The sequence below is a fragment of the Streptomyces sp. NPDC107575 genome, assembly GCF_055657265.1.
In genome coordinates, this window is sequence record NZ_JBVKBG010000003.1 from 220,744 (window position 1) to 277,688 (window position 56,945).

The window sequence follows — 56,945 nt, forward strand, 5'->3', positions numbered from 1 at the left end:
CGGGGCTCGCCGAGGGGTGCGACAACGGGTTCGGGGCGCGGCCCGCGCGGGGCTATCGTCGGACTCATGGCATCGCAGACACCGGGGACACCACAGGCGCCGGACGGGTCGGGCGGCGGCAGCAGCGTGCGGGTCGACAGCTGGATCTGGGCCGTACGCCTGGTCAAGACGCGCTCGGCGGGCGCCGCGGCCTGCAAGGGCGGGCACGTCAAGGTCAACGGGACGAGCGTCAAGCCCGCCCACCCGCTGCGGATCGGCGACGAGGTGCGGGTGCGCAGGCCCGGGGACCGCGAGCGCCTGGTGAAGGTCACCCGCCTGATCCGCAAGCGGGTCGGGGCACCGGTCGCCGCCGAGGCCTACGTCGACAACTCCCCGCCGCCGCCCCCGCGCGAGGTCATCCCCCCGGTCGGCATCCGCGACCGCGGCACGGGCCGCCCGACGAAGCGCGACCGCCGCGAACTGGAACGCCTCCGCGCCACCTTCGGCCAGGGGCCCGCCGACGAGTGAGGCGCGGGCCCCGGGGCGAAAGATTGGGGCTCTGCCCCATACCCCGCTGCTCAATCGCCGCAGGGGCTTGAAATACCCAGCCGCTGCGGCAGGCGGGCAAAACAAGCCCCAACGGCAGGCGGGCAAAATCAAGCTGAGGCGCGGGACCCGGGAGCAAAATCAAGCCCCGCCGACGATTGAGGCGCGGGGTCCGGGGCAGAGCCCCGCGGCGTAGGACCGGCGTCCCGCAACGGAGCCCGGGGCTTGGGACCGGCGTCCCGCAACGGAGCCCGGGGCTTGGGACCGGTGTCCCGAAACGGAACCGCGGGCGCCACCCACCGTCACGCCAAAACAGCCCGCACCCACGTCCCGTCCTCCGTCAACACCCGGTCGATCTTCAACCCGGCCCGCGCCAACGCCTGCTCGAACTCCGGCGGAGTAAGCGGCCGCACCCGATACGTCTGCGTCCACACCGCGTCCGGGAACACGTACTCGACCTTCACCGAGCGCACGCCGTCACCCACCGGCTCCGAGTAGAGCTTGCGGATCGTGAACCCGCCGCCGGGCCCCGTCACTTCACGCGGCAGGTTCTCGTGCGCCCCCTGCCACTCCCGCTGGATCAACACGCAGCCACCGTCGGCGACATGACGCCGGCACGCGTCGAGCATCCCCGCACGGACCTCCGCGTCCCCGGTGTGGACGAGGATGGACCCGAGCAGCACCACGTCGAACGTCTCGCCGAGGTCGAGGCTCTCGATCGCGCCCCGCACCGTGCGCGCCCCTCTGACCCGCTCCAGCATCTCCGGCGACTCGTCCACCGCCGTCACCTGGAAGCCCCGCTCCACGAGCGCGTGCGTCACACGGCCCACCCCGCAGCCCAGCTCCAGCACGCTCGCACCGGCGGGCACTGCGCCCGCGACGACGTCCGGCTCGTTCTCGACCGCGAGCCGCGAGTACAGCTCCACGGCACAGCCGTCCGGCGTGATGGCGCCCGGACCCGTGCCCTCGTATCCCGTACGCATCTCAAGGCTCATGCCGGTCCAACGATCCGCCCATCGGCCCGGTTCCAGCCGCCCGCCCCTTCACCCGCAAGTGGCATGCTGGAAGGTGCCGCACCCCGAGGGGATGGTGATCATGGTCCGCACGCATCCGCATCGCGCACACGTGCCGCACCCGGCGCACTTCGTCCGCACCGGTGACGAGCCGGTCACCGCCCGCAGCCCGTTGCGCCTGCGGCTCGGCCTCGCGCTGTTCGGGCTCGTGTGGACGGTCTTCGGCACCGTCGCGTTCCTGCTCGCGCACCGCCCGGGATGGGCCCTCGCCTGCGGAATCCTCTGGCTGATCACGACGGTCGACCTGTTCATGATCCTGCGGCACATCCGCCAGGGCCCGCACTACCAGCCGGGCCGGGACGTCCCGCCGTACCGCAGGCCGCGCTAGCGCCCCTCAGTCGTCGAAGCGGGCCGCCGCCAGGTACTCCGGCTGCGGGTCGAGCGCGGCGGCGAGGCGGAAATGCCGCCGGGCCTGCTGCGGGCGCGACCACCGCTCGTACGTCCTGGCCAGCGCGAAGTGCGCGAACGCGTTGTCCGGCTCGCGCTCCAGGACGATCGTGAACTCCAGCTCGGCCGCCCGCAGTTGCGCGGCGGCGAAGAACGCGCGGGCCCTCAGCAGCCGGGCCGCCGTGTGCTCCGGGTAGACGGCGAGCACGTCGTCCAGAAGCTTCACCGCTCCGCGCGGATCGCGCGCGGCCAGGAGCTGCTCGGCGGCGCGGTAGTCGATGACGTGTGTCTCCGGGGTGGCTTCGGGCACGACGAACCTCCTCCTGGTGTCGACCAGGTCAACACCGTGGACCGTAAGGGCTATTCCTTCCCGCGGCCCTTCGGAGGAACACGCGGCGCGATCAGCGCGAGCGGCTCAGGGACACCGTGAGCACCATGCCGACGAGCACCAGCAGGCCCCCCGCGATCATGAAGGCCCGGTCGACGCCGGGCCGTTCCCCGCCGAGCAGCACGGTCTCGCGCGGATCCTCCGTGTCGTACGCGACGCTGACGACCCCGCCGGCGGGCAGCGGCCGCCGTTTGCTGGGCGGCACGGGCGAGACGACCTCGACGACCCGCCCGTCGCCCGTCTCGAACTGCAGCAGGGGCCGGTCCGAGCCCTGCTGCGGCGGCTTGACCAGGGCCTGCGCGACGTTCCCCGCGCTGTGGACCCGACGGCCGCGCTGCAGCCCGTACGCGCCCGCGATCAGCGCCACCAGACCGCCCAGCGCGGTGCAGGCGGCGAGAACGATCACGCGGTGGCGGCACGCGCCCTGCGCGCCAGCTCCGCCCACACCTCGTCGACCCGCTCCCGCAGCCGCTCCAGCGGTACGTCGTTGTCGATCACGACGTCCGCGATCTCGAGCCGCTTCTCGCGGGTGGCCTGCGCGGCCATCCGGGCCCGCGCGTCCTCCTCGCTCATGCCGCGCAGCCTGGTGAGGCGGTCGAGCTGGGTGTCGGGGCTCGCGTCGACGACGATCACCATGTCGTAGAGGGGCGCGAGCCCGTTCTCCGCGAGCAGCGGCACGTCGTGGACGACGACGGAGTCGGGGCCGGCGGCGGCCTCCAGTTCGGCGGAGCGGGTGCCGACCAGCGGGTGCACGATCTTGTTGAGCGTGGCCAGCTTCCCGGAGTCGGCGAACACGACCGAGCCGAGCTTCGGCCGGTCCAGGCTCCCGTCCGCGGCGAGCACCTCGTCCCCGAACGCCTCGACGACGGCCGCGAGCCCCTCGGTCCCGGGCTCCACGACCTCCCGCGCGATCCTGTCGGCGTCGATCAGCACGGCCCCCCGCTCCACGAGCAGCCGTGACACCTCACTCTTGCCGGCACCGATACCGCCGGTCAGCCCCACCTTCAACATAAGCGGAAGCTTAGGCCCTGCCCGGGGAATCGGGCAGAGTCTGTGATCGAGCCGAGTCCGTGATCCAGCAGGGGCCCGTGATCAGGCGTCGCCCTCGCGTTCCGCCAGGAACTTCTCGAACTCCTTGCCGATCTCGTCCGCCGACGGAATGTCCATCGGCTCCGCCAGCATGTTGCCCCGCTGGTCCGCTCCCGCGGCCGCGTCGTACTGGTGCTCGAGGCCCTGGACCAGGGAGACCAGCTCCTCGTCGCCCTCCTGGACCTGCCGGTCGATCTCCGTCTGCGTACGGTGCGCGTCCGTGCGCAGCCCGTGCGCGACACCCGGCAGCACCATTCCGGTCGCGGCGGTGATCGCCTCCAGGACGGTCAGCGCGGCGTCCGGGTACGCGGAGCGGGCGATGTAGTGCGGGACGTGCGCGGCGACGCCGAGGACGTCGTGTCCGGCCTCCATGAGGCGGTACTCGACGAGGGCCGCGGCGCTGCCCGGCACCTGCGCCTCGTCGAACGGGCTGGCGTGCCCCGGCACCAGATCGGTGCGGTTGCCGTGCGGGGTCAGGCCGACGGGGCGAGTGTGCGGGACGCCCATCGGGATCCCGTGGAAGTTCACCGCGAGGCGCACCCCGAGACGCTCCGCGATCTGCCGCACCGCGGCCGCGAAACGCTCCCACTCGACGTCCGGCTCGGGCCCGGCGAGCAGCAGGAACGGCGCCCCCGTCGCGTCCTGCACGAGCCGTACTTCGAGCACAGGCTCCTCGTATTCGCTCCACCGGTCGCGCCGGAACGTGAGCAGCGGGCGGCGCGCCCGGTAGTCCACGAGCCGGTCGTGGTCGAAGCGGGCGACCACCTGGTGCGGCAACGAGTCTGTGAGCCGCTCGACGATCTGGTCGCCGGTCTCACCGGCGTCGATGTATCCGTCGAAGTGGTAGAGCATGACCAACCCGGCCGACTCCTGGGCCAGCGCCATGTCCACGGCGGCGAGCCCCTTCGGCTCCCATGAGTACAAATCCTGCGGATCAAGCACAGTGACCGCTCCTCCTCGTGTTCCCCCCGAACAACGTGCGGAGCGTGCCAACACATTCCCGCTTGAGGTGTCGCAGCCAGGGGCGCGGGGAACTGCGCGCACAACCCCTCGCCGCAGAAACAGCCGACGGGGCAAAGCCCTGTGGTCCAGGGCACAAAAAAACGGTTGGCCCGCACCCGAAGGTGCGGGCCAACCGCTAACTACCTGCTAGCGCAGAGCGTTTCAGCTCTGGCCACCCGCCAGCTTCTCGCGAAGCGCGGCGAGCGCCTCGTCCGAGGCGAGCGCGCCGGAGTTGTCGGCCGTCTCCGAGGAGTACGAGCCGCCACCGCTGCCGCCGGAGGCGGCCGGAGCCGAAGCACCGGCGGGAGCCGCGGCACCCTCGGCCTCGGCCTGGGCGTCCGCCTCGCGGGACTTGATGACCTGAGCCTGGTGCTGCTCGAAGCGCTGCTGCGCCTCGGCGTACTGGGTCTCCCAGGCCTCGCGCTGGGTGTCGAAGCCCTCGAGCCAGTCGTTGGTCTCGGGGTCGAAGCCCTCGGGGTAGATGTAGTTGCCCTGGTCGTCGTAGGACGCGGCCATGCCGTACAGGGTCGGGTCGAACTCGACGGCCGACGGGTCGGCGCCGAAGGCCTCGTTGGCCTGCTTCAGCGAGAGGCTGATGCGACGACGCTCGAGGTCGATGTCGATGACCTTGACGAAGATCTCGTCGTTGACCTGGACGACCTGCTCCGGGATCTCCACGTGGCGCTCGGCCAGCTCGGAGATGTGGACCAGGCCCTCGATGCCCTCGTCGACGCGGACGAACGCACCGAACGGAACCAGCTTCGTGACCTTGCCGGGAACGACCTGGCCGATCTGGTGCGTGCGGGCGAACTGCTGCCACGGGTCTTCCTGCGTCGCCTTCAGCGACAGGGAGACACGCTCGCGGTCCATGTCGACGTCGAGGACCTCGACGGTGACTTCCTGGCCGACCTCGACAACCTCGGACGGGTGGTCGATGTGCTTCCAGGAGAGCTCGGAGACGTGGACGAGACCGTCGACGCCACCCAGGTCCACGAAGGCACCGAAGTTGACGATCGAGGAAACGACGCCGGAGCGGACCTGACCCTTCTGCAGGGTGGTGAGGAACGTCTGGCGGACCTCGGACTGGGTCTGCTCGAGCCAGGCACGGCGGGACAGGACCACGTTGTTGCGGTTCTTGTCCAGCTCGATGATCTTCGCCTCGAGCTCCTTGCCCACGTAAGGCTGAAGGTCGCGAACGCGGCGCATCTCGACGAGGGAGGCCGGCAGGAAGCCACGGAGGCCGATGTCGAGGATGAGACCACCCTTGACGACCTCGATGACGGTACCGGTGACGATCCCGTCCTCTTCCTTGATCTTCTCGATCGTGCCCCAGGCACGCTCGTACTGAGCGCGCTTCTTGGACAGGATCAGACGGCCTTCCTTGTCCTCCTTCTGGAGAACCAGGGCCTCGATCTCGTCGCCGACGGCCACGACCTCGTTCGGGTCGACGTCGTGCTTGATCGAGAGCTCGCGGCTCGGGATGACACCTTCGGTCTTGTAACCGATGTCGAGGAGAACCTCGTCCCGGTCAACCTTGACGATGACGCCGTCGACGATGTCGCCATCGTTGAAGTACTTGATCGTCTCGTCGATGGCGGCGAGGAAAGCTTCCTCGTTACCGATGTCGTTGACCGCAACCTGCGGGGTGGTGGCGGTGGTCTCGGTGCTGCTCGTCATGTGGGAAAGGGCTCCGGCGGACATTGAAAGTCGGTGGGTACTGCTACGCCGGGAGCCCGTTTCGCTCTGAAGAAGCCGGACAGCCTTGGAAGCGCCGAATCCGGGCTTCCCTTGGGGAACCGGTGGCGCCTCGATAACCGAGGGGACATACAACAGATGCGAGCACAGCCTGCTATGTCCGAGGTGCGCAGGCCCGCAGCGCAACTTGTAGCATACGGGGGCAGCCGGACAGGGTCAATGCGCGAAGGCGCACACCCGGGGCGGATCGCCGCATACCCGGCACAAAACCTGTCACGCGAGGCCACTGGCATCGCCATGGGCCTCGCAGGGCCCGCACACTATTACGAGGGAGCCGATCATCCAAGAGTCCGGACCAATGGAAGCGCACGACTCCCCCTCTACGGTCGACGACGACTCGACGGCGACCCGGCGGGACGCGGACACCACGGAGAGCGCGCGGGCCAACCGCGGCTGGTGGGACAGGAACGCGGACGACTACCAGGTCGAACACGGCACGTTCCTCGGCGACGACCGTTTCGTGTGGTGCCCCGAGGGGCTCGACGAGATGGAGGCCGAGCTGCTCGGCCCGCTCGACGAGCTCGCCGGCAAGGACGTCCTGGAGATCGGGGCGGGCGCCGCCCAGTGCTCGCGCTGGCTGCTCGCCCAGGGCGCGCGCCCCGTCGCCCTCGACCTCTCGCACCGCCAGCTCCAGCACGCGCTGCGCATCGACGGCGGCAAGGTGCCGCTCGTGGAGGCGGACGCGAGCGTGCTCCCCTTCAAGGACGGCTCCTTCGACCTCGCCTGCTCCGCGTACGGGGCGCTCCCCTTCATCGCGGACCAGGTGCAGGTGCTGCGCGAGGTGCACCGCGTGCTGCGGCCCGGCGGGCGGTTCGTCTTCTCGGTCACGCACCCCATCCGCTGGGCGTTCCCCGACGAGCCGGGCCCCGAGGGTCTGTCCGTCTCCGCCTCGTACTTCGACCGCACCCCTTACGTGGAGCAGGACGAGCAGGGGCGCGCGGTGTACGTCGAGCACCACCGGACCATCGGCGACCGGGTGCGGGACGTGGTGGCGGGCGGCTTCCGGCTCGTCGACCTCGTGGAGCCCGAGTGGCCCGCGTGGAACACGCAGGAGTGGGGCGGCTGGTCGCCGCTGCGCGGGAACCTGATCCCGGGGACGTCGATCTTCGTGTGCGAGCGGTAGGGGGCGCCCCCGGCCGAAGGCTGGGGAGACACTGGTCACGTGATCCGTGACGACGCCCTGCGAGCCCTCCCCGTACGTTCCGCGCTGCCGGACCTGACCTCCGCGCTCGACGGTGACGGCGTCGCCGTGCTCGTCGCCCCGCCCGGCACCGGCAAGACGACCCTCGTACCGCTGGTGCTGGCCGGCCTGCTCGACGAGGGCGCTCCCGTACGACGTGTGGTGGTCGCCGAGCCGCGGCGGATCGCGGCCCGTGCGGCGGCCCGGCGGATGGCGTGGCTGCTCGGCGAGAAGGTCGGGGAGCGGGTCGGTTACACGGTGCGCGGGGAGCGCGTCGTGGGGCCTCGTACGTGCGTCGAGGTCGTGACGACCGGTGTGCTGCTGCAACGGCTGCAGCGGGACCAGGAGTTGGCCGGCGTCGACGCCGTGATGCTCGACGAGGTGCACGAGCGGCACCTGGACGCGGACACCGTGGCCGCCTTCCTGTGTGACGTACGGGCGGCGCTGCGGCCGGAGTTGGAGCTGGTCGCGGCGTCCGCGACGACGGACGCCGAGGGCTGGGCCTCGCTGCTCGGGGGTGCTCCGGTCGTCGAGGCCGAGGGCGTCTCGTACCCGGTGGACGTGGTGTGGGCGCCGCCCGCGCGTCCGGTGCGGCCGCCGCACGGGATGCGGGTGGATCCGGCGCTGCTCACGCACGTGGCGTCGGTGGTGCGGCGGGCGCTCGCCGAGCGGGACGGGGACGTGCTGTGCTTCCTGCCGGGCGTCGGGGAGATCGCGCGGGTGGCCGGGCAGCTGGGCGGCCTGGGCGATGTGGACGTGTTGCAGGTGCACGGTCGGGCGCCGGCCGCCGTGCAGGACGCGGTGCTCTCGGCGGGCGAGCGGCGGCGGGTCGTCCTTGCGACGGCCGTCGCCGAGTCCTCGTTGACGGTGCCCGGGGTGCGGGTCGTCGTGGACGCGGGGCTCGCCCGTGAGCCGCGGGTGGACCACGCGCGCGGGTTGAGCGCGCTGACGACCGTACGGGCCTCCCGGGCGGCCGGGACGCAGCGGGCGGGCCGGGCCGGGCGTGAGGCGCCGGGTGTCGTGTACCGGTGCTGGGAGGAGGCGGAGGACGGGCGTCTGCCGCGGTTCCCCTCCCCCGAGATCAAGGTCGCGGACCTGACGGCGTTCGCCCTCCAGGTCGCGTGCTGGGGCGATCCGGACGCGTCGGGGCTCGCGCTCCTCGACGCGCCTCCGGGCGGGGCGATGGCGGCGGCCCGGTCGGTGCTGACGGCCGTCGGCGCGGTCGAGGGGGACTCCGGCCGGGCCACCGAGCGCGGGGCGCGGCTCGCGCGGCTCGGGCTGCATCCGCGCCTCGGCCGTGCACTGGTGGACGCGGCGCCGGTGGTGGGCGCGAAGCGGGCGGCGGAGGTCGTGGCGCTGCTGAGCGAGGAGCCGCCGCGGGACTACGGGGACGATCTCGGCGGGGCGTTGCGGGCCGCCCGCCGCGGGGGTGACGCGTATGCCCGGCGGTGGACCGCGGAGGTCCGGCGGCTCGCCCGCCCGGCCTCGGGGGATGCGGCTCCCCCGGCCACCGTGTCGGACGATCAGGCAGCCGGTGTCGTCGCCGCGCTCGCCTTTCCCGAGCGGGTCGCCCGGCGCTCCGGCGGATCGCTGCTCATGGTGAACGGCACCCGCGCCGACGTTCCCGACGGGTCCGCCCTGCGGGACGCCGAGTGGGTCGCCGTAGCCGTCGCGGACCGACCCGTGGGGGCCGGGCACGCGCGCGTGCGGCTCGGTGCCGTGGTGGACGAGGAGGTCGCCCGGCGGGCCGCCGCGTCGCTGTTCCGCGAAGGCGACGAAGTGGCGTGGGCGGGCGGCGAGTTGGTGGCCCGGCACGTGACCCGGCTCGGCGCGGTGGAACTCGCCGTGCGCCCGCTCAAGAACCCCGCCCCCGGCCTCGTACGGGACGCGCTGGTCGAAGGGCTGCGGCGCGAAGGGCTCGGGCTGTTGCGGTGGAGCAGGGACGCCGTGGCGCTGCGGGAGCGGCTCGCGTTCCTGCGGCGGCATGTCGGGGAGCCGTGGCCGGACGTGGGCGACGAGGCGCTGCACGCGCGCGTGGACGAGTGGCTGGAGCCGGAGCTGAGCGCGGCGCGGCGCCGGGCGGACCTCGGGCGGATCGACGCCGGGGAGGCGTTGAAGCGGCTGCTGCCGTGGGCGGGCGGGCAGGCGGTGCGCCTGGACGAGCTGGCGCCGGAGCGGCTCGAGGTGCCGAGCGGGTCCCGGATCCGGCTCGACTACTCCGATCCCGGGCAGCCCGTGCTCGCCGTGAAGCTGCAGGAGATGTTCGGACTGCGCGAGACGCCGCGCGTGGCCGGGGTCCCCGTCCTCGTACACCTGTTGTCGCCCGCCGGGCGGCCCGCCGCCGTGACCGCGGACCTCGCCTCGTTCTGGGGCGACGGATACCGGTCCGTACGGGCCGATCTGCGCGGCCGCTACCCCAAGCACCCGTGGCCCGAGGACCCGGCGACGGCCGAGCCCACGCGGCACACGAACGCCCGGCTCAGACGCTGACCGGGTCGGGCTCCGGCTCGGCCGTCGGCGTCTCCTCCGGCTCGCCGGGACGCCGACTGCGGGCCTCCAGCCACAGGGACAGCGAGAGCAGCAGCGCGCCGAGGATCAGGAAGCCCCACGGCAGGTAGGACGTGAGCAGCAGGACCAGGACGCGCTGCGACTTGACCAGGTCGACCGTCGACTCGATGAAGTCGGGACGCATCTTGACGTGCCCGGAGAACGCGGTGATCTTCTTGTCGGGATCACTGGCGAGGAGCGTGCCGCCGCGCATCTGCTCCTTGTGGATCTCCTCGCCGTACACGGGGGCGCCGGTCGTCGGGTCGACCCAGAACTTGCGGACCGTCGTGTAGTACATCTTGGTGCCGGTCTTGGCGACGGACTCCGGGGTGATGCCCTTGACGGGGAGCTTCTTCGGGAAGGGGACCTTCGTCCACGGGATGGTCTGCTCGAAGTAGTAGACGCTCAGGCCGTGGAAGTTCTGGGTGCCCTTGTAGTGGATGGGGCGGGTGACGCGGGCGCGCGCGTCGAAGTACTCGTAGTCCCGCTTCTCCGTCAGGAAGGGCCACTTGAACTCGATGCCCTCGCGCTTGACCGGGTCGCCGTCGACGGATTCGCCCTTGGCGTGCACGGGCGCGGAGCTGTGGGCGTCGAAGATGTAGCGCTCGGGGATCTGGGAGACCATCTTGCCGTCGGGTCCCACGACGTAGGTGAGGCCGTCCCAGACGACGACATCGCGTCCGGCGCTCTCCTCCACCTTGTTCGACGCCTCGACGTTGCCCTTGAGCGTCTGCACGATGCTGAGCTTGGGGACCTTCTTCTCCTTCATGGTCCCGTAGTCGACGAGGGTCGCGTTCTTCGCCTCCAGGACCATGGTCTGGTACTGGCTCGGCGGGATCTTCGCGAGGCGCGGGAACGCGTACCAGCGCATCAGCGGGGACATCGCCGTGAAGAACACGGCGAAGGCGAGCAGGATCAGGCTGGCCTTGCGGCGCATCGCGGCGGCCCTCCTCAGCTACGGGCGTGGCACGGGCTTCTACGGGTGTTTGGGCACGGAGTGCAGCAGCGGTTTCGGGGACGTCTCGCCGGGTGGGGCACCGACCGCGGTCATGGTGAGGACCAGGGCGAGCGCCGCGGCGAGACCGATCGCCGCGGCGACGAGAGCGCGCATGTCCGACCTCCCTGCAGCCTTGCGGCACACGGAATCTGATGAGGCGTCAGGCCTCTGGGTCGGTGCACCGTAGCAACGCGGAGCGGGAATGAGAACACGTTGTACGGGACGTAGTTGAGCCCCCGACCAAGTGCGGTCGGGGGCTCAACTGCGCGGTGCGCGGGGCGTGTTACGAGGCGGTGGCCGCGGTCACCTTCAGTTCGACGACGATCGTCGCGCCGCCCGTCGTGGTGACGCGCAGCGGGAACGTGCCGGTCGTGTCGTCCGCGTACAGCTTGGGCAGCACGAGGTGTCCGTCGGCGTCGGTCTCCAGGCCCTTGAGGGTGCGGACCGGCTTGCCGTCGGCGTCCTTGAAGTAGGGGCCCTTGTCGGCCTCGGTCGCGTCGTCCTTCGACTTCACGAGGGTGGCGGTCGCGGCGACCTTGTCGGCGGCCGCGCCCTTGTACGTGGCCGCCAGCTCGACGGCCTTGGCGAAGGTGCCGCCCGCCTCGCAGCTCAGCTCGTCCTCGCCGACACGGGTGAGCTCGTCGGCGGCGCGCGCGGTGACGCTCGCCTTGTAGTCGAGGGCCACGGAGCGGCCGACGACCATGGCGCGGACCGTGAACGACCCGGTCTTCTCGCCCGCCTTGAGGGCCGGCGCGGTGGCGGTGCCGGAGCCGCTCGTGGTGACGGTGGCGCTGGTGGCGCCGCCGGAGAACGTGGAGTCGGTGTCACCGACGATGCTGAAACGGATCTTCACGGAGCCGACGCCGGAGCCCGCCGCGTTCTTGGCCTTCACCGCGACCTTGGAGGTGAAGGGGTCGCCCGCCATGGTGCTCAGGCTGCCGGTGCCGGCGTCGGCGAGCTTGGTGACGGACTGGGTGGGGCTGGTGGTCGGCGGCGGGGTGGTCTCGCCGGGGCTCTCCGAGCCGCCACCCGTGTTTCCGCCGGGAGTGGTCGAACCGCCGCCGGACGGGGTCTTCGGCGGGTTCTTCGACGGCTGCTTCGTGGTCGGCGAGTCCGACGGCCGGTCGGAGGCACGGCCGGAGGGGCTCGGCGACGGGCTCGCGCCGCTGCCGCCGCCGCTCGGGTGCTTGGGCAGCACGCCGGTGCCGTCGGGAACCGAGTGCGAGTGCTTGCGGTAGTGCTCCAGCCAGGCCAGGACCTTGGCGAGGTAGTCCGAGGAGTTGTTGTAGCTGAGGATCGCCTTGTTGAGGTCCAAGGCGTTCGACAGGTCGCGGTCGGCGCGGCACAGGTAGTGACCCGCGGCGAGAGCGGCGTCGTAGACGTTGTTCGGGTCCTTCTTGCCGTCGCCGTTGCCGTCGCGGCCCGCCCACTCCCAGGTGGAGGGGATGAACTGCATGGGGCCCACGGCCCGGTCGTGGACCGTGTCGCCGTCGTAGGAGCCGCCGTCGGTGTCGGTGATCTTCGCGAAGCCGTTGCCGTCCAGGGGCGGGCCGGTGATCGCGTGCAGCGTGTTGCCGTCCGCGTCGACGTCACCGCCGTTGGCCTGCCCCGACTCGACCTTGCCGATCGCGGCGAGCAGCTGCCAGTCCAGGTTGCAGCCGGGCTTCGTGGTGCCTATCTCGGCGGCGGCCTTCTTGTACGCGTCGAGGACGGTCGCGGGGATGCCGGAGTCGTCGCCGCCCTTCGCGCCCTTGCCGGGCGAGGCGGTGGGGCTGTCCAGCGGCGGCAGGTCCGTGTAGTAGTCGGGGCCCGACGCCGAGTCCGGCGGGGTGTCTTCCGAGCGGTCCGCCGCGGAATTGCCGCTGTCCCCGTGCGGGGTGGTCACACCGGGTGCCTGGGACGCGGACAGGGCCGCCACCGCCGCGGCGGCGACCGCGGCCGTCATGACTCCCCTGCGCAGTCGCCTGCCGAATACCGCCGCCATACCGCGAGCCCTCCCCTTGTCGCCTGAACCGACCCGCGACGCTCCCCAGCGCGCGGATCCCGCCGACCCTACGACAACTTCCGCCGCACAGACACCCGTTCGCGCCCGGTATTGAACGATTGCGCCGCTACGGATGCCGTACGATTCCACGCTCGCACGTACGGAACATCAGGGGGACACGTGCCGTTCACCATCAGCCACGCGGCGGCCGTGCTGCCCTTCGTGCGGCGGGACGGTGCGGGTCGGGGGCCGCTGGTGCCCGCGCTGCTCGTCGCCGGGTCGTTCGCGCCCGATCTCACGTACTACGCGGCGGACGTGGTGCCGGGAGGCATGGAATTCGGCGCGTTCACGCACTCGTTCGCGGGCGTGTTCACCGTGGATGTGGCGCTCGCGCTCGCGGTGGTGGCCGTGTGGCGGCTGATCCGGGAGCCCCTGCTGGGGCTCGTGCCGGGCCGGGCGCGGGGGCGGCTGGCGGCGCTGCTCCGGCCCCGGCCGCGGGCGGGGTGGTGGCCGCTGTGGTGGTACGTGTCGGCGGCGGTCGGCGCCACCACGCACGTCGTGTGGGACGCCTTCACGCACCCGGACCGCTGGGGCATCCGGCTCTTCCCGGTCCTCGGCGAGACGTTCGCGGGCTCCCCGTTGTACTGGTACGCCCAGTACGCCGGTTCGGCCGCCGCACTCGCGGTCCTCGCCGGGTACGCGTGGTGGGCGCTGCGGGCCGCTGTCCCAGCCCCGGCGCCGCCCACCGGGGAGCCGTGGCTCGGCTGGCTCCTGATCACGTCCTGCGCCTGCGCCGCGGCCACGCTACGGGTGACGCGCTGGCTGTCGTACGTGAACGGGGCCGGCCTCACGTGGCAACCGTGGGAGATCGTCCCGGCTTTGTGCTTCGGCGCGGGGGCAGGTGTGGTGGTGGGGGTGGTGCTGTACGCGTTGGTGCCCCAATCACGCGCTCCCCGGCCCTCGCGAACGGAAGCGACCACTTCAGCACCGCCGACGAGCGAGGCCACTTCAGCCCCACCGACGAGTGAGGCCAATTCAAGCCCCGCCGGCGATTGAGGCGCGGGGCCCGGGGCAGAGCCCCGCGACGTAGGCCCGGCGCAGGCCGCGACGACGCGATCCGCACCCGACCGACCAGCCCCTAGTGGGCCGCGGACTCCCAGTCCGCGCCAAGCCCCACCGACACATCCAGCGGAGCGCGAAGCGCAACCGCCCCGGCCATCTCCCGCCGCACCAGCTCCTCCGCCGCCGCGGCCTCCCCCGGCGCGATCTCCAGCACGACTTCGTCGTGCACCTGGAGCAGCATCCGGGACTTGAGCTTCGCCTCGGTGAGCGCCTTGTCGACGTTCAGCATCGCGATCTTCACGATGTCGGCCGCCGTGCCCTGGATCGGCGCGTTGAGCGCCATCCGCTCGGCCATCTCGCGGCGCTGCCGGTTGTCCGAGTTCAGGTCCGGCAGGTACCGGCGGCGCCCCAGCATCGTCTCCGTGTACCCCGTGGCGCGCGCCTCGTCGACGGCCCGCCGCAGGTAGTCCCGTACGCCGCCGAACCGCTCGAAGTACGTGTCCATCAGGCCGCGCGCCTCGCCCGGGTCGATGCCCAGCTGGCCGGAGAGGCCGAAGGCGGAGAGGCCGTACGCGAGCCCGTACGACATCGCCTTGATCTTGCGGCGCATCTCCGCGTCGACCGCGTCCCGCTCCACGCCGAAGACCTGGGAGGCCACGGTGGTGTGCAGGTCCTCGCCGGAGTTGAACGCCTCCAGGAGGCCCTCGTCCTCCGACAGGTGCGCCATCACGCGCAGTTCGATCTGGCTGTAGTCGGCCGTCATCAGCGACTCGTAGCCCTCGCCCACCACGAACCCGCGCCGGATGGCACGGCCCTCGTCCGTGCGCACCGGAATGTTCTGCAGGTTCGGGTCCGTGGACGACAGTCGGCCTGTCGCCGCCACCGTCTGGTTGAACGTGGTGTGGATGCGGCCGTCCGCCGCGATCGTCTTGATCAGGCCCTCGACGGTGACGCGGAGCTTGGCCTGCTCACGGTGGCGCAGCATGATCACGGGGAGTTCGTGGTCGGTCTGCGTGGCCAGCCAGGCGAGCGCGTCGGCGTCGGTGGTGTAACCGGTCTTGGTCTTCTTCGTCTTCGGGAGGTCGAGTTCCTCGAAGAAGACGGCCTGGAGCTGCTTCGGGGAGCCGAGGTTGAACTCGTGCCCCACCGCGTCGTGCGCCTCCTTCACCGCCTGCTGCACGGCGCCCGCGAACATCTGCTCCATCGACTCCAGGTGGGCGCGGTCGGCGGCGATGCCGTGCCGCTCCAGGCGCGCGAGGAGCGTGGACGTGGGCAGCTCGATGTCGGTGAGCAGATCGGCCGCGCCGACCTCCTTGAGGCGCTCGCCGAAGGCCTCGCCGAGGTCGAGGATCGCGCGGGCCTGCACCATGAGCGCGTCGGCCTCGGCCTGGTCGTCCTCGTCGGTACCGAAGGCGAGCTGGCCGTCGGCCGCGCCGGCCGGGGCGAGCTCGCGGCCCAGGTACTCGAGGGACAGCGCGTCGAGCGCGAAGGAGCGGCGGCCGGGCTTGACCAGGTACGCGGCGAGCGCCGTGTCCATGGTGATGCCCTCGACGCTCCAGCCGTGCTCGGCGAAGACCCGCATCACGCTCTTGGCGTTGTGCAGCACCTTCGGCTTCTTCGCGTCGGCGAGCCAGGCGGCGAACGCCTTCTCGTCGGCCTCGTCGAGCGTCGACGGGTCGAACCAGGCGGCCTCTCCCCCGGCGGCGGCCAGCGCGATCTCGGTGACCGAGCCGGTGCCCAGTGTCCAGGTGTCGACGGTCGCCATGCCGAGGACCGCCTTGCCGTGCTCGGCCAGCCACGGCGCGAGCTCGCCCGTGGCAAGCACCGTCCCGTCGAGCTCGACGCCCGGCTCGGCCGGGGTCTCCTCGGCCTCCTCGGCGCCCGGGTCGACGGCGAACAGGCGCTCGCGCAGCGACGGGTTACGGATCTCCAGCGTGTCCAGGATCATCGCGATCGCTGTCCGGTCGTACGCCTCACGCCCCAGGTCGGCGACGGTCTTCGGCAGCTCGACGTCGCGCACCATCTCGGTCAGCCGCCGGTTCAGCTTCACGGCCTCGATGTGGTCCCGGAAGTTCTGCCCCGCCTTGCCCTTGACCTCCTCGGCGCGCTCGACCAGCTCCGCGAACGAACCGAACTGGTTGATCCACTTCGCGGCCGTCTTCTCACCGACCCCGGGGATGCCCGGCAGGTTGTCCGAGGGGTCGCCGCGCAGCGCCGCGAAGTCGGGGTACTGGGCCGGGGTGAGCCCGTACTTCTCCTCGACCTTCTGAGGTGTGAACCGCGTCAGCTCGGAGACGCCCTTGGTGGGGTACAGCACCGTCACGTTCTCGGAGACGAGCTGGAACGAGTCGCGGTCGCCGGTGACGATGAGGACCTCGAAGCCCGCCGCCTCGGCCTGCGTGGCGAGCGTGGCGATCACGTCGTCGGCCTCGAAGCCGTCGACCGCGAAGCGCGGCGTGTGCATCGCGTCGAGGAGCTCGCCGATCAGCTCGACCTGGCCCTTGAACTCGTCCGGGGTCTTCGACCGGTTCGCCTTGTACTCGGTGAACTCCTCGGAGCGCCACGTCTTGCGCGACACGTCGAACGCCACCGCGAAGTGCGTCGGCTCCTCGTCGCGCAGCGTGTTCGCCAGCATCGACGCGAACCCGTAGATCGCGTTCGTCGGCTGGCCCGTCGCCGTCGTGAAGTTCTCCGCGGGCAGTGCGAAGAACGCCCGGTACGCCAGCGAGTGCCCGTCCATGAGCATCAGGCGGGGACGCCCGCCCGAGCTGCCGTCTGCCGCCTTCGCCACCGGATCCACCGTCTTCTGCGTCGTCTTCGCTGCTGCTTTCTCTGCCACGCCCACGATCCTGCCACGCCCCACTGACAGCGCGGCCCACCTCCCACCGGAGCGGGCGTTGTCGGACCCCCGTGCGAAGATCGGAGACGTAGCTCACAGCGCTGCTCGGCAGGACGCGCAGCAGCACCGCAGGACCGCAGGACCGCTCAAAGGGGAGCCGAACGATGGCAAGCAAGCCGCCCGCATCCGACCCGGTACAGGACGCGCCGCAGGTCGCGGCGCCGCAGCACCATGCCGCCGGGCTCCCCGCCGTGAAGCACTCCCTCAAGATGGCCCGCGAGCAGATGGGCGTGAAGCGGACCGCTCTGACGCTGCTTCGCGTCAACCAGAAGGACGGCTTCGACTGCCCCGGCTGCGCCTGGCCGGAGCCGGAGCACCGGCACGCGGCGGAGTTCTGTGAGAACGGGGCGAAGGCGGTCGCCGAGGAGGCCACCCTGCGCCGGGTGACGCCGGAGTTCTTCGCCGCGCACCCGGTCACCGACCTCGCCACGCGCTCCGGGTACTGGCTGGGCCAGCAGGGCCGCCTCACCCACCCCATGTTTCTGGCCGAGGGCGCCTCGCACTACGAGCCCGTCACGTGGGAGCGCGCCTTCGACCTGATCGCGGAGGACCTCGAAGCCCTCTCCTCCCCCGACGAGGCCGTCTTCTACACGTCGGGGCGCACCAGCAACGAGGCGGCGTTCCTCTACCAGTTGTTCGCCCGCGAGTTCGGCACCAACAACCTGCCGGACTGTTCGAACATGTGCCACGAGTCGTCCGGCTCGGCCCTGACCGAGACCATCGGGATCGGCAAGGGCAGCGTCCTCCTGGAGGACCTCTACAAGTCGGACCTGATCATCGTCGCCGGGCAGAACCCGGGCACGAACCACCCGCGCATGCTGTCCGCCCTGGAGAAGGCGAAGGCGGGCGGCGCGAAGATCATCTCCATCAACCCGCTGCCGGAGGCGGGCCTGGAGAAGTTCAAGAACCCGCAGACCCCGAAGGGCCTCACCAAGGGCGCCGCGCTCAACGATCTGTTCCTGCAGATCCGCCTCGGCGGCGACCAGGCCCTCTTCCGCCTCCTCAACAAGCTGATCCTCGGTACGGAGGGCGCCACCGACGACGCCTTCATCGCCGAGCACACGCACGGTTACGAGGAGTTCGCGAAGGCCGCCCGGGACGCCGACTGGGACGAGACGCTCGCGGCGACCGGCCTGTCCCGCGCCGACATCGAGCGCGCCCTGGAGCTGGTCCTCGCCTCCAAGCGCACCGTCGTGTGCTGGGCCATGGGCCTCACGCAGCACAAGCACTCCGTGCCGACGATCCGCGAAGTGGTCAACTTCCTGCTGCTGCGCGGCAACATCGGCCGCCCGGGCGCGGGCGTGTGCCCGGTGCGCGGCCACTCGAACGTGCAGGGCGACCGCACCATGGGCATCTTCGAGCGCCCCGCCCCCGCGTTCCTCGACGCCCTGGAGAAGGAGTTCGGCTTCGCCCCGCCGCGCGAGCACGGCTTCGACGTCGTACGCGCCATCCGGGCCCTGCGCGACGGGCAGGCGAAGGTCTTCTTCGCCATGGGCGGCAACTTCGTCTCGGCCTCCCCCGACACGGAGGTCACCGAGTCGGCCATGCGCCGCGCCCGCCTCACCGTGCACGTCTCCACGAAGCTGAACCGCTCGCACACCGTCACGGGCGCCCGCGCGCTGATCCTGCCGACCCTCGGCCGCACCGAGCGCGACCTCCAGGGCGGCGGCGAGCAGTTCGTGACCGTCGAGGACTCCATGGGCATGGTGCACGCCTCGCGCGGCCGCCTCGACCCGGCGAGCCGGCACCTGCTGTCCGAGCCGGCCATCGTCGCCCGCCTCGCCCGCCGCGTCCTCGGCCCCGAATCCCTCACGCCCTGGGAGGAGTTCGAGAAGGACTACGCGACGATCCGCGACCGCATCGCGCGCGTAGTGCCCGGTTTCGAGGACTTCAACGAGAAGGTCGCCGACCCGTCCGGTTTCGCGCTCCCGCACGCCCCGCGCGACGAGCGCCGCTTCCCCACCACCACCGGCAAGGCCAACTTCACGGCCGCGCCCGTCGAGTACCCGCGCGTGCCCGAGGGCCGCCTGCTGCTCCAGACGCTGCGCTCGCACGACCAGTACAACACCACGATCTACGGCCTGGACGACCGCTACCGCGGGATCAGGAACGGCCGCCGGGTCGTCCTCGTCAACGCCGACGACGCCAAGGACCTCGACCTCGCCGAGGGCTCCTACGTGGACCTCGTGAGCGAGTGGGAGGACGGCGTCGAGCGGCGCGCGCCCGGCTTCCGCGTCGTGCACTACCCGACGGCCCGCGGCTGCGCGGCCGCCTACTACCCGGAGACGAACGTGCTGGTGCCGCTGGACGCCACCGCGGACACCAGCAACACACCCGCCAGCAAGTCCGTCGTGGTCCGCCTGGAACAATCCAGGACCGACTGAGCGTTTGCTCAGCCACGTAGACGACTCACGTCACGCAGACGACTCGAGCACAGCACGACGAACGGAGCCGGGCGCCATGGGCGAGCAGAACCACACGCAGTTCCCGCAAGAGGTCATCGACGAGTACGCCGCACTCGGCATCGACCTCGTCGCCCTGTTCTCCGCAGGCCACCTCGGCACGCGCATGGGCATCGACGTCAAGGAGGCCTCGGCGGAGCGCGTCGTCGGCACCATGCCCGTCGAGGGCAACACCCAGCCCTACGGGCTGCTGCACGGCGGCGCCTCCGCCGTCCTCGCCGAGACCCTCGGCTCCGTCGGCGCGATGCTGCACGGCGGCAGCGGCAAGATCGCCGTCGGCGTCGACCTGAACTGCACGCACCACCGCGGCGCCCGCTCCGGCCTCGTCACCGGCGTCGCGACCCCGCTGCACCGCGGCCGCTCCACGGCGACGTACGAGATCGTGATCACCGACGAGCAGGACAGGCGGGTCTGCTCGGCCCGCCTGACCTGCATGCTCAAGGAAGCGCCGAACGCTCCTACGGCGTAGGCGCCACCGGCAGCGTCACCGAGCTGTCCCCGGCGCGCACGGTCATTTTCGTGCCCGCCGGGTAGCGCAGCGTGTAGTCGTAATCGGTGGAGATCAGGACGACGCCGAGCCGGTGCCCCGCCTTGAAGACGTAGTCCTCGGGCTGCATGTCCCACTTCAGCCGGTACTCGCGGCCCTCGACGACCTTGGACTGCCGCTCGTACGACGTCCGGTTGCGGGCATCCAGCCAGCCCCGCGTCACGATCTTGAAGTCGGCGGTCTCCGTGCGGTGCTTCGTGCGGTACGCGCAGCCCGTCTCACCGGCGAGCCCCGGCACGCCCTGGCCGTAGCAGACCTGCTGCGAGGTGTCGGTGACCGTGCCCGATGTCGCCCGGGCGTCCCGCCCGTAGTCGACGAGCAGCGCCGTCACGTACGGCGACGTCCCCGCCAGCGAGGCCCGCACATCGACCTCGGGCACACCGTTGAGCCGGACGTCCTTGGCGAGCGTGCCCGTCGTGTACGCGAGCCGGTTCGGGTTCGCGTCGTCCGGTGACGTGACGAGCTTCTCCGCGGCGACGGTGCGGCCCGCGTCGGTCAGCGACTGCACGCGCTTCGGGCCCGCCTTGCTCCCCAGCGCCCCGTCGGCGCGCATCCGCAGCGTCGTCGAACGCGTACCGGCCGCCGGCCAGTCGCTCTGCCGCTTCCAGCTGAAGTCGGCCTGTTCGACGTCAACTTGAGGCTCCTTCGTCACGCCGTTGTCGATGCCGTACAGATAGTGGTCGAACCAGTGGTGGACCTGGCTCAGCCACTCCTCCATGCGCAGCGGCATCGGATTGGCGTGCCCGGCCTGGTGCAGCCACAGCTTGCGCGGCACATGGTTCTTCTTCAGCGCCTCCCACAGCTGACCGGCGTTCTTCGTCTTCACGTTCCAGTCGTTGAGGCCGTGCACGACGAACGTCGCCGCCTTGATCCGGCCCGCGTCCTTCAGATAGTCGCGCTCCTGCCAGTACGGCGACCAGTCACCGGTCACCCGGTCCTGATCACGCTCCAGCGCGTCGAGCACCGGCTTGCAGATCTCCCGGTCGGCCCGCGAGTACACGTACCGGGCGAGCACATCGGTGTCCTCGCCCTGGAACGTGCCGGGCGCCACGACACCGCCGTTCGCGCGGTAGTAGTCGTACCAGGAGGAGATCCCGGAGATCGGCACGATCGCCTTCAGACCCGCAACTCCCGTACTGGCCACAGCAGTCGGCAGCGTGCCGTTGTAGGAGATGCCCATCATCGCGGAATCACCGGTCGACCAGTCGGCACGGACCGGTTCGCCGTCGGTGTCCCAGCCCTTGGCCCGGCCGTTCAGCCAGTCGATCGCCGCCTTCGCACCGAGCATCTCATTGCGGCCGCCCGAGGTCGGACAGCCGGTGGAGCCGCCCGTACCGAGACTGTCGACCTCGGCCACGGCATAGCCGCGCGGCAGGAAGTAGTTGTCGTAGTACCCGCCGTACGCCACGGCAGGACCCGCCAACCCGGCCTTCCCCGGCTCCTGTTGGAACTTTCCGCCGGACTCCGGAAGCCCGTCCTCGTCCAGGTCGACGACATGGTTCGGGACATCGTTGCCACCCGCCCAGTACGGACTGGCCTCGACGATCGTGGCGACCTTCAGGCCCGCCGTGTCCGTCTCCTTGGGCCGCAGGATCCGCATGCGCACCGTGTCGCGCTTCCCGTCACCGTCACTGTCGACCGCCGTCTGCACGTCGACCTTCTGCAGCACCGCGTCCGCACGCGAGAAGACGGGCTGCGTCTCACGGTCGGCGACCTTCAACTCCGCGCGACCGCCTTCGGGGTGCGCCGCGTACGCGGACGGGGCGGCCAGCGTCGCCAGCAGCGCGCACACCACGGTCGTACCGATACGTCTCTTGCCGGTGGATCTCGCCATCGTGCCTCCAAGGGCGCTTCGGGAGTTCACTCACGGGACGGGAGGTGACGTCAGGTATTCCACCGCGCCACGCTCCGCCCGACCAGAGGGCCTCACCAACTCCCGCCACCGGCAGCCAACCCCCGCATCACGCACCGGCATTGGCGGAGCGCCGCCCTCCGCCCTACCGTCGAGCATGACCGGCATCGGGCCCGTCGAGCCGCACGAACCGGCGGCCGACAGCCACCCCCTCACGCCGCACCCCACCGACGTCGTCGGCGCCGACTCCCCACGCCCGTACGAACGTTGGACCGCGCTGCCCCCACGCACACGCCGCCTCCTCCTCGCCGGAATCGTCGCCGCGGCCGCCGTCACGGGCACCCTCCTGCTGCCCCGCCCCGAACCACCCACCCCGGCGCCACCCGACCCCTGGCCCGCCCAGGTCACCCACCTGAAGTACGAAGGAACACGCGGCGACACCTTCCGATTCACCGTGCGCGTCGACCACGGAGGAACCGTGACGATCAGTCACATACGGGCGGGCGACCCCCGCTTGACCCTCACCACCACACCACGCCCGCCCATCGAGGCCGCCCCGGGCTCCCGCCGCGCCTTCACCGTACGGATCGACGTACACGACTGCGCCGCCCTGCCCCGCGCCCTCGACATGACCTACCTGGACCTCACACTCACCAACCGGCGCGCCAGGGAACTGCACAGCTTCATCTTCGTCGACCGCTACCCGCACGACCTGCTCACCCTGCTGCGCGCCCGCTGCGAAGAACCCCGCGCCGAACTCACACAGCGGTAACACTCGGTTACCTCTGCCGCAACGAAGCAATGCGAACGTCGCACCGCGTAGCCCTGCCGACGCACACGGGGCGTGTCCGAGCGAATCGATCTTGAGAACACCCCGTTCCACTACGGGACTTGAGGTGATCTTGGTCCGCCCCACCCGAGCGGCACACCCCGGCATAACAAGAACGTCACAGCCTCTTCCGCACCCACGCTCCACCCCGCCACCTGCGCTTATAGTCACGGCCAGTCACCGCGCCGCCGGGCGCTCCACTTGCACGGCCCCTGTACCACTCCGTACGGCCCGGCGAGACACACGGCCCCTGGACCAGGGGACCGCGCCAGGGAGAGGAATGATCGTGCGACACCGTTCTTTGCTCATACTCACTTCCGTGCTCACCACCGGAGCACTCACACTCACCGCCTGCGGATCGCGCGACGACGACAACAAGTCCGGAGGCGGCAAGAAGACCACCGTGGTCATCGGCGTCGACGCCCCGCTCAGCGGCGACCTCTCGGCCATCGGCATCGGCATCAAGAACTCCGTCGACCTGGCCGCGAAGATCGCCAACAAGAACAACGAAGTCAACGGCGTCACCTTCAAGACCCAGCCCCTCGACGACGTCGCCAACCCCTCCACCGGCGGACAGAACGCCACCAAACTCGTCGGCCAGGACGACGTCCTCGGCGTCGTCGGCCCCCTGAACTCCAGCGTCGCCCAGTCGATGCAGAAGACCTTCGCCTCCGCGAACCTCGTCCAGGTCTCGCCCGCGAACACCGCCCCCGAACTCACCCAGGGCGCCAAGTACGCGACCGCGAAGTCCCGCCAGTTCGACACGTACTTCCGCACCGCCACCACCGACGCGCTCCAGGGCCCCTACGCCGCCCAATACGCGTACAACACCCTGAAGCTGAAGACCGTCTACTCCGTCGACGACAAGAAGACCTACGGAGCGGGCCTCGCCCGCACCTTCCGCCAGGAATTCACCAAGCTCGGCGGCAAGGTCCTCGCCACCGACCACATCAACCCCGACGACCGCGACTTCGGCGCGATCGCCACCAAGATCAAGAACTCCAAGGCCGACTTCGTCTACTACGGCGGCGAATACCCGGCCGGCGCCCCCCTCTCCAAGCAGATCAAGGACGCCGGAGCCAAGATCCCCGTCGTCGGCGGCGACGCCCTGCAGAGCCTCGACTACGTCAAGCTCGCCGGCAAGAACGCCGAAGGCGACTTCGCCACCTCCGTCGGCGCCCCGCCCGAGAAGCTGGACACCGCCAAGAAGTTCATCGCCGACTACAAGGCCGGCGGCTACAAGGAGCCCTACGAGACCTACGGCGCCCTCTCCTACGACGCCGCCTGGGTCATCATCCAGGCCGTCAAGCAGGTCATGTCCGACAACGACGGCAAGCTTCCCAGCGACCCCAAGGAAGCCCGCAAGAAGATCACCGAAGCCACCCAGAAGGTCTCCTTCAACGGCGTCACCGGCCAGGTCTCCTTCGACAAGTACGGCGACACCACCAACCGCACCCTGACCGTCTACCAGGTCAAGAGCGGCAAGCACACCCCGGTCAAGACCGGCGAGCTGGAAGCCCAGTAACACCCGGGGAGCACCGGCACCCCGGCCACTCCCCCAGCACAGTCAGCTCAGCCAACACAGCACCGAGCGCGGGGGGCGACCACCAACAGCCCCCCGCGCACCCGTACTTGACACCACACCCACGGAGGCCCAGCGGTGCACGATCTGCCGCAACAGCTGGTCAACGGCCTGATCCTCGGAGCCCTGTACGGCCTCATAGCCGTCGGCTACACCATGGTCTACGGCATCATCCAGCTCATCAACTTCGCCCACGGCGAGATATACATGATCGGCGGCTTCGGAGCCCTCACCATGTGGCTCTGGCTCCCCGGCGGAACATCCCTCGCCATCGCCCTGCCCCTCATGCTCCTGATGGGCATCACCTGCTCCGTCCTCATCGCCGTCGGCGCGGAACGTTTCGCCTACCGCCCACTCAGAAACGCCCCCCGCCTCGCACCCCTCATCACCGCCATCGGCCTCTCCATCGCCCTCCAGCAAGCGATCTGGGCCTTCTACCCCGACGCCAAGGCCGACCGCACCTTCCCCCAGTTCGAAGGCGGCCCCATCGACCTCGGCGCCTTCAACCTCCAACGCGGCGACATCTTCCTCATCATCGCCGCCCCCATCTGCATGGCCGCCCTCGCCTTCTTCGTCGCCAAGACCCGCACCGGCCGCGCCATGCAAGCCACCTCCCAAGACCCCGACACCGCCAAGCTCATGGGCATCAACACCGACCGCATCGTCGTCACCGCCTTCGCCATCGGCGGCGCCTTCGCAGCAGTCGCAGCCATGGCCTACGGCCTCAAATACGGCCAAGTCGGCTTCAAAATGGGCTTCATCGCCGGCCTCAAAGCCTTCACCGCAGCCGTACTCGGCGGCATCGGCAACATCTACGGCGCCATGATCGGCGGCCTCGCCCTCGGCCTCGCCGAAGCCCTCGCCACCGCCTACATCCAGGACATCCCCGGCATGGAACTCCTCGGCGGCGGAGCCTGGAAGGACGTCTGGGCCTTCGTCGTCCTCATCCTCGTCCTCCTCCTGCGCCCCCAAGGCCTACTCGGCGAACGCGTCGCGGACAGGGCGTGATCACCATGACGACGACCACCACCACGGACGCCATGAAGACCGCCACCCTCCCCCTCCCCGAGAAGGCCGCCCGCTACGGCACCGCCGCAGCCGCCCTCCTCACCCTCGCCAGCACCTTCCTCGCCTGGACCTGGACCGACGAATTCCCCGGCGACCTCACCGTCACCGGCTACCCCGGCGGACTCCAGGTCCTCACCCTCGCCGGCGCACTCCTCACCCTGCTCCTCACCCTCTCCGGACTCGGCACCCGCGGCCTCCAATGGCTCACCCCCGCCGGCACCACCGCACCCACCCTCCTCTTCGCCCTCGGCACCCTCGGCACCACCGGCTTCACCATGGGCGCCATCTCCGCGAAACTCGGCGGCACCGCCAACCTCGAACCCGGAGCCTGGATCGCCGGCATCGCCGCGCTCCTCACCACCGTGTTCGCCCTCGGCCTCCCCGCCGACGTCCCCAACCCCGAAGCCACCAACCCCTGGACCCGCTTCCGGGCCGCACTCAAAGCCCCACCCGCACGCCCCAGCACCGTCACACTCCCCGCCTGGGCCGAAATCCTCCTCATCGCCGTCTCCTTCGGCCTCGCCCTCTACGTCTTCACGTACGGCATCGACACCGAATACGGCGAACTCTTCATCGGCTACCTCATCCTCGTCGCCTTCGGCGCCGCCGCCCTCTCCAAATCCGGGCTCCTCAGCCGCATCACCGGCCTCACCAACAAACACCGCAACATCAGCCTCACCGCCGCCTTCGTCGCCGCGGCCGCCTTCCCCTTCACCCAGACCAACGACACCTACACCAACGTCGCCGCCAACATCCTCGTCTTCGCCACCGTCGCCCTCGGCCTCAACGTCGTCGTCGGCCTCGCAGGACTCCTCGACCTCGGCTACGTCGCCTTCCTCGGCGTCGGCGCCTACGCCGCGGCCCTCGTCTCCGGCAGCCCCGACTCCACCATCGGCGTCCACTTCCCCTTCTGGGCAGCCGTACTGACCGGCGCCGCCGCCTCACTCGTCTTCGGCGTCGCCATCGGCGCCCCCACCCTGCGGCTGCGCGGCGACTACCTCGCCATCGTCACCCTGGGCTTCGGCGAGATCTTCCGCATCACCATGAACAACCTCGACGGCGACTCAGGACCCGACGTCACCAACGGCCCCAACGGCATCCCCAACATCCCCGACCTCAAAATCTTCGGATTCGACCTCGGGGAAACCCACACCGTTCTCGGCGTCGACCTCGGCCGCTTCGCCAACTACTACCTGCTGATGCTCTTCTTCACGATCATCGTCGTGACCGTCTTCCGCCGCGCCGGCGCCAGCCGCATCGGCCGCGCCTGGGTCGCCATCCGCGAAGACGAAACAGCCGCCCGCGCCATGGGCATCAACGCCTTCCGCCTCAAACTCCTCGCCTTCGCCCTCGGCGCATCACTGGCAGGCATGGCCGGCTCCGTACAGGCCCACGTCCAGTACTCGGTCACCCCCGACCAGTACAAATTCGTCGAGAACGCCCCACCCAACTCGGCGTTCCTGCTCGCGGCCGTCATCCTCGGCGGCATGGGAACGGTCAGCGGACCATTGATCGGCGCGGCCCTCCTGTACTTGATCCCCGCCAAACTCCAATTCATCGGCGACTACCAACTCCTCCTCTTCGGCATCGCACTCATCCTCCTCATGCGCTTCCGCCCCGAAGGACTCGTCGCCGACCGCCGCAAGCAACTCGAATTCCACGACACCGGCCAACTCGACATCCCCGAACAAACGAGCCTGCCCGGCACCGCCACCACGGCACCCACCAAGGCAGGAGCGTGACCACCATGACGACAGTGCTCCAGGCAAGCGGCGTCACCATGCGCTTCGGCGGCCTCACCGCAGTACGCAACGTCGACCTCCACGTCGACCAAGGCGAAATCGTCGGCCTCATCGGCCCCAACGGCGCCGGAAAAACCACCTTCTTCAACTGCCTCACCGGGCTCTACGTCCCCACCGAAGGCAAAGTCTCCTACCAGGGCAACACCCTCCCGCCCCAACCCCACCTCGTCACCAAAGCCGGCGTCGCCCGCACCTTCCAGAACATCCGCCTCTTCGCCAACATGACGGTGCTGGAAAACGTCCTCGTCGGCCGCCACACCCGCACCAAGGAAGGCCTCTGGTCGGCCCTCCTCCGAGGCCCCGGATTCCGCAAGGCCGAACGCGGCAGCGAAGAACGCGCCATGGAACTCCTCGAGTTCATCGGCCTCTCCCACAAGCGCGACCACCTCGCCCGCAACCTCCCCTACGGAGAACAGCGGAAGCTGGAAATCGCGAGGGCGCTCGCCAGTGAACCCGGACTTCTCCTGCTGGACGAGCCGACAGCGGGCATGAACCCGCAAGAAACCCGCGCCACCGAAGAACTGGTCATCGCCATCCGCGACAAGGGCATCGCCGTCCTCGTCATCGAGCACGACATGCGCTTCATCTTCAACCTCTGCGACCGCGTCGCCGTGCTGGTCCAAGGCGAAAAACTGGTGGAGGGCACCAGCGAGGTGGTCCAGGGCGACGAACGCGTCATCGCCGCCTACCTCGGCACCCCCTTCGAAGGCGCCCCCGAAGACACCGCCATCGAAGAAGTCCAGGCCGCGGAGGCCCAGGCCGGCGGGGAAGGAAACGACCAGTGACCGCACTGCTCGAGGTCGAAGACCTCAAGGTCGCCTACGGCAAGATCGAAGCCGTCAAGGGCATCTCCTTCAGCGTGGAAGAGGGCCAAGTCGTCACCCTGATCGGCACCAACGGCGCCGGCAAGACGACAACCCTGCGCACACTGTCGGGCCTGCTGAAACCCTCAGGCGGCAAGATCAGCTTCGCGGGGCAACCACTGGCCTCCGTCCCCGCCCACAAGATCGTCGCCATGGGCCTCGCCCACTCCCCCGAAGGCCGCCGCATCTTCCCCCGCCTCACCATCGCGGAAAACCTCCAACTCGGAGCATTCCTCCGCCGCGACCAGGCAGCCGTCGAAAAGGACATGCAGCGGGCGTACGAGCTGTTCCCCATTCTGGGAGAGCGCAGGAAGCAGGCAGCGGGAACCCTGTCAGGCGGCGAGCAGCAAATGCTGGCCATGGGACGGGCGTTGATGTCCCAACCGAAGCTGTTGATGCTGGACGAACCGTCCATGGGCCTGTCGCCGATCATGATGCAGAAGATCATGGCGACCATCAACGAACTCAAAGCCCAAGGCACCACCATCCTGCTCGTCGAACAGAACGCCCAGGCGGCACTCTCACTCGCCGACCAGGGACACGTGATGGAGGTCGGCTCCATCGTGCTGTCGGGCAGCGGAGAAGACCTGCTCCACGACGAATCCGTACGGAAGGCGTACCTCGGCGAGGACTGATGGCTTTACGTGAATGTGGCCCGTGCCCCTCCAAGGGACACGGGCCACATTGACTGGCGTGGTGGAACTCAGCCCTTCGACGCCTTCTTCTCCTCGGCGTCCTGAATAACCGCCTCGGCAACCTGCTGCATCGAAAGACGACGATCCATCGACGTCTTCTGAATCCAACGGAACGCCGCCGGCTCCGTCAGCCCGTACTCCGTCTGAAGCACCGACTTCGCCCGGTCCACCAGCTTCCGCGTCTCCAGGCGCTGCGTCAGGTCCGCGACCTCGTTCTCCAGCGTCTTCAGCTCCGTGAAACGCGACACTGCCATCTCGATCGCCGGCACGACGTCACTCTTGCTGAACGGCTTCACCAGGTACGCCATCGCACCGGCATCGCGCGCACGCTCCACCAGGTCGCGCTGCGAGAACGCGGTCAGCATCAGAACCGGGGCGATCGACTCACCGGCGATCTTCTCCGCCGCGCTGATGCCGTCCATCTTCGGCATCTTCACGTCGAGGATCACCAGATCGGGCTTGTGCTCACGGGCCAGCTCGACGGCCTGCTCGCCGTCGCCGGCCTCGCCCACGACGGAGTAGCCCTCTTCCTCGAGCATCTCTTTGAGGTCGAGGCGGATGAGGGCCTCGTCCTCGGCGATGACGACGCGGGTCGTCAGCGGCGGGACGTGCGACTTGTCGTCGTCGGCTGCGTCTACGGGCTCGGGCGTCTCGGGGGCGGTCACGGGGGCGCTCCTTGTTCGGGCAGGCGGTGTGCTGCTGCCCTAAAGCCTACCTAGCTGCGACTCGCGTTCATGAACCGGTACACTCAGCGCAGTGCCGAGCCGGGTTGGTGGAACGGTATACACGGAGGTCTCAAACACCTCTGCCTGAGAGGGCTTGCGGGTTCGAATCCCGCACCCGGCACAGACCAGAAAGCGGATGCTCACGTTCTCGTGAACATCCGCTTTCTGCTGCGTGGCGTGACGACTCCTCACCCAGAGTGTTCGCATGGAACAGCACAGCCCTTCCCTTCGGGAACGCGCGATCGAACTCATGCGGCAAGGCGTCCCGAACCGGGAGGTCGCTGAGCGCCTGGGCGTGCCCAGGGGCACCGTCGGCTGGTGGCGCAGCGAAGACCGGCGCGCCCGCGGTGAGGTGTACAGGCAACCGACGGACTGCCCTCGGTGCACCGGCCGGAACTTCGACCACGTCGCCTACTCATACCTGCTCGGCCTCTACCTCGGAGACGGCCACATCGTCTCCAAGCCCAAGCAGAACCACCTGTCCATTTTCTGCAACGCCACCCAGGTCGGCCTGATCGCCGCCGCCGAGGAGGCCATGCGCAAGGTCATGCCGAACCCAGGTGTGGGCAGGCACCAAAAGATCGGCTGTACCGAGGTGAAGTCCTACACCAAACACTGGACCTGCATGTTCCCTCAGCACGGCCCCGGCAAGAAGCACGATCGGAAGATCACGCTCGCGCCCTGGCAGCAGCAGATCGTCGACGCCCACCCGTGGGAGTTCCTCCGGGGCCTCATCCACTCCGACGGGTGTCGGATCACGAACTGGACGACCCGGCTCGTCGGTGGTGAGCGGAAGCGCTACGAGTATCCGCGGTACTTCTTCACCAACAAGTCCGACTGCATCCGGCAGCTGTACACCGACACCCTCGACCGGCTCGGCGTCACGTGGACGCACTGCACCCGCCACGGCAACCCGTACAACATCTCGGTAGCCCGCAAACAGGACGTGGCCCTGATGGACGTCCACATCGGCCCCAAATACTGTATGCCACCCTCTACTTGGGGCTGTCGTCCTCGCCGATGTGGTGGATGCGGACCAGGTTCGTGGAGCCCGCCACCCCGGGAGGGGAGCCCGCCGTGATGACGACGACGTCGCCCTTCTTGCAGCGGCCGATCTTCAGGAGTTGTTCGTCGACCTGGGCGACCATCGCGTCGGTGGAATCCACGTGCGGCCCCAGGAACGTCTCCACGCCCCACGTGAGGTTGAGCTGCGAGCGCGTCGCCGACTCCGGGGTGAAGGCCAGGAGCGGGATCGGCGAGCGGTAGCGGGAGAGCCGGCGGACGGTGTCGCCGGACTGTGTGAAGGCGACGAGGAACTTGGCGCCGAGGAAGTCGCCCATTTCGGCCGCCGCGCGGGCGACCGCTCCGCCCTGGGTGCGGGGCTTGTTGCGTTCGGTGAGGGGCGGGAGGCCCTTGGCGAGGATGTCCTCTTCCGCCGCTTCGACGATGCGGCCCATGACCTTGACCGTTTCGATGGCGTATTTTCCGACGCTGGTTTCACCGGAAAGCATGACGGCGTCGGTGCCGTCGATGACGGCGTTCGCCACATCGCTCGCCTCCGCCCTGGTGGGCCGGGAGTTGTCGATCATCGAGTCGAGCATTTGGGTCGCGACGATGACGGGCTTGGCGTTGCGCTTGGCGAGTTTGATGGCGCGCTTTTGGACGATCGGGACTTGTTCGAGGGGCATTTCGACGCCGAGGTCGCCGCGGGCGACCATGATGCCGTCGAATGCGGCGACGATGTCGTCGATGTTGTCGACGGCCTGGGGCTTTTCGACCTTGGCGATGACGGGGAGCCGGCGGCCTTCTTCTTGCATGATGCGGTGGACGTCTTCGATGTCGCGGCCGCTGCGGACGAAGGAGAGCGCGATGACGTCGGCGCCGGTGCGCAGGGCCCAGCGGAGGTCTTCCTGGTCCTTGTCGCTGAGGGCGGGGACGGAGACGGCGACGCCGGGGAGGTTGAGGCCCTTGTGGTCGGAGACCATGCCGCCTTCGATGACGCGGGTGCGGACGCGGGGTCCGTCGACTCCGGTGACTTCGAGGGTGACCTTGCCGTCGTCGACGAGGATGCGTTCGCCGGTGGTGACGTCTTCGGCGAGGCCGTCGTAGGTGGTGCCGCAGGTTTGGCGGTCGCCTTGGATGCCGCTTTCGACGGTGATGGTGAACTCGTCGCCGCGTTCGAGTAGTACGGGTCCTTCGCTGAATCGGCCGAGTCGGATCTTCGGGCCTTGAAGGTCGGCGAGGATTCCGACGCTGCGGCCGGTCTCGTCGGAGGCCTTTCGCACGCGCTGGTAGCGCTCCTCGTGTTCGGCGTAGGTGCCGTGGCTGAGGTTGAAGCGGGCTACGTCCATTCCGGCTTCGACGAGTGCCTTGATCTGCTCGTACGAGTCGGTGGCGGGGCCCAGGGTGCAGACGATCTTTGCTCGGCGCATGTATTCGACCCTAGACCTTACCGACGGGTAGAGAATTGGTCGGTCATGACTACTCAACAACCTTTACGTGAAGGGCTATTGACAAGGCTTGTATTTGGGCGACACAGCGCTCTGATGAGCGGTCGAGTGGCTCGCCGTGTGGTCACAGTGTCGGCGGGTGCATCGTAAAGCGGGCGTTGACCTCGGCTCGTACGCGCTGGCGTTGGGGTTCGAGGTCGAGTGCGGGGGCGGGGTCCGTGTCGGCGCCGGCGAAGGCGGCCATGCGCATGGCGCCGGGTGGGGGCATGGGGCGGTCGGCCATGGGGTTGTCGGCGCCGATGTCGGCGATTTCGATGAGTGCGGCGAGGGTGGTGCCGAGGGCTTCGGCGTATTCGCGGGCGCGTTGGACGGCTTCGCGGACGGCTTGTTGGCGGGCTTGGGCGTGGACGGGTGAGGTGGGTCGCAGGGACCACCAGGGGCCGTCGACGCTGGTGAGGTCGAGGTCGGCGAGGCGGGTGGTGAGTTCGCCGAGTGCGGTGAAGTCGGTGAGGTCGGCGGTGATGTGGACGCGGCCGTGGTAGGTGCGGATGCGTTCGCCGCGGCCGCGTTTGGTGAGTTCGGGGGTGATGGAGAGGGCGCCGGTGGCGGTTTTGTCGACGGCGTCGCCGTAGCCCTTGATGAGGTCGAGTACGTGGGTGTTGCGGCGGGTGAGGTCTTCGAGGGCGGTGCGGCGGTCGGTGCCGCGGGCGGCGACGGTGATGCCGATGCGGGCGATCTCGGGTTCGGCCTCGATGTGGGCTTCGCCGCGGACCGCGATGCGGGGGGCTTCGGGGGTGGCGGTGGGGTGGTGGTCGTTGGCCATGCGCCCACCTTGTCATCATCGAAACGAAACCTCTTGAGGCTGTTGCGAGTTGGGGTTGGTGAGCAAGAATCTACGCGCGTCGCTATGGCGTACACGTAGACGAGGAGACGTCGATGTCGTTGGACCGTAGATCCTTTCTCGCCAGTTCGGCCGCGTCCGGTGCCGGGGTGGCCCTGACGGGTGCGGTGGCCGCGCCCGCTTCCGCGGCGGGGGCGAAGCCGAAGAGGCCGAAGAAGCGGTACGCGTTCACCGTGATGGGGACGACGGATCTGCACGGTCACGTCTTCAACTGGGACTACTTCAAGAACGCGGACTACGCGGACGCGGCGGGCAACGCGCAGGGTCTGGCGCGGGTGTCGACGCTGGTGGATCAGGTGCGTGAGGAGAAGGGCCGGGGGAACACCCTGCTCATCGACGCGGGGGACACGATTCAGGGGACCCCGCTGACGTACTACTACGCGAAGGTCGATCCGATCACGGCGGCCGGTGGTCCGGTGCATCCGATGGCACGGGCGATGAACGCGATCGGGTACGACGCGGTGGCGCTGGGCAATCACGAGTTCAATTACGGCATCGAGACGCTGCGGAAGTTCGAGTCGCAGTGCGAGTTTCCGCTGCTTGGCGCGAACGCGGTGGATGCGAAGACGGAGAAGCCGGCGTTTCCTCCGTACTTCATGAAGCGGCTGCGGACCCCGCACGGCAAGGATGTGAAGGTGGCGGTGCTGGGTCTGACGAATCCGGGGATCGCGATCTGGGACAAGGCGTATGTGCAGGGTGTGCTGAAGTTCCCGGGCCTTGAGGAGCAGGCGGCGAAGTGGGTGCCGAAGTTGCGGTCGATGGGCGCGGACGTGGTGATCGTGTCGGCGCATTCGGGGGCGTCGGGGCAGTCGTCGTACGGGGATCAGGTGCCGTATGTGGAGAACGCGGCGGCGAATGTCGCGAAGCAGGTGCCGGGGGTCGACGCGATTCTGGTCGGGCACGCGCATGTCGAGATCGAGCAGCAGCTGGTGGTGAATGAGGAGACCGGGAAGACGGTCGTTCTTTCCGAGCCTCTTTGCTATGCGGAGCGGTTGACGTTGTTCGACTTCGATCTGGTCTGGGACAAGGGCCGTTGGACGGTCGAGTCGGTGAGGGCGTCGCTGCGGAACACGAATGCGGTGGCGGACGATCCGGAGATCTCGAAGCTGATGCGTGAGCAGCACGAGGCGGTGGTGGAGTACGTCAATCAGGTCGTGGGGACGGCGAAGCAGACGCTGACGACGGTGGACGCCCGCTACAAGGATGCGCCGATCATCGATCTGATCAACAAGGTGCAGGCGGATGTGGTGGCGAAGGCGCTGGAGGGCACGGAGTACGCGAAGCTTCCGGTGCTGTCGCAGGCGTCGCCGTTCTCGCGTACGTCGGAGATTCCTGCGGGTGAGGTGACGATCCGCGATCTGTCGAGCTTGTACGTGTACGACAACACGCTGGTGGCGAAGGCGATGACGGGTGCGCAGGTGCGGGCGTACCTGGAGTACTCGGCGGAGTATTTCGTGCGGACGGCGGCGGGCGCGGCGGTGGACGTGGACAAGCTGACGAACGCGGGCAATCGGCCGGACTACAACTACGACTATGTGTCGGGGTTGTCGTACGACATCGACATCGCGCAGGCGGCGGGGTCGCGGATCAAGAACCTGAAATTCGAGGGGAAGGATCTGGATGACGCGGCGCAGTTCGTGTTCGCGGTGAACAACTATCGGGCGAACGGTGGTGGCGCGTTCCCGCATGTGGCGGCGGCGAAGGAGCTGTGGTCGGAGTCGACGGAGATCCGGACGCGGATCGCGGAGTGGGTGACGGCGAAGGGCGTCCTCGACCCGGCCGATTTCGCGTCGGTGGACTGGCGGTTGACGCGGGACGGGACGCCGGTGTTCGCGCAGTAGGTGGCGGGTCAGTCCTGGAGTTTGACCATGGTGCCGCGCTCCCCTGTTTGTTGTCCGGGCAGGGGGGCGCGGTTTTCGTGTCCGGTGAGGCCGAAGGTGGTGAAGGCGGTGCGCCGGGGTTGGGGGTAGGGGTCCTTGCCGGTCAGTGAGTTGAGGATGGTGGCGCTGCGCCAGGCGGCGAGTCCGAGGTCGGGGGCGCCGACGCCGTGGGTGTGGCGTTCGGCGTTCTGTACGTAGACGGAGCCTTGGACGCGGTTGTCGAGGACGAGGCGGAACTGGTCGTCGATGCGGGGTCGTTGGGACTGGTCGCGGCGCAGGTAGGGGTCGAGTCCTGTGAGCATGCCGCTGAGGGGGCGTTCCTTGTAGCCGGTGGCGAGGACGACGGCGTCGGTGGTGAGGCGGGAGCGGGTGCCCTGTTGGCGGTGTTCGAGGTGGAGTTCGACCTTGGTGGCGGCGACGCGGCCCGCGGTGCGGATGCTGACGCCGGGGGTGAGGGTGGCGTCGGGCCAGCCGCCGTTGAGGGTGCGCTGGTAGAGCTCTTCGTGGATGGCGGCGATGGTGTCGGCGTCGATGCCTTTGTGGAGTTGCCATTGGGCGGGGACGAGCCGGTCGCGTTCGGCTTCGGGGAGGTGGTGGAAGTAGTGGCTGTAGTCGGGGGTGAAGTGTTCGAGGCCGAGTTTGCTGTATTCCATGGGTGCGAAGGCTTCGCTGCGGGCGAGCCAGTGGATCTTTTCGTGGCCTGCTGGGCGGGAGCGGAGCAGGTCGAGGAAGATTTCGGCGCCGGACTGGCCGCTGCCGATGACGGTGATGTGGTCGGCGGCGAGCAGGCGTTCGCGGTGGGTGAGGTAGTCGGCGGAGTGGACGACGGGCACGGTGGGGGCGTCGGCGAGTGGTTTGAGGGGTTCGGGGATGTACGGGGCGGTGCCGACGCCGATGGCGACGTTCTTGGTGTAGGTGCGGCCGAGGGCTTCGGCTTCGCCTTCGGCGTCGAGTTGGGTGAAGTCGACTTCGAAGAGGGAGCGTTCGGTGTTCCAGCGGACGGCGTCGACCTGGTGGGAGAAGTGGAGTCCGGGGAGGTTTTCGCTGACCCAGCGGCAGTAGGCGTCGTATTCGGCGCGCTGGATGTGGAAGCGCTCGGCGAAGTAGAAGGGGAAGAGGCGTTCGCGGGTCTTGAGGTAGTTGAGGAACGTCCAGTGGCTGGTGGGGTCGGCGAGGGTCACCAGGTCGGCGAGGAAGGGGACTTGGAGGGTGGCGCCTTCGATGAGGAGGCCGGGGTGCCAGTGGAAGGCGGGGCGTTGTTCGTAGAAGGCGGTGTCGAGTTCGGTGAGGGGGTGGGCGAGGGCGGCGAGGGAGAGGTTGAAGGGGCCGATGCCGATGCCGACGAGGTCGCGGGGTTCCTCGGTTGGCGGGGTGGCGGGCTTGGGGGTGGGCCCGGCGGGTGCGGCTGTCATCGGGGCGTGTGTCCTTCCACCAGTTCCAGGAGGGCGGTGAGGTCTTCGGGGGTGGCGTGCGGGTTGAGCAGGGTGGCTTTGAGGTGGAGCTTTCCGTCCATGCGGGCGCGGCCGAGGACGGCGCGGCCTTCGGTGAGCAGGGTGCGGCGGATGGCGGCGATGGTCTCGTCGGTGGCGCCGGTGGGCCTGAAGAGGACGGTGGTGAGGGTGGGGGTGTCGTAGAGCTCGAAGTGGGGGTGTGCGTCGATGAGTTGTGCCAGGTGGTGGGCGAGGGCGGTGACCTGGTCGACGAGCTCGGCGAGTCCGGTGCGGCCGAGGGCTTTGAAGGTGACGGCCGTTTTGAGGATGTCGGGGCGGCGGGTGGTGCGCAGGGAGCGGCCGAGGAGGTCGGGGAGGCCGGCTTCGGTGTCGTCGTCGGCGTTGAGGTAGTCGGCCTGGTGGCCGAGGGCGGTGGTCTCGGTGGTGTCGCGGACGGCGAGGATGCCGGCGGCGACGGGTTGCCAGCCGAGTTTGTGCAGGTCGAGGGCGACGGTGTGGGCGCGGGCGAGGCCGTGGAGTTTGGGGGCTTCGCGGGGGCTGAAGAGGGCGCCTCCGCCGTAGGCGGCGTCGATGTGGAGGCGGGCGCCGTGCCGTTCGCAGATGTCGGCGATTTCTGGGAGCGGGTCGATGAGTCCGGCGTCGGTGGTGCCTGCGGTGGCGGCGACGAGTTTGGGGCCGGGGAGCTCGGTGAGTGCTTCGTCGAGGGCGGCGGGGTCGAGGGTGCCGGCGGGGGCGGGCACGGTGACCGGTTCGGGCAGGCCGAGGAGCCAGGCGGCGCGGGTGAGGCTGTGGTGGGCGTTGGCGCCTACGAGGAGGCGGACCGGTTCGGCGGTGTGTTCGGCCTGTGCGGCTTCGCGGGCGAGGAGGACGGCGAGCTGGTTGGCTTCGGTGCCGCCGGTGGTGATGAGGGCGTCGGGGGTGGGGGGTGGGGTGGTCGGGGTGCCTGGGGCGTGGGGGGTGTGAGTGGTGTGGGTGCTGTGGGTGCCGTAGACCTCGTGGGCGAGGGTTGTGGTGACGAGGGCTTCCAGGGCGGAGGCGGCGGGGGCCTGGTCCCAGGAGTCCATGGAGGGGTTGAGGGCGCTCGCGGCGAGGTCGGCGGCGGTGGCGACGGCCAGCGGCGGGCAGTGCAGGTGGGCCGCGCAGAGCGGGTCGGCGGGGTCTGCGGCGCCTTCGGCGAGGGCGGTGACGAGGGTGCGCAGCGCGTCTTCGGGTCCTGTGCCGTGGGTGGGCAGCAACTCTCCTACGTCGTGGTGGAGTTGCGCGGTGACGGCGTCGGGGCCGCCGGCCGGGAGGGGGCCGCCTCGGTGGGCGGCGCCCTTGTGCAGCGCGTCGAGGACTGTGGCGAGCAACGGCCGCAGGGCGTCGGGGCCTTGGGTACCTCCGGCGAGGGGCGGCGTGCTGCGCATACGGGTCCTTTGCGTGGTTGGCGTACGTGATGCATCAGCTTGCCTTTTGCCTGCTGATGCGTCCGCCGTACCGGGGAAGCTGACCCGAAAGTGGTAGGGGTGGGGGTGGGTGGGGGTGGCCCTGTGCTAAGCCCCTCCGGGGGGTGCGGGTGGGGTGGGCTGGTGGTCGGTGGGTCGGGGGGGCGATGGCCCGGGTGGGCTTCTGTCTGGCGGTGCGTGGTGTCTGGCCCGTTCCGCGGCCATCTCCCTCCGGGGGCTTCGGCTCGACCGGGGCGCGGCTCCCTTCCATCGCCCTTCGGGCTCGTGCGCCTCGTCCAGGAGCCGGGCCTGACGAGGACGGCTTCCGTCTGGCCCGTTCCTCGCCCATCTCCCACCCGCCCGCCCCCTCCGGGGGCTACGGCCCGACCGGGGTGCGGCTCCCCTGGCCCGCGCCGGGGTCGGCCCCAGGGGCTGCGCCCCGGCTTCCCACCGCCCTTCGCGCTCGTGCCTCTCGATCACGAGCCGGGCCTGACGAGGACGGCTTCCGTTTGGCCCGTCCCTCACTCATCTCCCACCCGCCCGCCCCCCTCCGGGGGCTACGGTCCGACCGGGCTCGGCTCCCCTGGCCTGTACCGGGGTCGGCCCCTGTCGCCCTTCGGGCGCGTCCTCAAGCGCCGGAGGGGCTTGATGGGGCAACCTGAGCCGCCGCCGGTAGGTGCCTCTCCCACTCGCGCGGATCAACGGTCCCTGGGCTCCGGAGGCGAACGGACACGCGGCATCCGGCAACCGGCACGCCTGTCTCGCTCACGGCTGACGGTAGCCGTGAGCGATGGGGCTTCCCGGAAGCGCCCCAGGTGACGTGGCAGTCACGCCGGACCGGGAAGTACGGCACCCCGTCAGGCCGACGCCCCTGGAGGGGGCGGGTGGGAGATGGGCGGCGGAAGGGGCAGGCGTACTCGGGCGCAGCGTGCGCGTCGGCCCAGGTGCCGGACACGGCAGCACCCCGCTCCGCGAGACAGTCACGACGACCGCAAGCACGGCACCCCGTCGGGCCGACGCCCCCGGAAGGGGCGGGTGGGCGGGAGATAGGTGGGGGACGTGGGCAGGCGTACTCGGGCGCAGCGTGCGCGTCGGCCCAGGTGCCGGACACGGCAGCACCCCGCTCCGCGAGACAGTCACATCGACCGCAAGCACGGCACCCCGTCGGGCCGACGCCCCCGGAAGGGGCGGGCGGGTGGGAGATGGCCGGCGGACGTGGGCAGGGTCACGGGGCACCCTGTGTGCGGCGTGCCGGTTGTCGGTGTCGGCGATGGCCCGGGGGCTGGATCCCGGTGACAACAGGCGTCGCCCGGGGCCGGGTCCCGTACGAGGGCGGCAAGTGTCGCCCCGGTGCGGGTCGGAGGCCGGGCGCCGCGTACCGGCCCCAGATCCCGCACCCCGGTGCGGATCGGAGGCCCGGCGCCGCGTACCGGCCCCGGGGCCCGCCCCGATACAGGTCAGAGACCCCGGCGCCGCGCACCGGCCCCAGAGCCCACCCCCGGCACAGGTCAGAGACCCCGGCACCGCCCACCGGCCCCAGGGCCCAGCCCCCGGCACGGGTCAGAGACCCCGGCGCCGCGCGTCAGCCCAACGGCCCCCGCCCCGCCCGCCCGGTCTACGCCCCGCGTACCCGCAACGCCCGGCGGAGGTCGTCCAGTTGGTCGGTCAGTTTGCGGCGCAGGGCGGGGGTGGCCGACGCCACGTGCTGGTCGCCCGCGCGGAGCGTGTCCGTGTCGATGGCGTACACGGGGAACGCGTGGCGGCCCGCCGCCTCGGCGATCGCGGGGCCGCGGCGTGCGGCGAGTTCGATGGCGTCGGTGAAGTAGCGGGGGACGTAGTCCCGCAGGAGGCCGGCCTGTTCGGGTTGCCAGAAGCCTTGGGCGGTGGCGGCGAAGAGGTAGTTGGACAGGTCGTCGTCGGGGTTCGTCGTGAACATCGCGGCCCAGGCCTCCGCCTTGGTCTGCGGGTCGGGCAGGGAGGCGCGGCAGCGGGCGGCGCCCTCCTGTCCCGTGGCGCTGGGGTCGTGGGCGAGTTCGGCCTCGATGACGGCTTCGTCGACGGCGCCGAGGACGCTGAGCCGGCCGAGGATGCGCCAGCGCAGTTCGGGGTCGAGTTCGGGTCCGCCGGGGACTGCCCCGGAGTCGTACCAGTCGCGGATGACGTCGGCGTGGCGTGCGGCGTCGATGAGGTGGCGTACGGCGGTGAGGCGGAGCCCGGGGTGGCTGCCGTCCTCGGTGCGGCGGACGAAGTCCTCGCACAGGGCGGTGATGAGGTCGAGGGCCTCGGGACGCTCCGCGGGGTGGGTGTAGCGGTCGGCGACCTGGGTGTGGGCGAAGGCGAGGACACCCTGGACGAGGGCGAGGTCGCTCTCCTCGGGGAGGTGGGCGGCGACGGCTTCCAGGTAGGTGGCGGGTGCGAGTGCGCCGTCGCGGACCATGTCGCGGAGCGTGTTCCACACGATGGTGCGGGTGAGGGCGTCGGGGATGCCGGCGAGGTCGCGCAGGGCGGCTTCCTGGGACGCCGCGTCGAGGCGGATCTTGGTGTAGGTGAGGTCCTGGTCGTTGGGGACGATCAGGGCGGGGCGGCGGCCGTTGAACGTCAATTCCTGTCCGCTGCCCGGGACTTCCGCGTCGATGCGTTCGCGCAGGGCGAGTCCGCGTGTGTCGGCGGGCGCGGGGTCGTACAGACCGATGGCGATGCGGTGGGGGCGGCTGCCCTCGCGGTCGACGGTGAGCGTCCAGGTGTCGTCGTGCTCGGTCACGGTGGTGGTGAGGGTGTCGACGCCGGTGGTGCGCAACCAGGCGTCGGCCCAGGCGTGGACGTCGCGTTCGGTGCCGGTGGCGAGGGATTCGATGAAGTCGGCGAGGGTGGCGTTGCCGAACTTGTGGCGCTTGAAGTGGGTGTTGATGCCGGCGAGGAAGTCCTTCTCGCCGAGCCAGGTGACGAGTTGGCGCAGGGCGGAGGCGCCCTTGGCGTAGGAGATTCCGTCGAAGTTGAGGAGCGCGGAGGCCGTGTCGGGCACGGATTCGGGGGCGACGGGGTGGGTGGAGGGCCGCTGGTCGGCGTCGTATCCCCAGGTTTTGCGGGCGACACCGAAGTCGATCCAGGTGTCGGTGTACCGGGTGGCTTCGGTGAGGGTCTGGTAGCCCATGTATTCGGCGAACGACTCGTTGAGCCAGATGTCGTCCCACCATTTGAGGGTGACGAGGTCGCCGAACCACATGTGGGCCATTTCGTGGGCGATGACCATGGCGCGGGTCTGGCGTTCGGTGTCGGTGACGGCGGAGCGGTAGACGAATTCGTCGCGGAAGGTGACGAGGCCGGGGTTCTCCATGGCGCCGGCGTTGAATTCGGGGACGAACGCCTGGTCGTAGGAGTCGAAGGGGTAGGGCTCGTCGAACTTCTCGTGGTAGCGGTCGAAGCACGCGCGCGTGGCGTCGAGGATCTCGTCGGCGTCGGCGTCGAGGTACGGCGCGAGGGAGCGTCGGCAGTGCAGGCCGAAGGGCAGGCCGCGGTGTTCGGTGCGGATGGAGTGCCAGGGGCCCGCGGCGACGGCGACCAGGTAGGTGGAGAGGAGGGGCGTCGTGGCGGCGCGCCACGTGCCCTCCCCCAGGTGTTCGGTGACGCCGTTGGCGAGGACGGTCCAGCCTTCGGGGGCGGTGACGGTGAGGTCGAAGCGCGCCTTGAGGTCGGGCTGGTCGAAGGCGGCGAAGACGCGCTGGACGTCCTCCATGAACAGCTGCGTGTACGTGTATGTCTCGCCGTCGGTGGGGTCGGTGAAGCGGTGCATGCCCTCGCCGGTGTGCGAGTAGCGCATGGCGGTGTCGATGCGCAGTTCGTGGGGGCCTTCGGTGAGGCCGGTGAGCGGGAGCCGGTTGTCGGCGAGGGTCGCGGGGTCGAGGGGCTGCCCGTCGAGGGTGGCGGAGCGCAGGTCGGCGGGCTTGAGCTCGACGAAGGTGTCGCCCGCGGTGCGTGCGGTGAAGCGGATCGCGGTGCGGGAGTCGAAGGTGTCGTCGCCGACGGTGAGGTCGAGGGCGACGGTGTATCGCTCGACGTCGATGAGCTGGGCTCGGGTCTGCGCTTCGCTGCGCGTCAGTACGGGCATGCGGTAATGCTGCCGCATGCCACCGACATCGGGACAGGGTGGATCTTGTTGCGGTCGGCCGGGGTTGCGGTCGCGGGGCGCTGCCCCGGACCCCGCGCCTCAATCGCCGGCGGGGCTTGATTTTGTCAGCGTTTGGTGTGTTCTGCGATTTGTTCGTGGTGGCGGATGACCTCGCTGATGATGAAGTTGAGGAATTTCTCCGCGAAGGCCGGGTCGAGTTTGGCGTTCTCGGCGAGTTGGCGGAGGCGTTCGATCTGGCGGGATTCGCGGGCCGGGTCCGCCGGGGGGAGGTCGTGTTCGGCCTTGAGGTGGCCGACCTGCTGGGTGCACTTGAAGCGCTCGGCGAGCATGTGGACGACGGCGGCGTCGATGTTGTCGATGCTGTCGCGCAGGCGGGCGAGCTCGGCGCGCACGGCCGGGTCGACGTCGTGGGGATTGCTGGTGGTCATGACGGGTCAGCCTACGTGGAGCATGGGTGGGTCGTCGGGGTCGGGGATCTTGTCGGACCAGCCGCCGGGGACGGCACGGCCCTGTTGTTCGCGGAAGCGGACGGGTGCGGTGCCGACGCGGCGGGTGAAGAGGCGGGAGAAGTAGGCGGGGTCGTCGTAGCCGACGCGGCGGGCGACGGCGGCGACGGGGAGTTCGGTGGCGGCGAGGAGTTCCTTGGCGCGGCCGAGGCGGATGCCGAGGAGGTAGTCCTTGGGGCTGCAGCCGGCGCCGCGGCGGACGGCGGTGCGCAGTGCGGCGGGGGTCATGCCGTGCCGGGCTGCGTGGGCGGCGACGGACAGGGGCTGGAAGGCGTCGCGGGCGAGGGCCGTCAGGACGGGGTCGCCGCCCTGGGCGAGGTCGGCGCGGGCGCGGCGCAGGGCGACGAGGAGTTCGTGGACGGCGGCGCCGGTCTCGACCTCGAGCAGGGGGTTGCCGCGGCGGGCGGCGCGGGCGATACGGCCGACGGCGGCGCGGGCGGGGGCGGGATCGGTGAGGGGGACGAGGGGGCGGTCGGGTTCGATGTAGCCGAGTTCGGTGTACGTGGTGGTGGCGGGGCCGGTGAAGTCGACGAAGCACTCGTCCCAGCCGGTGTCGGGGTCGGCGCCGTAGTGGTGGGGGCGTCCTGGGGTGAGCCAGATCAGGGCGGGGGCGGTGACGGTGCGGCGGTGGCCTTCGGGGTCCTGGTACCAGCCGCTGCCTGCGGTGACGACGACGGCGACGTGGTGGTCGAGGGTGCGGGGGCCGACGGTGGGCAGCAGGCCGTGCTGGAGGCCGACGCCGAGGCAGACGAGGCCGAGGCGGTGGTGGGCCGGGCTGGGCGTGAAGTACCGCATCCAGGTGTGGTACGTGGGCAATTGTCCCCTCCCGTGGTGGTTCGTGCGGGCGTCCCCGTCCAACACCGGCCGATCTTTGTCCATGGACCCCGTCGGCCGCCAGAGGTGAGGGTGGCGGCCGGTGGGTGATGCGGCCCATCTGGCGCGGAGGAGCACGTGATGACGGATTTCCGGGTGGGCGGGGACGCCTTCGAGGTGGACGGGCGGCCGGTGCGGCTGCTGTCGGGGGCGCTGCACTACTTCCGGGTGCACGAGGAGCAGTGGGCGCACCGGCTGCGGATGCTGCGGGCGATGGGCCTGAACTGTGTGGAGACGTACGTGCCGTGGAATCTGCACGAGCCGCGCCCCGGTGAGGTGCACGATGTGGCGGCGGTGGGGCGGTTCCTCGATGCCGCGCGGCGGGAGGGGCTGTGGGTGATCGTGCGGCCGGGGCCCTACATCTGTGCGGAGTGGGAGAACGGTGGGCTTCCGCACTGGGTGACGGGGCGGCTGGGGGCACGCGCGCGTACCGGGGACCCGGAGTTCACGGAAGCGGTCGAGCGGTGGTTCGGGGTGTTGTTGCCGCAGGTCGTGGAGCGGCAGGTGGACCGGGGTGGTCCGGTCCTCATGGTGCAGGTGGAGAACGAGTACGGCAGTTACGGCTCGGACCGGCGCTATCTGCGGGCGCTCGCCGACCTCCTGGTGGGGCTCGGGGTGACGGTGCCGCTGTTCACGTCGGACGGTCCCGAGGACCACATGCTGACCGGGGGTTCGGTGCCGGGGGTGCTGGCGACGGTGAACTTCGGGTCACGCGCGCGTGAGGCGTTCGCGACGCTGCGCGGGCATCAGGCCGCGGGGCCGTTGATGTGCATGGAGTTCTGGTGCGGCTGGTTCGACCACTGGGGCGCGAAGCACGTCGTGCGGGATCCGCGGGAGGCGGCGGACGCGCTGCGGGAGATCCTGGAGTGCGGGGCGTCGGTGAACCTGTACATGGCGCACGGCGGGACGAGTTTCGGGGGCTGGGCGGGCGCGAACCGGGGTGGTGGCGCGCTGCACGACGGTCCCCTCGAACCGGATGTCACGTCGTACGACTACGACGCGCCGATCGACGAGTTCGGCCGGCCCACGGAGAAGTTCTGGCTGTTCCGCGAGGTGCTCGCCGAGTACGCGGAGGGGCCGCTGCCGGAGGTGCCGCCACAACCGGCGGCGCTCGCGGGCCCGGTCTCGGCGGAGCTGACGGCGTTCACGGCCCTGGACGGGGTCCTTGAGGCGCTGGGCGGCCCGGAGGCGGAGCACGCGGTGCCGCCGTCGTTCGAGGACCTGGACGTGGACCGTGGCCTGGTGCGGTACGCGGTGACGGTGCCGGGGCCCCGGCAGCCGTATCCGCTGCTGGCGCGCGGTCTGCGGGATCTGGCGACCGTGTACGTCGACGGGGTGCGGGCCGGGGTGCTCACGGAGGAGGAGCCGCGGCTCGCTGCGGATGTGGCGGGGCACGCGCGCGTGGAGCTGTGGGTGGAGTCCCTGGGGCGGGTCAACTACGGGCCGCGCACGGGTGAGCCGAAGGGCATCACGGGCGGCCTGCTGCACGAACGGCAGTTCCTGCACGGGGTACGGGCGCGGGGGCTGCGCCTCGACGCCATCACGGCTGCCGCGGTGGCCGAACTGCCGTCGCGCGCGCCGGACGGCGAGGGCCGGGGCCTGCACCGGGGCTCGTTCGAGGTGTCGGCCCCCGGCGACGCGGCACTCGAACTGCCGGGCTGGGGGCGGGGGTTCGTGTGGGTGAACGGTTTCTGCCTGGGCCGCTACTGGTCGGCGGGCCCGCAGGAGGCGCTGTACGTGCCGGGCCCCGTGCTGCGCGAGGGCGCGAACGAGGTGTGGGTCCTGGAGCTGGACGGGGCCGGGGAGCCGCGGCTTCTGCTCCGGTGAGGCCGCCCGTGGGCCCGGGGTGCTCCCCCGGGCCCACGGAAACCGATCAGTCGGCCTCGGTCACCTCGAAGGCGTCCAGAGCGAACTCGGCCGTGCCGTCATCGCCCGTCTTGCGCAGTCCGACCCAGGCCTCCCCCTTGTCCGGTGCCGTGAACTCGTAGGTGAGCGTGGTGGGTTCGGTGGCCACCGGCAGTTCCTCGCGGGACAGTTCCTTGGTCCCCGGGTCGTCGACCGCCGTGATCCAGGCGTACTGGCCGGCCTTCTCGTTCTCGTAGCGGAAGGTGACCCGGTACCGCTTGCCCGGTTCGAAGCGGGCCGTGTGCGGGACGGTGCGGTAGACGAGGCCGGTGTTCTCGCCGCGTGACTTGAGGGACTGGGTGCCGTCGACGACGTCGTCGATCGCCTTGCCGTTCCATCCGCGCTGCGTGTACGGCGCGTGCCGTTGGGCGATGTGGGTGCGCGGGTCGGTGGAGCCACCCGCGTCGCCCTTCACGAACGGGCCCCAGCCCTGGGGGACATGCTCGAAGTCCTCGTGAACCACGGTTCCGGCGGGCTGCTTCGGTGCGGGCGATCTCACGATACGTACATGGTCGAAGCGGACCCGGGCCGAACCGGACGCGGTGCGCAGGGCGAGGGTGACCGGGCCGCCGCCCTCGGGGACGGTGAAGTACGTGGTCATGCGCTGGAAGCGGGTGCCGTGCTTGCGGTCGGCGGCGACGTAGTTGCCCGCGGTCGACGTGTCGGTGCGGTTCGTGGCGGTCACGCCGTCGGCCGTGCGGATCTCCAGGGTCGCCGTGCGCCGCTCCCCCGCCTTGGCGCCGACCTCGACCTGCACGGAAGCCGCGTAGGAGCCGGGGGCGAGCCTGGTCAGGCGCTGGGAGACGGTGGCGGCGGCGCCGGATCCGATGACGAGTTCGTAGTCGCCGAGGTCGCTGCGCTCGACCGTGGCGGGCCCGGTGACCGTCCAGCCCTTCAGGGAGCCGGAGTTGAAGCCGGGGTCGTGCAGCGGGGTGCCCTGGCCCCAGTCGGGCGCGCGGTCGAGGTCGTTGCGGTCCCGGTAGACGACGTACGGCTGGTCGACGTCGGCCTTCAGCGTCACCTTGCCGCCGGACACGGGGACGTAGGAGACGAAGGTGCGGCCCTGGTCGGTGAGGCGGTACAGGGCCACCCGGCTTCTGCTCTCCCACGCGCGCGGGAGGCGCCAACTCGTGCTGCCGCCCTTGGGGTTGTAGTGGTACAGCTTCGCCGGGTCGGTGGCGCGGCGCGGTTCCCACGGCAGCAGATAGGTGCCGTCGTCGTACACGAGGCGGTCGTCGGTGGTGATGCGGCGGGCGCCGGAGGCGTCGGTGACGCTCGTGCGGGTGGCGCCGGAGAACGTGATCTCGTGCTCGCCCCACGACTTGATCGGCTGCGCCTGGAGGTACTTGGCGGGCAGCGAGTGCGTCCAGATGAGGCGGTAGAAGTCGGTCCAGTCGGTCTTGCCGGTCCAGCCCTCGAAGTTGCCCATGCGGGCGATGCCGAGGAGGGTCGGCCACTTGTCGGCGAAGACGTCCTTCTGGTGGTTGCGGATGAAGCGGATGAGCTTCGAGTTGATGCCGCGCGAGGTGTCGGGGCCGTAGTCGGTCTCGGTCGCCCAGTGGGACCACAGGGACGATCTCTCGAAGCCGTGGCCCCATTCGGAGGTGACGTTCCAGCCCTGTTCGCGGAAGGTGCGCTGGAGGCGGTCGGAGGTCCAGCCGGACTCGCGGAACACGTCGATGTAGAGGGTGTTGAGGCCGTCGTCCGTGTCGCGGCGCAGGTCGGCGAAGCGCCTGACGATGTCGCCGGAGACGAGGTCGCGGCGCTGGTCGATGCGGTAGCTCTGGTCGAGCCAGTCCCACTGCTCGTTCGTCTTGTCGACGAGCTTCTCGGAGAAGGCGTTGGCGACGGGGTACGACTCGGTGGCGTTGACGTGGACGCCGAAGTCGCTGTTCCACTTCTTGCCCTCGCGGACCAGGGTGTTGAGGTCGTCGAGGCCGCCCGCGCGCGTGTTGTAGTTGCCCGCGTAGTCGGGGTGCGCGGAGTCGTGGCCCTCGGACTGGTAGCCCTTGAGGAGCGTGTACTGGCGCAGCCCGTCGGTGGCGAGGTGGATCCGTTTGACGTTGTCGAGGGTCGCGAGGAACGGGTTGGTGGCCTGCGAGGCGAAGTTGAACGGGATGTGCGGGACGACCCGCAGGTGCTGCTCGTCGGCGCCGCGCGGCGTGTGGGCGATGTCGCGGAAGGCGATGGCGGCGTCCTGCCAGTCGACCTTCCCGTCGCCGTTTCGGTCGCCGGTGATGACGACGGTCGCGTACGGGAGGGGTTCGGTGGCGTCGACCGGGGAGGTGGCCGCCCTGTGTGTCCATTGTCCGGGAGCGAGGCGGGCGGCGGTGTGGCCGTCGCGGCGCACGGTCTCGCGCCACAGGCGGCCGTTCTCCCAGGTGGTTCCGGCGGCGCCGTCGGGCTTGTCGTAGCTGGTGTTCGTCTCGACGGCGCCGCCGAGCCTGTCGTGGGCGACGACGGCGTACGCGCAGCCTGTGGGGGCCTGGGCGGGGCTGTCGGCGGCCGGGGTGACGAGGGTGTCGCCGCTCTTGGCCTTGTCGAGCTGCACGGTCGCGGCGAGGAGGGCGGCGCCGGGCTGGTCGCTGCGCACGGACAGCAGGGCGAGGCCGGGGAACTGGAGGGTGCCGACGCGCAGTTGGGCCGTGTCGGCGATGCGTGTGACGCGCCAGTCGACCTGTTTGCCGTCGACGGCGATGCGGAGGTCGATCGTGGTGCCGCCCGACAGGGTGAGGCGGTAGTCGGCGTGGTCGGCGGCGGGCGCGCACGTCACCTTCGGGGTGTGTTCGGCGCCGTCGATCAGGAGCGTCGTGACCGGGTCCGGCTGCGCGTGCAGGACGGCGCCGGTGGCGCGGTCGGTGTAGGAGACGACGACGGGGAAAGTGGTGCTCACGCGGACGTCGAGGTCCTTGGAGCGGAGCACGGCGACGCCGTCGGCGGTCGGCGCGGCGGCCGCGGCGCGGGCCGTGCCGGGCAGTCCGAGGCCGAGCGCGACACCCGCCCCGCCGACCGCGCCGGCGGCGACGAGGGCCCTGCGGGTGGGGCCGGGCGACACCTCCTCGTACCCCGAGTCCTCCGCGTTCTCCCGGTTCTCCGACGGCTGGCCTTGGGGCTGCTCGGGCACGGCGCACTCCTTCTCACGGCGGCTTGGCGTGCCGATCACGATGCGCCGGGCGGGGCGGACGGGCCCATGGACAAAGGGGCGGCAGGTCTTGGATTAATGGCCGTACTCTGGAGTCGCCGGGTCCGGGCGCGGGCTCCCGGGGGAACACGACCGGCGGCCCCAGGGGGTGCGCGCGTGGCGGACGGCGGACCGGTGGTGCACGGCTATCCGCATCTGGAGACGGTGCGTTCGGCGATCACCGCGCTCTACAGACGGCTCTCCTACGACACGGTGCGGACGTTCTCGTCGAGTGTCGCCCCGGCCGATGTGGCGTTCAGCGACGTCGACGATCTGTATCTGGGTGTGCAGCGGCTGGCGCGTGAGCTGGTGCTGCACTATCGACTCCCCGACGCGCGGATGATCGTGAGTTTCCGGGAGATGCGGCATGCGGCGAGCGTCGAACTGGCGGCGGGGCCCGAGTACTTCATCGAGCTGAACGACCGGTTCCGTACGCATCGCCGGGACATCGGGGCGGCGCTCGCGCACGAGATCATGCATGTGTATCTGCACCGCCTGGACCTGTCGCTGCCGGGGACGCGGGACAACGAGATCCTGACCGACACGGCCGCCACGTATCTGGGGGCGGGCTGGCTGCTCCTCGACGCCTACCGGGAGGACGCGGCGTCGTCGCAGAAGCTGGGCTATCTGACGCCGGAGGAGTTCGGGTACGTGCTCGCGAAGCGGTCCCTCGTCTTCGGCGAGGGGCCGGAGACGTGGTTCACGAGCCCGCAGGCGTTCTCCGCGTACGAGAAGGGTCTCGAGCAGGCGCGGCGTGACGAGCGGCAGCCGCCGTTGACCGCGGCGGGCTGGGCGGGGCGGCGGCGCTATGCGAAGGACCGCCGGTATGCGCAGGACCACGGGCCCCGGGGCCTCGACCCCGGCGGCCCGTACTCCTTCTCGGCGGGGGAAGGGCCGCAGGGGCGGGGCGGAGGCCTGCGGGTGGCGTTCGCGTGCCCGACGTGTCAGCAGCGGATCCGGGTGCCGGTGCGGGGCCGGGTGCGGGCGCGGTGCGCGCTGTGCCGGACGGTGTGGGAGTGCGACACGTAGCCCCTTCGGCGGGAGGCCGGCGTCACGAAGCCCCGTACACGCCTCCCGGTATCGCCGCGCGCGCCAGCAGCTCGCGGGCCGCGTCGCCCGCGCCCGCCGGTGTCCACCGCTCCTGCTTGTCGACGGTCGGGCCCTGCCGCCAGCCCTCCATCACGGTGATCCGGCCCGCCTCCACCTCGAAGACCCGGCCGGTCACCCCGTCCGCCGCGGCCCCCGAGCCGAGCCAGACGACCAGCGGCGACACGTTCTCCGGGGCCATCGCGTCGAAGGCGTCCGCCCCGGGCGCCGCCATGGTCTCGGCGAACGTGGCCTCGGTCATCCGGGTGCGGGCCGCCGGCGCTATCGCGTTGACCTGCACGCCGTAGCGCCCCATTTCGGCGGCGGCGACCAGGGTCAGGCCGAGGATCCCGGCCTTCGCCGCGCTGTAGTTGCCCTGCCCGACGGAGCCCAACAGGCCCGCTCCGGACGAGGTGTTGACGACCCGGGCCGCCGGGGTGCGGCCCGCCTTCGACTCCGCCCGCCAGTACGCGGCGGCGTGCTTGAGCGGCAGGAAGTGGCCCTTGAGGTGGACCCGCATCACGGCGTCCCAGTCGTCCTCGTCGAGGTTGACGAGCATCCGGTCTCGCAGGAACCCGGCGTTGTTCACCAGCGTGTCCAGGCGTCCGAAGGTGTCGACTGCGGCCGCGACGAGCGAGGCCGCGCCCTCGGAGGTCGCGATGTCGGCCCCGTGCGCCACCGCCTCGCCACCCGCCGCCCGTATCTCCCGCACCACCTGGGCGGCAGGACTGTCCGGGGCGGGGGTGCCGTCCAGGCCCACCCCCAGATCGTTCACGACGACCTTGGCGCCCTCGGCCGCGTACGCGAGGGCGTGCGCGCGCCCGAGGCCGCGCCCCGCTCCCGTGAGGGCGACCACCCGTCCCGCGCACAGGCCTCCGCTGTCTCCGTCGACCGGCTTCACGTCCGTCATCTCATGCCTCCTTGTTGGCAGTTGCCGCGTCCAGGAACGCGGGGAGCTCGCCGCCGCCGTGCATCAGCAGGCTCGCCCCGGTGATGTACGAGGCGGCGTCCGAGGCCAGGAACACCGCGGCGTCCCCGACCTCGCCCGGCTCGGCCAGGCGCCCCATGGGCACGGTCGCGCCCACGGCGGCGATGCCGTCCTCGTCCCCGTAGTGCAGTGCGCTCAGTTCGGTACGGACCATGCCGAGCACCAGTGTGTTCACCCGGATCTCCGGGGCCCACTCCACGGCCATGGACCGGGCGAGGTGCTCAAGGCCCGCCTTCGCCGCCCCGTACACCGCGCTGCCCGGCGAGGGGCGGCTGCCGCTGACGCTGCCGATCATCACGATCGAGCCGCGGGCGGCGGCGAGCTTCTCGCGGGCGGCCAGGGACGCGGTCAGCGCCGCCGTCAGATTCAGCTCGATCACGCGCGCGTGCCGCGCCGCGTCCGCCTGCGCGAGCGGGCGGTACGGCGTGCCCCCCGCGTTGTTCACCAGCACGTCCACCCGGTCGAGGCCCGCGAGCAGCTCCTCCACGGCCGCCGCGTCCCGCAGGTCGACGGGTATGAACTCGCAGCCGTCCAGCGGCTCTTCGGGAGGTCTGCGGGCGACGGTGATCACCCGCGCCCCGGCCTTCGCGAAGGCACCCGCGATCCCGGCGCCCACTCCCCTCGTGCCGCCCGTGACGACGACGACCCGACCGCTCAGATCCATCCCGGACCCCTTCCCGACCCTTTCGGGTCCACTTGCGCCGACCGCTGCCCGACCCATTCCGCTGCCCCTCGCCGCCTGCTACCGTCATCGACGTACCAAACAAACGTTAGGTGGAAAGGTAGCTGAACGCCATGGGTGTCTCCACCTCCTCACCCGAAAAGGGCATCGCCGTCGTCACGGTCGACTTCCCGCCCGTCAACGCACTGCCGGTGCGGGGCTGGTACGACCTGGCGGACGCCGTGCGTGCCGCGGGCCGCGATCCCGATGTCCGCTGCGTCGTGCTGACGGCGGCCGAGACCTCCCGCGGGTTCAACGCGGGGGTGGACATCAAGGAGATGCAGCGCGAGACGGCCGCGGCCGGTGGCGGCCACAGCGCCCTGATCGGCGCCAACCGCGGCTGCTACGAGGCGTTTTCGGCGGTGTACCAGTGCGAGGTCCCGGTGATCGCGGCGGTCGCCGGATTCTGCCTGGGCGGCGGCATCGGACTCGTGGGGAACGCGGACGCGATCGTGGCGAGCGACGACGCGACGTTCGGCCTGCCCGAGCTGGACCGGGGCGCGCTCGGCGCGGCCACGCACCTGGCCCGTCTCGTCCCGCAGCATCTGATGCGCGCACTGTTCTACACGTCGCGCACGGCGACGGCCGCCGAGCTGCACGCGCACGGCTCGGTGTGGCAGGTCGTGCCGAGGGACCGACTGCGCGGGGCCGCACTGGAGCTGGCCCGCGACATCGCCCGCAAGGACGGCTATCTGCTCCGCCTCGCCAAGTCCGCGCTCAACGGGATCGACCCCGTCGACGTGCACCGCAGCTACCGCTTCGAGCAGGGCTTCACCTTCGAGGCGAACCTCAGCGGCGTCGCCGACCGGGTCCGCGACACCTTCGGACAGGAGACCGAGCGATGACCACACCGGACAAGACCATGACGCCCGACGAGGTGGTCGGGCGGCTGCGCAGCGGCATGACCATCGGCATCGGCGGCTGGGGCTCGCGCCGCAAACCCATGGCGCTCGTACGGGCGTTGCTGCGCAGCGATGTCACGGACCTGACCGTCGTCTCGTACGGCGGCCCGGACGTCGGGCTGCTCGCGGCGGCCGGGAAGATCCGCAAGCTGGTCGCGGCGTTCGCGACGCTCGACTCCATCCCGCTGGAGCCGAACTTCAGGGCGGCGCGCCAGAAGGGCGCGTTCGAGCTGATGGAGGTCGACGAGGCGATGTTCATGTGGGGGCTGCACGCGGCGGCGAACCGGCTGCCGTTCCTGCCCGTGCGGGCCGGGATCGGCTCGGACGTCATGCGCGTCAACCCGGCGCTGCGGACGGTGACGTCGCCGTACGAGGACGGGGAGACGTTCGTCGCGATGCCCGCGCTGCGGCTCGACGCGGCCCTGGTGCACATGAACCGCGCGGACCGTTCGGGCAACGGCCAGTACCTGGGCCCCGACCCGTACTTCGACGACCTGTTCTGCGAGGCGGCGGACAGCGCGTACGTGTCGTGCGAGCAGTTGGTGGACGACTTCGGGACGACCACGGTGCCGCAGACGCTGCTGGTCAAGCGGCATTCCGTGACGGGTGTCGTCGAGACGCCGCACGGCGCGCACTTCACGTCCTGCGTGCCCGACTACGAGCGCGACGAGGCGTTCCAGAAGCTGTACGCGAGCACGCCCTGGCCCGAGTTCGCCGAGCGGTTCCTGCCGCCCGGCGGTGACGAGAAGCAGTACCAGTCCGCCGTCCAGGCCTGGCACGAGGAGCAGAAGTGAGCGTCACGACGACAGCGGTGTCCCGCGCCGAGTACTGCGTGATCGCGTGCGCCGAGGCCTGGCGGGACAACGGCGAGGTGCTGGCCAGCCCGATGGGCCTGATCCCGTCCGTCGGGGCGCGGCTCGCCAAGCGCACCTTCTCCCCCGGCCTGCTGCTGACCGACGGCGAGGCGATGGTGGTCGGGCTCGACGGCGCGGCGGAGGGCTGGCTCCCGTACCGGCAGCATCTGACGATGGTGACCGGTGGGAAGCGGCACGTGATGATGGGGGCGAGCCAGATCGACCGGTTCGGCAACCAGAACATCTCGTGCATCGGCGACTGGGAGCGGCCCGACCGGCAGCTCCTCGGGGTGCGCGGCGCCCCCGTCAACACGCTGAACAATCCGGTGAGTTACTGGGTGCCCAAGCACAGCCGCCGGGTCTTCGTCGAGAAGGTCGACATGATCAGCGGGGTGGGCTACGACAGCGCGGCGGCGGCCGGGCCTTCGGCGACGCGGTACCACCGCATCCCGCGCGTGGTGACCAATCTGGCGGTGCTCGATTTCGATACCGATGACCATGCGATGCGGCTCGTCTCCGTGCACCCCGGCGTCACCGTGGAGGAGGTCCAGGAGGCGACCGGGTTCGCGCTGGTGCTCCCCGAGGGCGGCGAGGTGCCGACCACGCGGGAGCCGACGGCCGAGGAGCTGCGGCTGATCCGGGAGGTCATCGACCCCGACTCCAAGCGGAACCTGGAGGTCAAGCCGGTATGACGCCGCCTTCCGAACCGGCCCCCGACTCCGGCGCGTTCACCATTCCCACGGCGCTGACCAGGCTGACCGGCGTGCGCCACCCCCTCGTGCAGACCGGCATGGGGTGGGTCGCGGGGCCGCGCCTGGTGTCGGCGGCGGCCGAGGCGGGGGCGCTCGGCATCCTCGCGTCCGCCACCATGACGCTCGACCAGCTCCGCGCGGCCGTGCGCGAGGTGAAGTCGCGCACCGACCAGCCCTTCGGGGTGAACCTGCGGGCCGACGCGGGGGACGCGCGCGAGCGGGTCAAGGTGATCGTCGAGGAGGGCGTGAAGGTCGCCTCGTTCGCGCTCGCGCCGTCGAGGGAACTGATCGCCGAGCTGAAGGACGCGGGCGCCGTCGTGATCCCGTCGATCGGGGCCCGCCGGCACGCCGAGAAGGTCGCGGCGTGGGGCGCGGACGCGGTGATCGTGCAGGGCGGCGAGGGCGGCGGGCACACCGGCGAGGTGGCGACATCGGTGCTGCTGCCGCAGGTGGTGGACGCCGTCGACATCCCGGTGATCGGGGCGGGCGGCTTCCGCGACGGGCGGGGGCTGGTCGCCGCGCTCGCCTACGGGGCGGCCGGGGTCGCCATGGGCACGCGCTTCCTGCTGACGTCGGACTCGACGGTGCCGGACGCGGTGAAGGCGAAGTACCTCGCGGCGAGCGTCAAGGACGTCACGGTGACGACGGCGGTGGACGGGCTTCCGCACCGCATGCTGCGCTCGGATCTTGTCGAATCGCTGGAGAACGCGGGCCGCACGCGCGCGTTGCTGCACGCCGTACGGCGGGCCACGGGGTTCAAGAAGCTCTCGGGACTGAGCTGGCCGCAGATGGTGCGGGACGGCCTCGCCATGAAGCACGGCAAGGACCTCAGCTGGAGCCAGGTGCTGCTGGCCGCGAACACTCCGATGCTCCTGAAGGCCTCCATGGTCGACGGCCGCACCGACCTGGGCGTCATGGCCTCCGGCCAGGTGGCGGGCCTCATCGAGGACCTGCCCAGCTGCGCGGAGCTGGTCGACCGCGTGATGACCGAGGCCCGCAAAGCACTGGAGTCACTCCCCACCCCACCCTGACCGGGCACGACGACTGCCCGCATCCACAAGGGAGTTCATGTATGCCGCACACGTACAGAACAGGGCACGACCACAGAACAGGTAACACGTTCGCGGGGGCGCTCTCGCGGCGCCGTGCGCTCGGCGCCGCGCTCGGCTCGGCTGCGGCGCTCGCCGCGGCTCCCGTCGCGGCGGCGGCACCGGGAAGGCCGGACGCCGGTGGCATCCGGCAGATCCCCCTCAAGGGAGCGGTGAACGTCCGGGACATCGGCGGCTACCGCGCACGGGGCCGCGGCCGGGTCCGGTACGGGCTCGTGTACCGGGCCGACGCGCTGAGCGAGCTGACCGAGGCGGACGTGGCGCGGGTCGCCGGGCTGCGGCTGCGTGAAGTCGTCGACTTCCGGGTGCCGTTCGAGGTGAACACCGACGGCGGCGACCGGCTGCCCGCGGGCCTCGCGGCGACCGCGCGGGCCGTCTCCGACGGGGGCCAGTACGAGCGGATGATGGCCGCGATCGGTTCCAAGGACCCGGTAGTGCAGCAGGAGGCGCTGGGGAACGGCAAGGCGGCCGCCGCGATGCGCACCACGTACCGGATGTTCGTCACCGACGCGGCGAACCGGGCCCGGTTCGGGGAGACGCTTCGGGATGCGGCGTTCGGTGGGCGCGGTGCGCTGCTCTACCACTGCACGTCGGGCAAGGACCGTACGGGCTGGATGACGTACGTCCTGCTGAGCCTGCTCGGGGTGGATCGGCGGGCGGCGGTGGGCGACTACCTGGCGTCGAACACGTTACGCGCCGCGCATGATGCGGAGGTCCGTGAGGGGTTGTGGCGGGCGGGGCTCATGCAGCGTCCGGAGTTGCTGATTCCTGTCCAGGAGGTGCGGATGGAGTACCTGGACGCGGCGCGTGAGCAGGTTCGGAGGGTGTTCGGCGGGCTGGATCGGTATGTGGCCGAGGGGCTCGGGGTGGACCGGGGTGTGGTGGGGGTGTTGCGGAGGCGGCTCGTGGAGTGAGCGGGTGACCTTGGCCCCGCCGCCTTGGTTTCGCCGCGGCGGGGCTGAGGTCGCGGGGCTCTGCCCCGGACCCCGCGCCTCAATCGCCGGCGGGGCTTGATTTGGGTCCCGTCGGCGATTGATTCCAGATCGTGCGCCGCAAGCACAAGCCGGCTTGATCTGCCGGGAGTTACGCCGCCTGACGCGGCCCCCGGCCGCCTCGGCCGCGGCCGCCCTGGCCCGTGTTGCCCGAGCCGGAGCGGCGGCGGGGGTTGCCGTTGCCGGAGCCCGTGCGCTGGGCATCGGGTGTCGCCGTGCGGGCGCCGCCGTTGCCCGAGGCGCCGCGGGAGCGGCGGGAGCGGCGGGGCTTCGTGGAAGCGGCGGGGGCCGTCGGCTCCGGTACGGCGATGGCGACGGCGACGCCGGACGGCTCGCGCGCGCCGGTGATCGTCGTCAGTTCCTCGTCCGTGGAGCGGACCTGCGTCGTCTGCGGCTTGATCTTCGCGTCCCGCATCAGGCGCTGCACGTCGCGCTTCTGCTCGGGCAGGACCAGCGTGACGACGCTGCCGGACTCGCCGGCGCGGGCGGTGCGGCCGCCGCGGTGCAGGTAGTCCTTGTGCTCGGTGGGCGGGTCGACGTTGACGACGAGGTCGAGGTCGTCGACGTGGATGCCGCGCGCCGCGACGTTCGTGGCGACGAGCGCGGTGACCCGGCCGTCCTTGAACTGCTCGAGGGTGCGGTTGCGCTGCGGCTGGCTGCGGCCGCCGTGCAGCGGCGCCGCGTACACGCCGGTGGCGAGGAGCCGCTTGGCGAGCCGGTCCGCGGAGCGCTTCGTGTCGACGAAGAGGATGACGCGGCCGTCACGGGCGGCGATGCGCGCGGTGACTGCCTTCTTGTCGGTCTCGTCCTGGACGTGCAGGACGTGGTGTTCCATCGTCGTCACCGCGCCCGCCGACGGGTCGACGGAGTGGACCACCGGGTCGTTGAGGAACTGCTTGACCAGGCGGTCGACGTTCTTGTCGAGCGTCGCGGAGAACAGCATCGTCTGGCCGCCCGGCTCGACCTGCTTCAGGAGCGCGGTGACCTGCGGCATGAAGCCCATGTCGGCCATCTGGTCGGCCTCGTCGAGGACCGTCGTGCGCACCGAGCCGAGCACGCAGTCGCCGCGCTCGATGAGGTCCTTGAGGCGCCCCGGGGTCGCGACGACGACCTCGGCGCCGCGGCGCAGCGCGCCGGCCTGCCGGGAGATCGACATGCCGCCGACGACGGTCGCGAGGCGCAGCTTCAGCGCGGTGGCGTACGGGGTGAGGGCGTCGGTGACCTGCTGGGCGAGCTCACGCGTGGGGACGAGGACGAGCGCGAGAGGGGACTTCGGCTCGGCCTTGGCGCCGGTCGTGTGGGTGAGCAGCGGGAGCCCGAAGGCGAGGGTCTTGCCGGAGCCGGTGCGGCCGCGGCCGAGGAGGTCCCGTCCGGCGAGCGAGTTGGGGAGCGTCGCGGCCTGGATGGGGAACGGCTCGGTGACGCCCTGCTCACCCAGCGTCTTCAGAAGGACGGCCGGCATGTCGAGTTCGGCGAAGGAGTCCACGGCGGGCAGCGCGGGAGAGGTGTTCTCCGGCATGGTGAATTCGCT

The 56,945-nt window shown here is 70.6% G+C and carries 45 protein-coding genes and 1 tRNA gene (1 of these 46 running past the window's edge); 23 read left to right on the forward strand and 23 right to left on the reverse strand.

Annotated features, from left to right (window positions below; translation table 11 throughout):
- The first annotated feature begins 66 nt into the window (after nt 1–66).
- Complete coding sequence (locus ACZ7L4_RS14260; RefSeq protein ID WP_472102374.1) at nt 67–507, forward strand: RNA-binding S4 domain-containing protein; 441 nt, start codon at nt 67–69, stop codon at nt 505–507.
- A 320-nt stretch (nt 508–827) separates the two neighbouring features.
- On the opposite strand, the gene ACZ7L4_RS14265 is transcribed toward ACZ7L4_RS14260, so the two are convergent.
- The gene (locus ACZ7L4_RS14265) at nt 828–1,520 is read right to left on the reverse strand and encodes a class I SAM-dependent methyltransferase (protein WP_472102376.1); all 693 of its coding nucleotides are present in this window, start codon (nt 1,518–1,520) and stop codon (nt 828–830) included.
- Between the two features lie 100 nt (nt 1,521–1,620).
- Between ACZ7L4_RS14265 and ACZ7L4_RS14270 the strand changes: the two genes are divergently transcribed.
- Complete coding sequence (locus tag ACZ7L4_RS14270; protein WP_472103998.1) at nt 1,621–1,926, forward strand: DUF6343 family protein; 306 nt, start codon at nt 1,621–1,623, stop codon at nt 1,924–1,926.
- Between the two features lie 6 nt (nt 1,927–1,932).
- Here ACZ7L4_RS14270 and ACZ7L4_RS14275 read toward each other — a convergent pair whose 3' ends face one another.
- The 5 genes from ACZ7L4_RS14275 to rpsA all read right to left on the reverse strand — a co-directional run bounded on the left by ACZ7L4_RS14275 (nt 1,933) and on the right by rpsA (nt 6,141).
- Entirely contained in the window at nt 1,933–2,295 is a 363-nt protein-coding gene (locus ACZ7L4_RS14275; protein WP_385765588.1) for a tetratricopeptide repeat protein, read from the reverse strand.
- Nucleotides 2,296–2,386: 91 nt separating this feature from the next.
- On the reverse strand, nt 2,387–2,779 hold the full coding sequence (locus ACZ7L4_RS14280; protein ID WP_472102378.1) for a hypothetical protein: 393 nt from the start codon (nt 2,777–2,779) through the stop codon (nt 2,387–2,389).
- Complete coding sequence (gene coaE, locus ACZ7L4_RS14285) at nt 2,776–3,384, reverse strand: dephospho-CoA kinase (RefSeq protein ID WP_472102380.1); 609 nt, start codon at nt 3,382–3,384, stop codon at nt 2,776–2,778. Before coaE ends, ACZ7L4_RS14280 begins: the two co-directional genes overlap by 4 nt.
- Before the next feature lie 81 nt (nt 3,385–3,465).
- Nucleotides 3,466–4,404: a PAC2 family protein gene (locus ACZ7L4_RS14290; RefSeq protein ID WP_472102382.1), complete on the reverse strand. Its 939-nt coding sequence runs from the start codon at nt 4,402–4,404 to the stop codon at nt 3,466–3,468.
- Nucleotides 4,405–4,626: 222 nt separating this feature from the next.
- Nucleotides 4,627–6,141 (reverse strand): 30S ribosomal protein S1, encoded by a 1,515-nt coding sequence (rpsA, locus tag ACZ7L4_RS14295; RefSeq protein WP_450817789.1) that lies wholly within the window; start codon nt 6,139–6,141, stop codon nt 4,627–4,629.
- 376 nt (nt 6,142–6,517) lie between these two features.
- On the opposite strand from rpsA, the gene ACZ7L4_RS14300 reads away from it, so the two are divergent.
- Both ACZ7L4_RS14300 and hrpB read left to right on the forward strand, forming a co-directional pair.
- Nucleotides 6,518–7,342, forward strand: a complete 825-nt coding sequence (locus tag ACZ7L4_RS14300; RefSeq protein ID WP_472102384.1) for a class I SAM-dependent methyltransferase — start codon at nt 6,518–6,520, stop codon at nt 7,340–7,342.
- A gap of 39 nt (nt 7,343–7,381) precedes the next feature.
- Complete coding sequence (gene hrpB / locus ACZ7L4_RS14305; protein WP_472102386.1) at nt 7,382–9,889, forward strand: ATP-dependent helicase HrpB; 2,508 nt, start codon at nt 7,382–7,384, stop codon at nt 9,887–9,889.
- Here the strand turns inward: hrpB and pgfA are convergent.
- From pgfA to ACZ7L4_RS14320, 3 genes are all read right to left on the reverse strand, one after another.
- Nucleotides 9,879–10,883, reverse strand: coding sequence for a cell envelope lipid trafficking protein PgfA (gene pgfA / locus ACZ7L4_RS14310; RefSeq protein WP_472102388.1), 1,005 nt, complete (start codon nt 10,881–10,883; stop codon nt 9,879–9,881). The two genes, hrpB and pgfA, sit on opposite strands and share 11 nt — an antisense overlap.
- Nucleotides 10,884–10,922: 39 nt before the next feature.
- The gene (locus ACZ7L4_RS14315) at nt 10,923–11,057 is read right to left on the reverse strand and encodes an SPW_0924 family protein (protein ID WP_266720761.1); all 135 of its coding nucleotides are present in this window, start codon (nt 11,055–11,057) and stop codon (nt 10,923–10,925) included.
- A 169-nt stretch (nt 11,058–11,226) separates the two neighbouring features.
- Nucleotides 11,227–12,927, reverse strand: a complete 1,701-nt coding sequence (locus ACZ7L4_RS14320; RefSeq protein ID WP_472102391.1) for a lytic transglycosylase domain-containing protein — start codon at nt 12,925–12,927, stop codon at nt 11,227–11,229.
- Between the two features lie 180 nt (nt 12,928–13,107).
- Between ACZ7L4_RS14320 and ACZ7L4_RS14325 the strand changes: the two genes are divergently transcribed.
- Complete coding sequence (locus ACZ7L4_RS14325) at nt 13,108–13,983, forward strand: DUF4184 family protein (protein ID WP_472102393.1); 876 nt, start codon at nt 13,108–13,110, stop codon at nt 13,981–13,983.
- A gap of 82 nt (nt 13,984–14,065) precedes the next feature.
- Here ACZ7L4_RS14325 and polA read toward each other — a convergent pair whose 3' ends face one another.
- Nucleotides 14,066–16,735 (reverse strand): DNA polymerase I, encoded by a 2,670-nt coding sequence (gene polA / locus ACZ7L4_RS14330; protein ID WP_472104000.1) that lies wholly within the window; start codon nt 16,733–16,735, stop codon nt 14,066–14,068.
- Between the two features lie 257 nt (nt 16,736–16,992).
- Here polA and ACZ7L4_RS14335 point away from each other — a divergent pair, with 257 nt between their 5' ends.
- Together ACZ7L4_RS14335 and ACZ7L4_RS14340 are read left to right on the forward strand one after the other, a co-directional pair.
- A complete protein-coding gene (locus tag ACZ7L4_RS14335; protein WP_472102395.1) occupies nt 16,993–19,272 on the forward strand; it encodes an FdhF/YdeP family oxidoreductase in 2,280 nt (759 codons plus the stop codon).
- A 76-nt stretch (nt 19,273–19,348) separates the two neighbouring features.
- Nucleotides 19,349–19,819, forward strand: a complete 471-nt coding sequence (locus ACZ7L4_RS14340) for a hotdog fold thioesterase (protein ID WP_422477911.1) — start codon at nt 19,349–19,351, stop codon at nt 19,817–19,819.
- Here the strand turns inward: ACZ7L4_RS14340 and ACZ7L4_RS14345 are convergent.
- Nucleotides 19,809–21,731: a Xaa-Pro dipeptidyl-peptidase gene (locus ACZ7L4_RS14345; RefSeq protein ID WP_472102397.1), complete on the reverse strand. Its 1,923-nt coding sequence runs from the start codon at nt 21,729–21,731 to the stop codon at nt 19,809–19,811. The genes ACZ7L4_RS14340 and ACZ7L4_RS14345 overlap by 11 nt on opposite strands.
- Nucleotides 21,732–21,906: 175 nt before the next feature.
- Between ACZ7L4_RS14345 and ACZ7L4_RS14350 the strand changes: the two genes are divergently transcribed.
- From ACZ7L4_RS14350 to ACZ7L4_RS14375, 6 genes are all read left to right on the forward strand, one after another.
- Nucleotides 21,907–22,521, forward strand: coding sequence for a hypothetical protein (locus ACZ7L4_RS14350; RefSeq protein ID WP_472102399.1), 615 nt, complete (start codon nt 21,907–21,909; stop codon nt 22,519–22,521).
- Nucleotides 22,522–22,864: 343 nt separating this feature from the next.
- Nucleotides 22,865–24,103: a branched-chain amino acid ABC transporter substrate-binding protein gene (locus tag ACZ7L4_RS14355; protein ID WP_472102401.1), complete on the forward strand. Its 1,239-nt coding sequence runs from the start codon at nt 22,865–22,867 to the stop codon at nt 24,101–24,103.
- 135 nt (nt 24,104–24,238) lie between these two features.
- Complete coding sequence (locus tag ACZ7L4_RS14360) at nt 24,239–25,168, forward strand: branched-chain amino acid ABC transporter permease (RefSeq protein WP_472102403.1); 930 nt, start codon at nt 24,239–24,241, stop codon at nt 25,166–25,168.
- 5 nt (nt 25,169–25,173) lie between these two features.
- Nucleotides 25,174–26,970 carry a branched-chain amino acid ABC transporter permease gene (locus ACZ7L4_RS14365; RefSeq protein ID WP_472102405.1) on the forward strand — a complete coding sequence of 599 codons (1,797 nt, stop codon included), beginning with the start codon at nt 25,174–25,176 and terminating at the stop codon, nt 26,968–26,970.
- A 5-nt stretch (nt 26,971–26,975) separates the two neighbouring features.
- Nucleotides 26,976–27,815 carry an ABC transporter ATP-binding protein gene (locus ACZ7L4_RS14370; protein WP_472104002.1) on the forward strand — a complete coding sequence of 280 codons (840 nt, stop codon included), beginning with the start codon at nt 26,976–26,978 and terminating at the stop codon, nt 27,813–27,815.
- Nucleotides 27,812–28,528 carry an ABC transporter ATP-binding protein gene (locus ACZ7L4_RS14375; protein WP_472102407.1) on the forward strand — a complete coding sequence of 239 codons (717 nt, stop codon included), beginning with the start codon at nt 27,812–27,814 and terminating at the stop codon, nt 28,526–28,528. Before ACZ7L4_RS14370 ends, ACZ7L4_RS14375 begins: the two co-directional genes overlap by 4 nt.
- Before the next feature lie 68 nt (nt 28,529–28,596).
- Here ACZ7L4_RS14375 and ACZ7L4_RS14380 read toward each other — a convergent pair whose 3' ends face one another.
- Nucleotides 28,597–29,253, reverse strand: a complete 657-nt coding sequence (locus ACZ7L4_RS14380; RefSeq protein ID WP_450815324.1) for an ANTAR domain-containing response regulator — start codon at nt 29,251–29,253, stop codon at nt 28,597–28,599.
- A 98-nt stretch (nt 29,254–29,351) separates the two neighbouring features.
- On the opposite strand from ACZ7L4_RS14380, the gene ACZ7L4_RS14385 reads away from it, so the two are divergent.
- Nucleotides 29,352–29,434 (forward strand) — tRNA-Leu (locus ACZ7L4_RS14385).
- 84 nt (nt 29,435–29,518) lie between these two features.
- Nucleotides 29,519–30,394, forward strand: a complete 876-nt coding sequence (locus ACZ7L4_RS14390) for a transposase (RefSeq protein ID WP_472102408.1) — start codon at nt 29,519–29,521, stop codon at nt 30,392–30,394.
- Here ACZ7L4_RS14390 and pyk read toward each other — a convergent pair.
- Nucleotides 30,309–31,745, reverse strand: a complete 1,437-nt coding sequence (gene pyk / locus ACZ7L4_RS14395) for a pyruvate kinase (RefSeq protein ID WP_472102410.1) — start codon at nt 31,743–31,745, stop codon at nt 30,309–30,311. The two genes, ACZ7L4_RS14390 and pyk, sit on opposite strands and share 86 nt — an antisense overlap.
- Before the next feature lie 142 nt (nt 31,746–31,887).
- On the reverse strand, nt 31,888–32,586 hold the full coding sequence (locus ACZ7L4_RS14400) for an SIMPL domain-containing protein (RefSeq protein ID WP_472102412.1): 699 nt from the start codon (nt 32,584–32,586) through the stop codon (nt 31,888–31,890).
- A gap of 113 nt (nt 32,587–32,699) precedes the next feature.
- Here ACZ7L4_RS14400 and ACZ7L4_RS14405 point away from each other — a divergent pair, with 113 nt between their 5' ends.
- Nucleotides 32,700–34,505: a bifunctional metallophosphatase/5'-nucleotidase gene (locus tag ACZ7L4_RS14405; RefSeq protein ID WP_472102414.1), complete on the forward strand. Its 1,806-nt coding sequence runs from the start codon at nt 32,700–32,702 to the stop codon at nt 34,503–34,505.
- Nucleotides 34,506–34,513: 8 nt separating this feature from the next.
- Here ACZ7L4_RS14405 and ACZ7L4_RS14410 read toward each other — a convergent pair whose 3' ends face one another.
- The 5 genes from ACZ7L4_RS14410 to ACZ7L4_RS14430 form a co-directional block, all read right to left on the reverse strand.
- A complete protein-coding gene (locus ACZ7L4_RS14410; protein ID WP_472102415.1) occupies nt 34,514–35,956 on the reverse strand; it encodes a lysine N(6)-hydroxylase/L-ornithine N(5)-oxygenase family protein in 1,443 nt (480 codons plus the stop codon).
- Complete coding sequence (locus ACZ7L4_RS14415; protein WP_472102417.1) at nt 35,953–37,401, reverse strand: pyridoxal phosphate-dependent decarboxylase family protein; 1,449 nt, start codon at nt 37,399–37,401, stop codon at nt 35,953–35,955. Before ACZ7L4_RS14415 ends, ACZ7L4_RS14410 begins: the two co-directional genes overlap by 4 nt.
- A gap of 1,633 nt (nt 37,402–39,034) precedes the next feature.
- Nucleotides 39,035–41,524, reverse strand: a complete 2,490-nt coding sequence (gene pepN / locus ACZ7L4_RS14420; protein WP_472102419.1) for an aminopeptidase N — start codon at nt 41,522–41,524, stop codon at nt 39,035–39,037.
- A 125-nt stretch (nt 41,525–41,649) separates the two neighbouring features.
- The gene (locus ACZ7L4_RS14425) at nt 41,650–41,973 is read right to left on the reverse strand and encodes a chorismate mutase (RefSeq protein ID WP_472102420.1); all 324 of its coding nucleotides are present in this window, start codon (nt 41,971–41,973) and stop codon (nt 41,650–41,652) included.
- A gap of 6 nt (nt 41,974–41,979) precedes the next feature.
- Nucleotides 41,980–42,846 (reverse strand): helix-turn-helix domain-containing protein, encoded by an 867-nt coding sequence (locus tag ACZ7L4_RS14430; RefSeq protein WP_472104003.1) that lies wholly within the window; start codon nt 42,844–42,846, stop codon nt 41,980–41,982.
- A gap of 159 nt (nt 42,847–43,005) precedes the next feature.
- On the opposite strand from ACZ7L4_RS14430, the gene ACZ7L4_RS14435 reads away from it, so the two are divergent.
- Nucleotides 43,006–44,751, forward strand: a complete 1,746-nt coding sequence (locus ACZ7L4_RS14435) for a glycoside hydrolase family 35 protein (protein WP_472102422.1) — start codon at nt 43,006–43,008, stop codon at nt 44,749–44,751.
- Between the two features lie 46 nt (nt 44,752–44,797).
- Here the strand turns inward: ACZ7L4_RS14435 and ACZ7L4_RS14440 are convergent, their stop codons facing one another.
- Nucleotides 44,798–47,884: an endo-alpha-N-acetylgalactosaminidase family protein gene (locus tag ACZ7L4_RS14440; protein WP_472104005.1), complete on the reverse strand. Its 3,087-nt coding sequence runs from the start codon at nt 47,882–47,884 to the stop codon at nt 44,798–44,800.
- A 243-nt stretch (nt 47,885–48,127) separates the two neighbouring features.
- Here ACZ7L4_RS14440 and ACZ7L4_RS14445 point away from each other — a divergent pair, with 243 nt between their 5' ends.
- Nucleotides 48,128–49,039, forward strand: a complete 912-nt coding sequence (locus ACZ7L4_RS14445; protein ID WP_472102424.1) for a zinc ribbon domain-containing protein — start codon at nt 48,128–48,130, stop codon at nt 49,037–49,039.
- Between the two features lie 22 nt (nt 49,040–49,061).
- Here ACZ7L4_RS14445 and ACZ7L4_RS14450 read toward each other — a convergent pair whose 3' ends face one another.
- Both ACZ7L4_RS14450 and ACZ7L4_RS14455 read right to left on the reverse strand, forming a co-directional pair.
- Complete coding sequence (locus ACZ7L4_RS14450) at nt 49,062–50,006, reverse strand: SDR family oxidoreductase (protein WP_472102426.1); 945 nt, start codon at nt 50,004–50,006, stop codon at nt 49,062–49,064.
- A gap of 1 nt (nt 50,007) precedes the next feature.
- A complete protein-coding gene (locus ACZ7L4_RS14455) occupies nt 50,008–50,748 on the reverse strand; it encodes an SDR family oxidoreductase (RefSeq protein WP_472102428.1) in 741 nt (246 codons plus the stop codon).
- 131 nt (nt 50,749–50,879) lie between these two features.
- Between ACZ7L4_RS14455 and ACZ7L4_RS14460 the strand changes: the two genes are divergently transcribed.
- Genes ACZ7L4_RS14460 through ACZ7L4_RS14480 form a run of 5 tightly spaced genes read left to right on the forward strand, consistent with a single transcriptional unit; the run spans nt 50,880 to nt 55,336 of the window.
- Nucleotides 50,880–51,650, forward strand: a complete 771-nt coding sequence (locus ACZ7L4_RS14460; protein ID WP_472102430.1) for an enoyl-CoA hydratase family protein — start codon at nt 50,880–50,882, stop codon at nt 51,648–51,650.
- The gene (locus ACZ7L4_RS14465) at nt 51,647–52,501 is read left to right on the forward strand and encodes a CoA transferase subunit A (protein ID WP_472102432.1); all 855 of its coding nucleotides are present in this window, start codon (nt 51,647–51,649) and stop codon (nt 52,499–52,501) included. Before ACZ7L4_RS14460 ends, ACZ7L4_RS14465 begins: the two co-directional genes overlap by 4 nt.
- Complete coding sequence (locus ACZ7L4_RS14470) at nt 52,498–53,253, forward strand: CoA-transferase subunit beta (RefSeq protein WP_472102434.1); 756 nt, start codon at nt 52,498–52,500, stop codon at nt 53,251–53,253. The genes ACZ7L4_RS14465 and ACZ7L4_RS14470 overlap by 4 nt, the downstream gene beginning before the upstream one ends.
- Before the next feature lie 41 nt (nt 53,254–53,294).
- Nucleotides 53,295–54,344 carry an NAD(P)H-dependent flavin oxidoreductase gene (locus ACZ7L4_RS14475; protein WP_472104007.1) on the forward strand — a complete coding sequence of 350 codons (1,050 nt, stop codon included), beginning with the start codon at nt 53,295–53,297 and terminating at the stop codon, nt 54,342–54,344.
- A gap of 41 nt (nt 54,345–54,385) precedes the next feature.
- Nucleotides 54,386–55,336 carry a tyrosine-protein phosphatase gene (locus ACZ7L4_RS14480; protein ID WP_472102436.1) on the forward strand — a complete coding sequence of 317 codons (951 nt, stop codon included), beginning with the start codon at nt 54,386–54,388 and terminating at the stop codon, nt 55,334–55,336.
- Nucleotides 55,337–55,505: 169 nt separating this feature from the next.
- Here ACZ7L4_RS14480 and ACZ7L4_RS14485 read toward each other — a convergent pair whose 3' ends face one another.
- On the reverse strand, nt 55,506–56,945 hold the 3' portion of the coding sequence (locus tag ACZ7L4_RS14485) for a DEAD/DEAH box helicase (protein WP_472102438.1). The gene runs 96 nt beyond the window's last position; 1,440 of the gene's 1,536 nt are visible here — the last part of the coding sequence; its start codon lies beyond the right edge, outside the window — the gene reads right to left on this strand; it ends in the stop codon at nt 55,506–55,508.

Bases quoted from the DNA above. Each gene is read 5' to 3' on its own strand.
- ACZ7L4_RS14260 (WP_472102374.1), top strand. From the start codon at position 67: ATGGCATCGCAGACACCGGGGACACCACAGGCGCCGGACGGGTCGGGC.
- ACZ7L4_RS14265 (WP_472102376.1), bottom strand. From the start codon at position 1,520: ATGAGCCTTGAGATGCGTACGGGATACGAGGGCACGGGTCCGGGCGCC.
- ACZ7L4_RS14270 (WP_472103998.1), top strand. From the start codon at position 1,621: ATGGTCCGCACGCATCCGCATCGCGCACACGTGCCGCACCCGGCGCAC.
- coaE (WP_472102380.1), bottom strand. From the start codon at position 3,384: ATGTTGAAGGTGGGGCTGACCGGCGGTATCGGTGCCGGCAAGAGTGAG.
- rpsA (WP_450817789.1), bottom strand. From the start codon at position 6,141: ATGACGAGCAGCACCGAGACCACCGCCACCACCCCGCAGGTTGCGGTC.
- ACZ7L4_RS14300 (WP_472102384.1), top strand. From the start codon at position 6,518: ATGGAAGCGCACGACTCCCCCTCTACGGTCGACGACGACTCGACGGCG.
- pgfA (WP_472102388.1), bottom strand. From the start codon at position 10,883: ATGCGCCGCAAGGCCAGCCTGATCCTGCTCGCCTTCGCCGTGTTCTTC.
- ACZ7L4_RS14315 (WP_266720761.1), bottom strand. From the start codon at position 11,057: ATGCGCGCTCTCGTCGCCGCGGCGATCGGTCTCGCCGCGGCGCTCGCC.
- ACZ7L4_RS14320 (WP_472102391.1), bottom strand. From the start codon at position 12,927: ATGGCGGCGGTATTCGGCAGGCGACTGCGCAGGGGAGTCATGACGGCC.
- polA (WP_472104000.1), bottom strand. From the start codon at position 16,735: ATGCTCATGGACGGGCACTCGCTGGCGTACCGGGCGTTCTTCGCACTG.
- ACZ7L4_RS14335 (WP_472102395.1), top strand. From the start codon at position 16,993: ATGGCAAGCAAGCCGCCCGCATCCGACCCGGTACAGGACGCGCCGCAG.
- ACZ7L4_RS14340 (WP_422477911.1), top strand. From the start codon at position 19,349: ATGGGCGAGCAGAACCACACGCAGTTCCCGCAAGAGGTCATCGACGAG.
- ACZ7L4_RS14345 (WP_472102397.1), bottom strand. From the start codon at position 21,731: ATGGCGAGATCCACCGGCAAGAGACGTATCGGTACGACCGTGGTGTGC.
- ACZ7L4_RS14350 (WP_472102399.1), top strand. From the start codon at position 21,907: ATGACCGGCATCGGGCCCGTCGAGCCGCACGAACCGGCGGCCGACAGC.
- ACZ7L4_RS14365 (WP_472102405.1), top strand. From the start codon at position 25,174: ATGACGACGACCACCACCACGGACGCCATGAAGACCGCCACCCTCCCC.
- ACZ7L4_RS14370 (WP_472104002.1), top strand. From the start codon at position 26,976: ATGACGACAGTGCTCCAGGCAAGCGGCGTCACCATGCGCTTCGGCGGC.
- ACZ7L4_RS14390 (WP_472102408.1), top strand. From the start codon at position 29,519: ATGGAACAGCACAGCCCTTCCCTTCGGGAACGCGCGATCGAACTCATG.
- pyk (WP_472102410.1), bottom strand. From the start codon at position 31,745: ATGCGCCGAGCAAAGATCGTCTGCACCCTGGGCCCCGCCACCGACTCG.
- ACZ7L4_RS14400 (WP_472102412.1), bottom strand. From the start codon at position 32,586: ATGGCCAACGACCACCACCCCACCGCCACCCCCGAAGCCCCCCGCATC.
- ACZ7L4_RS14405 (WP_472102414.1), top strand. From the start codon at position 32,700: ATGTCGTTGGACCGTAGATCCTTTCTCGCCAGTTCGGCCGCGTCCGGT.
- ACZ7L4_RS14410 (WP_472102415.1), bottom strand. From the start codon at position 35,956: ATGACAGCCGCACCCGCCGGGCCCACCCCCAAGCCCGCCACCCCGCCA.
- ACZ7L4_RS14415 (WP_472102417.1), bottom strand. From the start codon at position 37,401: ATGCGCAGCACGCCGCCCCTCGCCGGAGGTACCCAAGGCCCCGACGCC.
- pepN (WP_472102419.1), bottom strand. From the start codon at position 41,524: ATGCCCGTACTGACGCGCAGCGAAGCGCAGACCCGAGCCCAGCTCATC.
- ACZ7L4_RS14425 (WP_472102420.1), bottom strand. From the start codon at position 41,973: ATGACCACCAGCAATCCCCACGACGTCGACCCGGCCGTGCGCGCCGAG.
- ACZ7L4_RS14430 (WP_472104003.1), bottom strand. From the start codon at position 42,846: ATGCGGTACTTCACGCCCAGCCCGGCCCACCACCGCCTCGGCCTCGTC.
- ACZ7L4_RS14435 (WP_472102422.1), top strand. From the start codon at position 43,006: ATGACGGATTTCCGGGTGGGCGGGGACGCCTTCGAGGTGGACGGGCGG.
- ACZ7L4_RS14450 (WP_472102426.1), bottom strand. From the start codon at position 50,006: ATGACGGACGTGAAGCCGGTCGACGGAGACAGCGGAGGCCTGTGCGCG.
- ACZ7L4_RS14455 (WP_472102428.1), bottom strand. From the start codon at position 50,748: ATGGATCTGAGCGGTCGGGTCGTCGTCGTCACGGGCGGCACGAGGGGA.
- ACZ7L4_RS14460 (WP_472102430.1), top strand. From the start codon at position 50,880: ATGGGTGTCTCCACCTCCTCACCCGAAAAGGGCATCGCCGTCGTCACG.
- ACZ7L4_RS14465 (WP_472102432.1), top strand. From the start codon at position 51,647: ATGACCACACCGGACAAGACCATGACGCCCGACGAGGTGGTCGGGCGG.
- ACZ7L4_RS14480 (WP_472102436.1), top strand. From the start codon at position 54,386: ATGCCGCACACGTACAGAACAGGGCACGACCACAGAACAGGTAACACG.